Consider the following 57671-nt stretch of genomic DNA (forward strand, 5'->3'; position numbering starts at 1 on the left):
ACTGCTGTTTTCAAGCACTACAACTGACCACCCCTAACTGGAGGAACCCCAATGAACGCATTCTCGAAACTGACCCTGTCCATCGTGATGGCCGCCGCAAGCACGGTAGCCCTGGCCCAGGAAAGCACCCACGCCGGACACGGCTCGCATGGCGCCCACGCCGGCCATGCAGCATCCGCGCCGGCCGAGCTGATCGAGGGCGAAGTAAAAAAGATCGACCAGGATGCCGAGAAAATCACGCTCCGTCACGGTGAAATCAAGAACCTCAACATGCCCGCGATGACGATGGTCCTGCGAGTCAAGGATCCGGCAATGCTCACGCAGGTCAAGGTCGGTGACAAGGTCAGGTTCGCTGCCGACCGCGCCAACGGTGCCGTGACCATCGTCCAGCTGGAAAAAGCACAGTAATCAAGCGCTTGTCCGTCCATCACGTCCCCGCGCTGGCACAGGCGGGGCAACAAGGAGAAATCATATGAGCATCAAGAATCTGCTTGTCGCCGCAGGTGCGGCTATCGCCACCGTTGCTGCCCCTGCTGCGCTGGCCCATGCCAAGCTGTTGGGCTCGCAACCCGCGGCCGACAGCGTCGTCAGCCCGGCACCAGCGCAAGTGCGCCTGCGATTTAACGAGCCCCTCGAACTGCCCTTCAGCAAGGTCAAGCTGGTCGACGAGAAAGGCGCAGTGGTCGAGGCAGCGAAGGTGGCCGCGGATCCGGCCGACGCCAAAGCCCTGATCGCCACCACGCCAGGCTTGCACGCCGGAGTCTATCGTGTGCAGTGGACCACGGTTACGCGCGATGGCCATAAGGTCAAGGGCGAATTTTCGTTCCGGGTGAAATAAGTGGAGGCGGATCTCGTTCTGGCCCAGCGCGCCGTTACAGTGATCCTGAACCTGTCGCTCGTCGTACTCGTCGGCACCAGCGCAGCGATGTTCTGGCTGCGCACCAGGGCGTCGCCATGGGCGGCCTCCGCCCTTCCGCGGTTGTGCACCGCGCTGCTGACAGCCAGCGGCACGGCGATCCTGGCCTACCTGGCCATCCTGTGGGTCGAAGCGGCATCGATGGCCGAGGTTCCCTTGCCCGAGGCGCTGCCTGCGGTGCGATCCGTCCTCACCGGCACGCACTTCGGATTGGCCTGGCTGATCGGTGCGGTTGCGCTCCTCGCGACGGCAGTGGTCTCGGCTACGCCACTGCGCATCCAGTCGCGCTTGCCGGCATCCGTCGTCCGCATCGTAGCAATCGGCGTGCTCCTCTACAGCCGCAGCATGGCCAGCCACGCCGGCGCCGGCGGCGACTTCACCTGGTCCGTCGCCGTCGACTGGGTGCACCTGGTCTTGATCAGCATCTGGGTAGGCGAAGTGATCGTCGCGGGCCTGATCAGCTTGCGGCAGCTGCCCGCGAATACCGCCGAGAGCCGCTCCGATTGCGCGGCTTACATCGAGGCGCTTTCAGGCAGCGCAACCGTCGCTCTGGTCGGCATTTTCGTGACAGGGGCGATCAGCACGTGGCGCGTGCTGGAGGTTCCTGAAAATCTGCTCGGCAACCCGTACGGGACGACCCTGATCATCAAGGTCGGTCTCGTTCTGGCCGCAGCAGCGCTTGGCGGCATCAACCGGTTCGTTGTCATGCCATCTCTGCTGCGGGCGCTGACTCAGACGAGCGATGCGGCACGCGAAGCAAGCGGCCGTTTTGCGCGCATCCTCCAGGTTGAGGCGATTCTCCTGATCGCTGTGCTCCTTGCCGCGGCCATCCTGACCTCGACGTCGCCACCGATGGCGTCCTGAACAAAAACCAATTAGAAGGAGAAAACATGTTCAAAAAATCCCTGGCACTTGCCGCCCTCGCTACCGCGCTGCTTGGCGTGCACGCAAGCGGCTCTGCCGCATCGCCGACAGACGCCGTTGCCGCTTTCCACCACGCACTCACCACCGGCGACAAGGACAAGGCCCTTTCGCTCCTGTCGCCGGAGATCGCCATCTACGAAGCAGGATACGTCGAGCGCTCGCGCGACGAATATGCCGGCCACCACCTGGGCGGCGATATGGAGTTCGCGAAGACCGCTACGCGCAAGGTTCTCAAGCAGTCGGAACGTGTCGACGGTAACACCGCCGTGGTCTGGGCCGAGACCGAAACGACGGGTACATCGCGTGGCAAGCCGTTGCATGTCTTCGGTACCGAAACGGCCGTCCTCGAAAAAAAGGCTGGCGACTGGGCGATCGTTCACATTCACTGGTCCTCTCGCAAAGCCAAGTAAGTCCTTCACGCAGCAATAGATTTGAAGTTTTTTGCTGCCGTTGGCGGCCGGCAGGGCCGCCAATTTTCTGCCGTTCTGGCACTCATGAGGTACTTGTTGGTGCTGAGCTATATGCCCACTTTGCGCATCACTGCGATGGGCCGGATTTTGGTTGGGAGTCAGCGCCGCTTATCCGTTTCTCAGTCACTTTCCAAGCTACAATAATTGCGCACTTCTTCCAACTCTTGAGGACACAGATGGACCTATTGACGATGCCCGCCACGCAACAGCAGCGATCGCTGATCGAGCAGTGGAAGGCAGATCCCGAAGGGACCTACCGCTCGTGGTTTCTATGGGATCAAAGGTTGAAGAACTTCCGCTCGATTCGGCGGGGGTTGCAGGAAGTGGTCCGCGAGATTCGTGATGGTGTATTTGGCGTCGCATACCGGGGTTCTTCGCTTGAAACAGTAGTGCACTCCATCGCGGAGCAGCGTCAGATATTCAAAGGCGCAGATCATGCCTTCCTCTGGAAACCGAAATTGCGTATTCCGGATATTTACGAAGACCGGAACAACCAGCTCGCCTTTGGACGCTTCCTGGACACGTGCCTTTGCTGCCAGAGTGAAGCCGAGCTCGTCGAGGCGGTGCGTGTGCTGGACGCACGCCAGATCAAAGGCCTCGGGCCCGCTTGTGCCAATCTGCTCTACTTCCTCCACCCGACATTTGTGCCACCCAACAATACTGCGATCGTTAAGGGTTTCAATGAATTTTTCGGCGCGAAGGTTAAACTCGGCCGTTGGACCGAGTACCTCGCCATGCGCGAGCGCCTTATCGAATTCAATGCGACGCATCGCAACGTGCTGTCCAATGATCTGGGCGCTGTGGCCGGATTTATGTTCGATATCGGCACTGGTCGCTATAGCCCTGGAAGCGGGACCGGGGTTTCGCTCGACTGGAAGGTCGATCTCGAGAAGGCGCACGAAGGAAACGCTGCGGCATCCAACGCCCGCAAGCTTGCCGCAGAAACAGACCGGACCCATACGGAGGTCCAAGGCTGGTTACGCGATCTGGGCTTGGCTCTCGGATACCAGGTCTGGATCGCAAGTAATGACAAAGGACGCGCCTACGGTGATGGCAAGCTGGCCGACGGCTGCCTGAGCGAATTGCCGAAAGCGATCCGTACAAGCTCCGCATCCGACACTGTCAGTCTCATTGATGTGCTATGGATCGATCGGAGCACTGACAGGATCACGCTGGCATTCGAGGTCGAGCACAGCACTAGTATCTATTCGGGAATCGTGCGGATGCTCGACCTTGCCCTTGGGGTTCCCGACCACGACGGCTCGACATTTTTCTTGGTCGCCCCCGACGCGAGGGAGAGCGACGTACGCGCACAGTTCGCTCGTCCGGCATTTTCGCGCGTCAGCGAACTCGACGTGCGCTATATCGGCTATGGCGAACTGAGCAAACATCGGGAGGCCATCGCTCGTTTCGGCGACGGCCAAAAAGGCATCCTTGCTATTTCGAAGCCCCTGACCGCTGCGCCAGGATAGGTGTCGACACGCCTCAGTGCTGCTCGCCTTCCTTGTGCATATGACCGGGTCCGGTGGCAGCCGACGGCTTCGGGTTAGCGTCTTCGTGCTCCCCGTGCATGCTTTCTTCCATGCTGTGCGGCGTGTTTCCAGGGCTCGGGGCAGCGGCCCCTGCATGCGAGTGGCCGGCACTGCTTTGGACCAGTTCGCGATAAGCGGCTGCCTCCATTCCTGGAAGCTTCTTCAGGAAGGCAACAAGATTCCAGATATCCGGGTCGCCCATGCTTGTGCCCCAGGCAGGCATGCCGGACGCCTTGATGCCGTGCTTGATCGTCCAGAATGCCACCGCAGGATCGACATTGCTTTTCGCGAGCGCAGGCGGTGATGGGTACAGTCCACGGCTGAGCTCGGTTGGCCCCATTCCGGGAGCCAGATGGCACTGCGCACACATGGCTTGATAGTTGCCGGCACCTTTGACGATGGCTGCCCGGTCCTCCAGCGGCGGCACGCCGATTTTCGCGGCGCGAACCAGCACAGAACGCTCACGTGCGGTCTCGATCAGCGAAAATACGGGCCGTGAGTGCTTCACGTCGGCAGCGAAGTTATAAAATCCGAACCAAATGAAGATTGCCCCAAGCAGCAATAGCAGTACCCAGAGACCCGCATGAATAGCAAGGTTTCGGTTCCGTAACTGAGTCATTATCATACCTTTCCGTTTTATTTTTCTATCGTCGTCCTGGCCAGCTCCCGGCGGCGTGCAACGCAGCAGCAGGTCGAAGGGCCTGGCGTGGCACTGTCGGCCAGGCTCCCTGCGCGCCACATCGGCTTTATCGCGAAATAGCTGGAGAAGCTGAGTCGCCTCCCAGACCGACGCGCAGGCGTTCGTCAGGAAGCCCGACGAACGCCTGGGAATTCCGCCACTATGTCTGAGCAGCGGTTGAGCACGACACCGACGATCAGTGTGCGCCGGCCATGCGCCTGCACTCATCGGCGCACCGGCGGCAGGCGGCGGCACAATCCTGGCAGTGCTGCATCTGATGCTTTGCGCACTCGTCGGCGCACATGTCGCAGATCGCCGCGCACGCGGCGCAAACCGCTTTTGCAGCTTCGCTACCCCTTGCCATCATCGCTGCGGCCGCCCTGCACAGCTGCGCGCAATCGATATCGAGCGCAATGCAGCGAGCCATCATCTTGACGTCGTCTTCCTGCAGGCAGGCAGACGCGCACATGTCGCACGCGTCGGCGCAGTCGTTACAAGCTTTGATACAGGTTTCGTGTTGCTGGTGCATGATGTTCTCCTTGAGAGTTGGGTTATGTCTCGGTTTCAGGACATCTAGACGGTGTGGGGGACGGTTTATGGCCCATCCTCCCTAGAACCACAGGCGCACGCCGGCGACCGCCTGGACAATCCGCGGATTCCCGCCACGCTGCCGCGCGAAGTCAGCCGTCTCGCCAAATTGCCTGCTCCATGTCACGCCGATGTAAGGCGCGAACTTGCGGGTGATCTCATAGCGCAGACGCAGTCCCGCACTGACATCGGACAGGCCCGAGCCCGTTCCACGCTCCTCATCGACGCGGCTGTACAGGTTCGCCGACAGTTCCGGCTCGAGGATCAGGCGTGGCGTGAACAGCACTTCATACTTCGCGCTCAGCCGCGCCGCGATGCCGCTCCCGGAACGCCAGTAGGCCGTGGCCTCGGTCTCGAACCAATAAGGTGCCAGCCCTTGCACGCCAAAGGCCACCCAGTCACGGCTTCTTCCTTCCCCGGTGTCGTGGCGGACACCAAGTTGCGTGCTCCAGAACGTGGCGAAAGCACGATCCCATAGCAGCTCCGTGCGGGCCTCCTCAAGCGCGCCGCCGCGCCGCTCGCCTTCGGCTTTGATCCACAACTTGTTGTAGTCGTTGCCGTACCAGGCTTCGAGTTCGATGTTCTGGCCTCGCTCTCCGTCTCCTTTCGCAAACTCCGCCTTGTCAAGCAATACCCTCCCGAACGGGGCGTTGTCGTTCATTTCGTGATTGCCGAAATTGGCATGCCGTGTACCCTCGTTGTAGGCGTTCGGGTCACGCGCATCGGGTGGGGGGGACCCGCCTTGCATCGGGCCCATCTGCATCCCCTGACCACCGGTCATGGCGCCCCCCATGGCGGCGTGATCCATCGAACCGACAGGAACGGTGGCTTTCGAAGGTTGCGACGGCGCGTTCGCGTGCCCCATCGCCGAGTGGTCCATCTGTCCCATGCCCTGGCTCTGCGCTCCCGGGTTCGCTTGCGATGTTCCCTTCGACTGCTGCGGCTGGGACATCACGTGTCCAGCGTGGCTCTGGTCCGCTGACGACGACTGTGCGGCTGACGGGGCCTGGGGCTGGGTCGGTTGTGCTACCGGCTTGGCCTGCCCGGCCGCTGCCCCGTGCCCCATCGCAGCGTGATCCATGGCGGGCACGGCCGACTCCGGAGCAGGCTGGGGCACCGCTGCAGCGCTTCCACGTCCAGCATCGTCGGCGCGCTTTGGCGGAGCTTGCTTTTTCCGCACTGTTTGCTTGGGGGGCGGTGCTGGGGTTGCATGACCCATGGCTGCGTGATCCATTTCCGACATATCCTTGCCAGACGTGGGCTGCGCGCCTTCAGTAGACTGTGTCGATTGCGCCGACGGCCGGCTGCTGGATTGGGCCAGGGCGTGTGCCGATAAGGCGGCCGATAACGCGAGCGCCAGCTGAAGCGAAACTAACGGTGTTTTTTTCATGATACGACCACCTCCCTGAACATTCCTGCCTCCATGTGATAAAGCAAGTGGCAGTGATATGCCCAATGCCCTGGTGCATCGGCAGTAACCCGATACGTGATCCGCTGCGCCGGCTGGACGTTGATCGTGTGCTTGCGGACAAGGAACTCCCCGCTCTCCGATTCCAACTCGCTCCACATGCCGTGCAGGTGAATCGGGTGATTCATCATCGTGTCGTTGACCAGTACGATACGCAGCCGCTCGCCAAGCCGGAAATGGATCGGTAGCGCCTCCGAGAATTTCTGTCCGTCGAACGACCACATGAACCGCTCCATATTGCCCGTCAGATGCAGTTCGATCTCGCGCGTCGGTTCACGCGGGTCGACGGGTCCGCCGACAGTGCGCAGGTCGGCATAGGTCAGCACCCGCCGCCCGTTATTTCGCAGATTGACTCCAGGGTCATCCAGGTTCGTGCGAGGCATGTCGACGTGCATGTCGACGCCGGGACCATACTCTGTTCGTGCGTGAGTCACCTTCGGCATAGCAGTATTCTTCGCAGCGGTGCCCGAGCCCGGCTGTGCGTGACCGGCATGGTTTGCCGGAGGCATTGCATGCTGCATCTGGCCGTGGTCCATAGCGGCCGGTGGACCGGACCCATTCATCGCGTGGCCGCCGGCGGAAGATTCGGATCCATGCATGCCCGACATGGCCATGGCTCCCATCATGTCCGTCATCGTCAGCCACTGCGCCTCGTCCACTAGCGGCACGGCTGCCTGCATCCCCAGCCGCGGCGCAAGCGTGGCCCGCACAAAGCCGGATCGTCCGATCGACTGAGCGAAAATCGTATAGGCCTTGTCTTCGGCAGGCTCGACGATGACATCGTAGGTCTCGGCCACTGAAACCCTGATCTCGTCGACCGTAACGGGCTCCACATCCTGCCCGTCGGCGGAGACCACCGTCATCTTCAGGCCAGGAATACGCAGATCGAAGATCGTAGTCGCAGCGCCATTTATTATGCGTAGCCGCACCTTCTCTCCAGGGCGGAAAAGTCCGGTCCAATTCCCGTCCGCAGTGGCGCCGTTGATCAAGAACCGAAGTGCGCCGCTGATATTCCGGCTGGCCGTCACATCACTGAAGTCTGTGGGCATCATGCGCATCTGATTCCACATCTTGCGCTTTTCGACAGCAGCGGCGAAACCCATGCTTTTAATGTCGCTGACAAATTCGCCGAAGGTGGGCTGCTTGTTATTGAAGAAGTCACTCATCTTCTTCAGGTTCGCCATCACACGTTCCGGCTTCTCATCCGTCCAGTCGGACAGCATGACGACATGCTCGCGGTCTGCCGCCACGCGCTCGCCCGACTTCGGAACGATGACAATTGGTCCGTAGAGCCCAGACTGCTCCTGGAACGCTGAGTGGCTGTGGTACCAGTAGGTGCCGCTTTGCTTGACCTCGAAGCGATAAGTGAAGGTTTCTCCAGGTTTGATACCTGAGAAGCTCAGCCCGGGCACTCCATCCATGTCTGCCGGCAGCAAAATGCCGTGCCAGTGAATGGAGCTCACTGTGGGCAAACGGTTTGTGACCCGGATGGTGACGACGTCACCCTCCGTCCAGTAAAGGGTCGGCGCCGGCACTTGACCGTTAACTGCGGTTGCGATGCGCGGCGCTCCTGTGAAGTTGACCGGCGTCGGCCCGATCTCCAGGTCGAATGTGGTGCCGCGCAGTTCAGTGCGGTTGCTCTGCGCTGCAAAAAGCGACGCTGGGCTCAAGCCCGCCAACGCTGCAGTTGCGCCGAGTCCTTTCAACACACGACGACGCCATCGACTGACTTGTCGGTCCTTGATATCTAAAAATTCCATGCGACTTCTCCGAGAGTAAAGTTGCGCTGCACGGGCCCTTACGCGGCGCTCGACAGAACGAGCGCAAGAGCCAGGGGCAAAGCGCTCCCTGCCAAATGGCATGGCAGCCAAATAGCGTGGTCCCTGGCGGGGCGGTGACTTGTTAGGGAATGAGACCTCTCGGCCGCGACGACACTCATGCGCGCGAACGGTTCTGGCCCTTAGCTGATGCAGGACCACGTGACTACGAACCGAACAAGGTCTCGATCAGGCGGTCTTTGGAGGACGCTCGATACGGGCAGGTATATGCCCTTTAAAGGAGGACAGTGAAAACTGTCGAATGTCCTGCACTACTTCTTCGGCTGCAGTGAGGGCAATGCCCGGAGGCGGAGCATATGCTCCGATAGAACATCCTGCACAGAAAGCACACCCGACACGCTTGTGCTCACCAGCGCTGCCGCAATCTTCGTCCGAGTCGACACTCTGCATCGCGGTGCTGCCGGTTGCAACCATCGGTGCATGTGCAGCGTCATTTCCCATGTTCTGCAGTTGCGCTTGGTTCTCTCCGATATCGCTACCCATCCCTGAGTGATGGCTCATGCCACACTCAAACTTCGCGATCGCCGCGATGCTTTGCATCGGCAGGGATACGACGAGCAGACACCAGAAGAATAATTGCAACCGTTTTCGCATACTGACAATTTAGCACGATGTACAAGCACGCCGCACACGCTTCGCGTTGGTAGTTCACAGTAAAAAAATAGCCCGCCACAAGGCGCCTTACTCATCGCGTCGGCCCGCGATCAACAACGCGCGGGTGCGGGTGACGCTGTCCAAACCGGCGCACGCACAGCCGCACTTGAGCTCAAGCCGGCAACGTCAGTTCAAATTCGGTCACCCCGTCGCTGGACCGGGCCGAGGCGGCGCCGCCATGTGCGCGCAAGATGGATCGGGTGATCGCCAGTCCAAGCCCCGCCCCTTCCGCATCGCGGCGCCGCGCGGCATCAGCGCGGTAAAAGCGATCGAACAGGTGCGGCAGGTGCTGGGCATCGATCGTCTCGCCCGTGTTGCGCACCGTGATCGTCGTACCGCCGCCCGGCACGCTGGACAGGACCACCGAGATCGCTCCGGCGACCGGGGTGTGCCTGCATGCATTCGACAACAGGTTACCGATCGCCCTGCGCAGCATTAACCTGTCACCTGCGACGCTGGCCTGGCCGCTGACCGACACCACGATCGATTTTTCCTCGGCGAGGTTGCCGTAGAACTCCAGCATTGTCTCGACCTCCTCACGCAGATCGACCGGTTCCCGCTGCGGCACCATCAGATCGTTCTCGGCCTTCGCCAGGAACAGCATGTCCGAGATCGTGCGCGACAGCCGTTCGTACTCCTCCGCGTTGGAGGCCAGTGTGTCGCGGTATTGCGCCGCGCTCCTGGGTTGGGACAGCGTGACCTGGGTCTGGGTCAACAGGTTGCTGAGCGGGGTTCGCAGCTCATGTGCCAGGTCCGAGGAAAAATCGGACAGTCGCCTGAACGAACGCTCCAGCCTGGCAAGCATCTGGTTGAGGGCCACTGCGACCTCCGCCAGTTCCTGCGGCACCGAGTCCACCGGCACGCGCCAGTCCAGCCGCTCCGCGGTCAGGCGGGCGGCATCGCTCGTGATGGCGCGCAGCGGCGCCAGCCCACGCCGCGCCACCGCCCAGCCCATGAGTCCGGTGACGAAGGCGGCTAGCCCGACGGTCGCCCAAAGCGCGGCGCGGAACGATGACATGAAGTGCTGGTGGTGAACCAGGTCGGTGGCCAGCTCGACGAGCACCGGCGGGACCTGCATTCCGAGTGGCGCAGATCCCGCCAGTACCCGCAGTTCCCGCCCGTCAGCGGCGTGTACCAGTCCGGCTACGCCCCCTGGGTCGGTAGACACTCGCGGAAAGTCGGCATCGGGGCTGGCGTACAGTATCGTGCCGTCGGTGGCCCGGATTCGCAGCGACAGTTCGTGATCGCCAACGAATGCCGCTTCCACGCGCGGCGTGAGCGCCTGGAGGTCGGCCGCCGTATGCACCTGTCCCAAAACGTGTCTGGCGAGCTCGAGTTTTCCGCTCAGCATCTCCGTGTCGAGTTCGGCGAAATGGCGCTCGACGAGGTGGCCAACGACCATGCCGAGCACCATCAGCACGACGCCAGACGCCGAGGCAAACAGCAGCGTCAGGCGCAGTGTTACCGAGCGCGCACCCGGCAGCCTCACGGCGCCTCCAGCACGTAGCCCATCCCACGTACCGTCCGGATGAGCTTTTCCTCGAAAGCGTCGTCGACCTTCGCCCGGAGACGCCGGACCGCCACCTCGATCACGTTGGTATCGCTGTCGAAATTCATGTCCCACACCTGGGACGCGATCAGCGATCGTGGCAACACTTCTCCTTGGCGCCGCAGCAGCAATTCCAGCAAGGCGAATTCCTTCGCGGTCAGATCGATCTTGTGGCCGGCCCGGGTGACCCGACGGCGCAGCAGGTCGAGCTCCAGGTCGGCGGCGCGCAGCGACTCGGCTTCCTTGACCTTCGTGCCACGGCGTAGCAAGGTGCGCACGCGCGCCAGCAGTTCGGAGAACGCGAACGGCTTGACCAGGTAGTCGTCCGCGCCGAGCTCCAGCCCCTTGACGCGGTGGTCGACGTCGTCCTTTGCAGTCAGGAACATGACGGGCATGTCCTTCCCTGCCTGCCGGATCCCGCGCAGGATGTCCCATCCATTCATGCTGGGGAGCATGACATCCAGAATGGCCAGGTCGTAAGCCTGGGTCAGCGCAAGGTGTTGTCCATCGGCGCCGTCGCGCGCCAGATCGACCATAAAACCTGCCTCCATCAGCCCCTGACGCAGGTATTCACCGGTCTTGGGCTCGTCTTCGACTACAAGAATCTTCATGTATAGAACAGTTAACAAGAAAGTCCGACGATTTTGCCCTTCAAGAGCAGTTCTGTCGCAGACCTGACAGAAATGTAATCTCTGAGTAAGCATTCTGTCAGCCCCGCAGACGCTGCCAAGCTTTGCATTACCTGGATCATCGCAGCTACCCATCGCGCGGCGCATCTGATCCCGGCACGGTTACCGCTTGACCTTCCAATGGTTGGAAGCTTTATCCTGAAGACCTTGCTCATGGAGAGACCAATGAATACTGCTCTTAAACCAAATCCGGATCCGATTGACCTGACCTTCCAGATCGGCGGCATGACTTGCGCCTCGTGTGTCGCACGCGTCGAGCGCGCCTTGAAAGCCGTTCCCGGGGTGCGGGAGGCTTCACTCAACCTGGCCACGGAACGGGCGACGGTACGTGCCGATGCCGAAACGCGTGTCGAAACACTGTATGAAGCCGTGGAAAAAGCCGGCTACGAGGTGCCGGCTGCGGCCTTCAGCCTCTCGATCTCCGGCATGACCTGCGCCTCGTGCGTCACGCGAGTGGAGAAGGCGCTTCGAAAAGTGCCTGGGGTAGCCGAGGCATCGGTGAACCTTGCAACGGAAAAAGCCCAGGTAAGGGCGCGGGGCGGCGTCTCTCCCGATATGTTGATCGATGCTGTCACGAAAGCCGGGTATGAGGCCAGGATACCTGACGAGAGCCGGCCTGCTTCGGACGCCACTCCCGCCCTGCCCAGCTGGTGGCGCGTGGCCGCGTCCGCACTCCTGAGCCTGCCCTTGGTCGTACCGATGCTGGCCATGCCGTTCGGTCAGGACTGGGCCCTGCCCGGCTGGCTGCAACTGCTGCTGGCGACCCCGGTTCAATTCTGGCTCGGCGCGCGCTTCTACAAGGCTGGCTGGAAGGCACTGCGTGCAGGTGCCGGCAACATGGATCTGCTCGTGGCATTCGGTACCTCGGCTGCGTACGGGCTTTCGGTCTACCTGCTGTGGGCGCAGCACAGTCACGACGGTATGCAACACCTGTATTTCGAGTCGTCGGCTGTCATCATCACTTTGGTCCTCCTTGGCAAATGGCTGGAAGAGCGCGCCAAACACCAGACCGTGGGCGCGCTGCGCGCGCTCGAGTCCCTGCGTGCGATCAACGCGATCGTGCGACGCGATGGCGTCGACAAAGAAGTCCCGATCGCCGACGTCCGTCGCGGCGACTTTTTCATTGTCCGCCCCGGCGACCGCGTGCCTGTCGACGGGGTGATCGTCGAAGGGAGCAGTCACCTGGACGAATCGCTGCTGACCGGCGAAAGCCTTCCGGTCTCGAAATCCGTCGGCGACGCCGTTACCGGCGGTGCGGTGAATGCTGACGGCATGTTGATTGCAAGGGCAATCGCCGTTGGTGGCGAAACCATGCTCTCACGGATTATCAAGATGGTGGAAGACGCGCAAGCCGTCAAAGCGCCGATTCAACGACTCGTCGACAGGGTCAGCGCCGTCTTCGTTCCGGTAGTACTCGTCATCGCGGCGGTGACGTTTGTCGGATGGGGGCTCGCCAGCGGCGACTGGCAACAGGCGCTACTGAACGCGGTTGCGGTGATGGTGATCGCCTGCCCTTGCGCCCTTGGTCTGGCGACACCGACGTCGATCATGGTCGGCACCGGTGTCGCGGCCCGATACGGCATCCTCATCAAGGATGCCGAGGCACTGGAAACCGCCCATGCGGTCACCGTAGCCGCCTTCGACAAGACCGGAACGCTCACCGAAGGGAAACCTGCCGTGGTCGCCGTAAAAGGTGCGAGCCTGCCGGAGCGCGACCTCCTCGAACTGGCGCGCGCACTCCAGCAATATAGTGATCACCCGCTGGCGAAGGCGGTAGAGGCGGAAGCGTCCAATCGCGGTGTCGCGCTGCGCCCCGTATCCAATGCAAAAGCGCTGCCCGGGCGTGGTGTACAGGCCGATGTCGATGGCGCCACGGCTTACCTCGGCAACTCACGGCTGATGCAGGAACTTGGCGTTTCTCTGGGCGTGTTGGAAGGCGTCGCCGCTCATCACGAGAACGCCGGCCGCACCGTTTCCTGGCTGGTCGTAACGACAGCGGGCGGCCTGGAATTGTGCGGATTCCTCGCATTCGGCGACACAATCAAGCAAACCGCGAAGGATGCGCTCGCTCGGCTGCGTCATCTGCGGATACGCGCCGTCATGCTGACGGGCGATAATGCAGGCGCGGCAAGGGCCGTCGCGGAAGCAGTCGGCATCGACGATTTCAGGGCCGGCTTGCTCCCGGCCGACAAGGCGCGCGTCGTCAGCGAGCTCAAACAGAATGGCGAGACCGTCTGTTTCGTCGGCGATGGTATCAACGATGCTGTCGCCCTGGCCGCGGCAGACCTGGGAGTGGCGATGTCGACGGGCAGCGAAGTGGCGATCCATACCGCAGGCGTGACGTTGATGCGCGGCGACCCCTCGCTCGTCGCGGAATCGATTGATGTATCGAAGAAGACCTATCGAAAGATCAGGCAGAACCTGGGCTGGGCATTCGTGTACAACATCGTCGGGATACCGCTGGCGGCTTTCGGTTACCTGAGTCCCGTCATTGCCGGCGCTGCCATGGCATTGAGCAGCGTGAGTGTGGTGTCGAATTCACTGCTTCTGCGGCGCTGGAAACCGGAGTCGCTTGACGCAGGGCCAGCGGTAGACTGACTGCGCGATTACGGCCGCCCATTCGGCAGCGTCTGGAATTCCGAATGCCGCCGTCCGCAAACGGGGGCTTGTCCGGCAGGGCGCTATTTCAACCAGGCGTCGAATTTCTGGATGTCTTTCTGCTGCGGGTCGACGATCTTCCTAACCTGCGAAAGCGCGGTCTGCTGCAAGCCCTGACGCGACGTCGACCAGATCTGCCCGGGTGAGCGCGGATGTAGATCATCTGCCCTCTGCCACGCCGGCGCGGCCGCTCCTGACCGGACGATTACGAAAACGTAAGCTTCGAGTCACCTTCCTGTCGGCGTCGCATGCGTAATATGGCCTCCAACGCGGGACTTTTCCCGTTTCGCTAACAAGCAAGGCACGTCCCAACAGGAGAACCAGATGACCGCATACATCGCCAGGATCGCTTTCGCGACGCTATTCACCGGAACCGCAATGGCCGCCGGGCTGGCGCACGCCGAGCCGACGCCAGCGTCCGATCCGCAACTCACCGCTGCGCCGCAAGCGGCGCCGCCGGGCCGGCAGGCGCCGTTCGGATACGCAGTCGCTGGCGGCGCCAGCCGCACCATCACGATCGACCAGGAGACGCGGTACCTGAACGTGACCCGCCTCGAGGCCGTCGTGATCAATGCCGGCGGCAAGAGCGTGACCTGGAGTTTCGACACGCTCGACACGAGGTCCTTCCCACTCTCGCACATTCTGCCCGGCGCAGACAATCTCACGGTGTATGTGAGCGAGTCGCCACAGTATTTCAACTAGTTCTCGCTAATTGATGTCAGGAGTACGGCCGCGCGACCAGCATTGAAGAGGGTAAGGTCATGGTGACCGAGGACGGCCAGCGAATCACGATGCGCGGCAACGAAGTGCTCCGACTGAACGCTGTATGAAAGGAACACCTGGAGTAAGTTTCACACCCGCCGCGGCAAACGTCCTTGTACCTCTGTCGTAATCGGAAATTTTTCAATTTTTCTGGAGCCTTACATGATTCGTTTTTCCTCGCTTTTTTCCTCGCTTGTTGTATCGGCTGGTCTCGCCCTCGCAGCAAGCAGTGCATCCGCTCAAATGCAGATGAATGATCATGCCGGTCATAACGCAGGACCTTCCGAAACGCAGGGAGATTCCAACACACTGTCGACCGGTGAAGTGAAGAAGGTCGACAGGGACGCCGGCAAGCTGACGATCCAGCATGGCCCGCTGAATAACCTGAACATGCCAGCCATGACGATGGTGTTCAAGGTGCAGGATCCGGCCATGCCCGATCAGGTAAAGGCCGGCGATAACATCCGCTTCCGGGTTGAGCGCGTCAATGGCAGTTTGATCGTCACCAAACTTGAAGCGGCCAAGTAAAAGCCATGCCTTCCTTATCCGCAGGCTGACGGATCAGGAAGGCGACCATCTCCGCACTTGATTAAACTAACGAAAAGGAAAAGCATGTCCCTCAAACGCATTCTGGCCGTCACCACATTCGCCCTCGCATGCGCCGTCACCTCCTCGGCCTTCGCACACGCAAAACTGCAATCGTCCAATCCCGAAGCGGGCAGCACGTACGACACGGCACCAAAGCAGGTCCGCCTGAAGTTCAACGAAGCGCTCGAGCCCGCGTTCAGCAAGATCAAGGTGACCGGCCCACAGAACAACGACATCCCGGTCGCCGCCACAATCGTCGACAAGGCGGATCCCACCGTCATGACTGCTCCGCTGCCGGCGCTATCCACCGGCGAGTACCATATCCAGTGGTCGACGATGACGCACGACGGCCATAAGGCAAAGGGCGACGTTACGTTCAAGGTCAAGTGATGGGGCCGGGCCTGGAAACCGCCCAGCATCTTGTCACTGCCCTGCTGAACCTGGCCGTTGCCGTGCTCACGGGAGCGACCGCGTCCCGTTTGTGGCTTGCCGGCGATACATCGAAGTGGGCTGAAGTACGCGGCCAACCGATTCGCAAGGCTGCCGTCGCCAGCGCCTTCGTCGCACTGGTCGTTAGCGTCGTGTGGCTGTGGCTCGAATCGGCGGCGATGGCCGAAGTGCCGGTCGCCGAAGCGGGAGGCGCCACCTGGTCGATGCTGACCTCCACTCACCTCGGATACGCGTCCTCGATCGGCATCGCCGGATTGACAGTGGCCACCGCCGGGGCACTCCTCCGTGGTGTCCGAAGCACGCGCCCGGCGCTGCTGACCCTCCTGGGACTGGCCGCGTTCTGGTACACCCGCGGGATGATGAGCCACGCGGCAAGCGACGGCGACATCAGCGTGCGTCTGTTGATGGACTGGGTCCACCTTGGCCTGATCAGCCTGTGGGTCGGGGAAGTGGTCCTGTCCGGTGGCGTCATGTTGAGGACATCCAACAATATGACCGCAGCCGACAGGCGTGCGCGGGCCGCTTATGTAGCGTCCCTGTCCAGCTCGGCGACGGTTGCCCTGACTGGCATCTTCGTGACCGGTATCTACGCCGCCTGGCGCAGCCTGGGCGGGTTCAGCAACCTGGTCGGCAACCCCTACGGCAGTACGCTCATGGCCAAGCTGCTGCTCGTGGGGGCAGCGGCGATGCTGGGCGGTTTCAACCGCTTTTTTGTGATGCCGCCCTGGCTCGCGCGCGAGTCCACAGGTAACGCCACACCGGAGCACTTCCCGGCAAGGTTCAGGCGCATCCTGTGGATCGAAGCGCTGGTGCTACTGGCGGTCGTCGTGCTGGCGGCCTGGCTTGCATCGACCTCGCCCCCGGGCGAACAGATGTAATGCAAGCGGATAGTCGTTTCTGTTCTGACGCATGGCGGCCGACCGAAACAGGGCGGCCGCCGCCTTCCACACCGCGCTTGCCGCCGGCGACCAGGCAAAGGCAATTGCCCCCTAGCACCAGAAGCGCTGATCTACGAGGGTGGCCACGTCGAACGTACGCGCGGCGAGTATGCGAGCAGCCACCTAGCGGATGGCACTGATTTCGCCAGGTCGTCCACGCGCAAGGTGCTCAAGGAAACCGAGCGCATCGACTGGAACACCGCGGTTGTCTGGGAAGGCTTGCACCATCGTCCATGACCACTGGCCCTCGCGCAAGCTGAGGTAAGGATGGCGGCTCCCGTGCGGTCTCAGACCTTGAAGTCGTCGAAGGCGACCATGCCGTCCTCGACGCCGAGTTCCTGCAGCATCCGGCGGGTCGCGGCGAGCATGGCCGGCGGGCCGCACACGTAGAACTCGAGCAACGCCAGATTCGGATGGTCGCGTAGCAAGCCATCGCGCACTGCCTCGTGCACGAAGCCTGTCGGCCCAGCACCGCCCTCTTCCGACAGCACGAGCCGCCAGTCGAAATTCGGATAGCGTGCCGCAAACGCCGCCATCTCCTCGACATACGGCGCGTCGCGCCGGCTGCGGGCGCCGTACCAGAAATGGACAGGCTCGCTTGCCCCTTGCGCGAAAAGCGCATGGATCATGGCGCGCAGCGGAGCCATGCCCGCGCCGCCACCGATGAACACCTTCTCACGCGCCCCGGGCTTGAGGGCGAACTCGCCGTATGGACCGCTGAAAGAGACGGCGTCGCCCGGCTTGAGCGTATACATATAGCTCGATCCCCTGCCCGGCCGTTCGCCCGGCATGAAGCGCACCAGGAAAACGAGGTGGCCGTCGGCCCGCTCCACCGGAACCGCGACCGAATAGGAGCGGCGCAGCGGCGCGTCGTTGACCAGTTGGCCGCCTGTTCCGGCCTTGTGCCAATCGTCGCGATGGTCATCCGGGACATCGATATGGCTGGCATCCCGCGCGTAGGGCGGCACGTGCATCTGTACATAGGCGCCCGGGCGGCACGCAAGCGGACGTGCTGGCCGTAACGAGATCTCGCGCAGGAAGGGGGTCAGCGCCTTCACACTGGATACAACCGCGGTGTGCTCCCTGGCCAGCAGCGCAGGGTCGCCGACATCGATGTCGACGCCGTGCCCCACAGGCAATCCACAGGCCAGCCGGTATCCGGCGTCGAGCTTGTGCGGCGGCAGCAGAGCACGGTCGGCAGCCGTCGGTGCCGGAACCTTGCCGACACACCTGACCTCGCACAGCCCGCAACTTTGCCCGCCACCGCAGTTGGAAGGCAACTGCAATCCCGAGCGTGCAAGGGCCTGGAAGACCGTGTCGCCGGCGGCGGCATCGACCGACCGCGACTCAGCATCCGCCGATCCTACGAGATGGATGCGGCTGCGCCGCCGCAGGCGAGCGGGAACGAACTCCGCCAGGCGCACGCTTGCGAACAGCAGCCAGACGCCGCTCAAGGCCATCCACAGGCCGCCGATTGCGCTGGACACGAGGAGCGGATTGTTGAAGTTGGTCCGCTCGCTATAGTCCATGATGTGGAGCATCCAGAAGAAGTCGAACAGGCGCCAGGTGCTGTTGCGATGTTCGAGCACCTTGCCCGAACGGGCGGAGACGTACACCGAGGTCTCGTCGGCGTCATCGAAGTCGACGCGCCACACCGGCTCCTTGTGTGCCCGCGCTTCGAGCGAGTAGTCGAGCAGCCGCGCGATTCCAGCCTGGCCTTTCCCCGAGTACGACGCGCGAGCGATCGCGCCGGCGAGCGCCGCATCGATGGCGAACGGACGGCCATCGACCGCGCCGACCAGCCAGCTGCGCTTGTCGCCCTGCAGTTGGTACACCGGTCGTTCGAGCACCCAGCCGGAGGTAACCGAAGAGACACCTTCCGTGCTTTTCGCCAGTAGTGCAGACGGGTCGAGCGCGTCGCGCGGCCAGGTTGGCGGCGCAGGCGGCTTGATCCGGAATTCCCGTCCCTGCACCTTGCCTGCGTCGAGCAGGCTCATCACCACCCCGCTGCCCATCCATAACAGGAACTGGATCGCGATCAGGAGGCCGATCCACTTGTGCAGCTTGCGCATCCAATGGCTCATGCCTGCCTCCTGCGCTGGAAACTGTAGAACAGCAGCCAGGCGCCCGACAGCGCGAAGGCCAGGCCCGTGATCGAGGCGACCCGCAGCAGGCTGTTGTTCACGTTCTCGCGCTCCTCGTAATCCATGATGTGGAACATCCACAGGAAGTCGAACCAGCGCCAGAGTTCGTGGCGCCGTGCGACGAGGTCGCCCGAGAATGGCGAGAAGTACAGGGTGTCCTTGCCGGCGTCGTCGTAGTGCACCGCCCACAGCGGGACCGGCCGCGCGCCGACTTCCGAGGGCGCCTTGGTTACCCATTCGATGCCGCGCACATTGCCTTCGCCTGCGTAGGCGGCGTCTGCCAGGGCAAGTACGGTCTCGCGGTCGATCGGGCTGATGGTCTTGCCGGTGACCGCGTCGACCAGGCTGACTTTCTTGTCCTGCCTGATTTCGTACACTTCCTTCTCCAGCAACACCTTCAGACGAACCGAGGTGATGCCGGGATAGGTGTCGTGCAGTTTCGCCTGCGGCATCCTCGCGCTGGAGGTCGCGAGATGCTCGCTTGGGACATGGGCGAGGTGGTCGCCATGGATGACCTCAAGCGGCACCACGACCATGTAGAGCCCGCTGATCATCCACAGCAGTGCCTGGACTCCGATCACCAGTCCTATCCATTTGTGGGCGCGGCGCACCCAGAAAGCTGATTGCATAATTATGTCGACATTGAGTTGTAGCGCCGGGCCTGCAGGCAGGCCCGGCGGCACGAAAAGCCCTGGCGGGCCCGATCAGAACTTGTAGCCCAGGCGCACGTGCCAGCGGCGGCCGAGCAGGTCGTAGGTCATCGTGTCGGTATTACCGTCCGTCCAGCTCTGGATGTACGGCGGCTTCTTGTCGAACAGGTTATCGATACCGAACGAAATCGCCACGGCCTTGTTGAAGGCATACTTCACGCTCGCGTTGTGATAAACGACGCTCGGTGCCTGCGCGCCGATGTCGCCAGGCGCCGCATTGATATCGTCCGCCTTGCCGATGTACTGGACGGTGTACGAGCCGGACCACGGTCCGATCCCGGTCGTCAGCGACGCGGTCGAACGCCACTTGGCGTAGCTGCCGCGGCCACCCGTGATCTTGCCGGCGTATTCGATCACCTCCCCGCCCGGGAACGGAGCGACGTCGAACCGGTTCAGGCGCGACACATCGGCCGACAGCGACGAATTCCAGCCGTACAGCTTGAAGTCATACAAGGCGCCAAAGTCGATGCCGGAGACGCGTTGCTGGGCCGCGTTGGCAGGCTGCGAGGACAGGAAGTTGATTTCGCCGGTGCGCGGATCGCGCGTGAAGCTCGACGGGCTGCAGAAGATGTGCGACAGCCCCGGGGAGTTGTAGCACACGGCCAGCTTGGTCGAACCGGGTACCGTCTCGATCGCGTTGTCGATCTCGATATTGAAATAGTCGAGCGTCAGGGTCAGCGACTTCGACGGGGTCCAGACCGCGCCCACGGTAAAGGTGTCCGCCTCTTCGGGTTTCAGATTCGGATTGCCGCCGCCGGTCGTCAGGATGGACGGACCGAACTGGCGGAAGCCCGCCGGCAGGCCCGAGGCCTGGCAGTTCCTGTAGACCGCTGAATTCGGGTCCATCGTATTCCAGCTGTTGCAGGGATCGGTGGTCGTCAGGTTGCCCTCGGACACTCCACCGAAGAGTTCCGGGACGTTCGGTACCCGGAAAGCGGTCGAGCGATTGGCGCGCAGCTTCAGCGACGGAATGACCTGCCAGTCCAGGCCGAGCTTGTAGGTGGCCTGCGAGCCGAACAGGCTGTAGTCGGAATAGCGCGCCGCCGCGTTCAGGTTCAGCGCGTCCACGAACGGGAGTTTCGCCAGCACCGGAACCGACAGCTCGGCGAACACCTCGCGCGCGCTGTACTGGCCGGCGATCGGGTCCTGGGCATTGGTATTGGCTGCGCCCGACACGATCAGACTGTCCGGATCGCGCCAGCCCTGCTCGCGGCGGTACTCGAAGCCGGAAGCGAATCCGACCGGGCCCGCCGGCAGGGAAAACAGCTCCCCGCTGACGCTCGCATTAAAACTCTTCTGGTCGTTGCCGCCATGGTCGCGCGTCGTGAAGTGGATGTAGTCGAGCACAGCTGGGCTGAGATTGCCGTAGCCGAGGTAGTTTCCGCAAGGGGCAGCGCCCGGACCGGTCCCGCACGTCGCCGCGTTCAGCGTCGCATCCACACGGTCCAGGTTGATGATGTTGGTCATGCCGTCGACACCGGTATTGCGGCCCCAGTTCAGGGATGCCGACCAGTCCCAGCTGCCTGCGATCGTTCCCTTCAGGCCTGCGAGCACGCGGAAGGTGTTGGTCTCCTGGAAGAAGTAGCGCGGCCCGACTTCGGCGACGCGGCGCCGCTCTAGAGTCAGGTCCTGGCCGGTCGGATTAGTCGGATGGCTCGCGGCAATCTGAATCGGGCGGTAGACACCAATTGCGCCCGGTGTGGCAAGCTGCTCGGACTGTCGATTGGTGAACATCAGCTCGGTGAAGAGCTCGACCTTCTCGCTCAGGTGCACATTACCGAAAGCGCTGACGCCGATGCGCTTGATGGGATTGACCGCATTCAGGAACGGGTTGCTATTGTAGGCATGCTTGGCCGCGCTATAGGTTTCGAAGCCGCGCGGGTTACCGTTCGGGTCCTGGTTGAAATTGACGCGCCTCCCGTCTGCGAGCCGCGCCCGGCCCCCGATGGTCGAGGAACTGCCCGAGCAAACCAGTTCGCCGTCGTCTTCCACCAGTGCGCAAGGCGCGCGCGAGGCCAGGTTGACCGCCTCGCTTTCCGAGTAATTCAGCGAGGCGATCAGGGAGCCACGCTCGCTGCGCGTACCCCAGACCACGTCGGCCGACTTCTCGGCGCCGTCCCCTTCCGCGGTCCTGCCGTAGCGGACCGAGGCTTCGACGCCGTCGAAGGCCTTCTTGGTGATGATGTTGACCACGCCGGCGACGGCGTCGGCGCCATAGATCGCCGAGGCACCGTCCTTGAGCACCTCGACGCGCTCGATCATCGCGACCGGGATCATGTTCAGGTCGACGGAGCTGTTGGCGCCGGTGCCGCCCGAGACCACGCGCCTGCCGTTGAGCAGGACCAGCGTACGATCGATACCCAGGCCGCGCAGGTTCACCTGGGTCGTGCCATAACCGTTGCTGGTCCAGTAGGCGCTGGACTGGTTGCCCGCGGTGCCGGCCGACGACGGCAGGCGCTGCAGCAGCGTCTCGACCGAGATCGCGCCGGAGCGCTGGATGGTGTCGGCGTCGATCACCGTGACCGGCCCCACGCCGGAAATCTGCTCCTGCCTCAGGTTGATCCGGCTGCCCGTGATCTGGACGCGTTGCATTCCTCCGCCGTCGGCGGGTTCGCCGGTAGTCGCGGGCTGCTGGGCGTGAACGCCTTGGTGCGACATCGCCAGCACAAGCGCGGCGGTGGCCGCCGGAATGGTCTTGTATTTCATTTTTCTCTCCAGGTGCATTGTTTTAGAAACCGAGATACGGGCAGGCGACGGGTTGCCGCCGATGCCAGGGGCAGTGTTTGCCTGCAGGAGCGGGCATGGAGGGACCAATGGTCCAATAGCCAGTACGGAAGCCACGGCTACCCGGCCGGTGCACGCGAGCACAGGTACCGGAAGACACGCCGGGAGTTCAGCAGGGCCTACAGGAAAGCGTCAGTCCGGACGCGAAGGGTCACGCGAGCCGTGGTGGCCGCTCAATGCGGGCGCGTATGTGCCCGGTAAAGGAAGAGAGGTGGAATAGTTGCACGCTGCTGACGGCTTCTTCGACCGCGGTAAGGACAACGATAGGAGGCGGAGCACATGCGCCGATACAGCATTGCGCGCAGGTGCCGCAGCCGGTAGCTTCATGAACGTCGCTCGCTGTCTCGCAGTCGTCGCAGGGCTGTTCGTCTTGCGGGGCTGCTTGCCTATGGTCGGGCATGTCCTCGTGCCCTGCTTCATGCGCTTCCATATCTTGCATCTCGTGCACAAGCATGGCGGTGTGGCCCGCGCTGCCATCAACGGCAGCTTGATGGTCCATGCCGCATTCTGCTGTTGCTACCCCGGCCATGCTCCGCATCGGCAGGGACACGACAAGCAGGAACAGGAAGAATATTCGGAACGGCTTACGCATGTGATTAATGTAGCACGGCAATTATCAGTTTTGCACACATTCTGTTACATTTTTCCCACATTGTATACGTACCGTCGTCAGTGGTCCTGAACCACTCGGGTGTCGAGTATCTATAGCGGTAAATAGTGTCCGTAGGCGCCGCCATGTTGCACCGGCACCATGCGCGACGGACGATACCGCGCTCAACTCATCCGTCGCGCCGGCAACATGCTTACTTCACGGCCGTAATGACGTACTTGCCGCCTTGCTGCTCGATCTCCACGTCTACTTTCTTGCCGACCGAAAGTTTGTCGAACATGGCCTTGTTTTTGACGGCAAAGCCCATCGTCATGGACGGCCAGTTCAGGCTTTTGATCGGCCCATGCGCGAGCGTCACGGTTCCTGCGGCCGGGTCGACGGATTTCACCGTACCGATAGCCTCATGGCGAGTGGCCTGCGCACCTTTGTTTGCTTGCTGTACGCTCATGCCCTTCATCATTTCCTCACACGACTTGGCGTCCATGTTTTGCATGTTCATGCCTTCCATGTTCATGCCTTTCATCATGTCCTGGCACGACTTAGTGTTCATGCCGGTTTGACTCGGCTGTGCCTGCGCGGCGCCCAATCCAGACACGGCAAGGGCTAACATCGTGGCAATCATGGTGTGACGTTTCATCATATTTCCTTTCGTATTTCAGTTGAGGTGGGTGTATTTGCAGGCCCAGCGGCGCAGATACCGCATGCCTGCCGTGCTATTTCGCATGAATCGTTCGCTCCTCGGCCGCAGGTACCTGGCGCAGCCCGTGCATGCGCCGCGCCTGGCGGCGGCGCAGCAGCAGGTAGGCCGCAGGCACCACGAACATCGACAGCAGCGGCGCTGTCACCATGCCGCCGACCATCGGTGCGGCGATCCGCTGCATGACTTCGGAACCCGTCCCAGCGCCGATCATGATCGGCACGAGACCCGCGATGATGACTGCGACCGTCATCGCCTTTGGCCGCACGCGCAGGACGGCGCCTTCGCGGATCGCGTCGACCAGGTCGGCTTCGCTGTCGCGTCCGGCCTCGACGCGGGCTTCCCAGGCATGCTTCAGGTACAGCAGCATGATCACGCCGAATTCAGCTGCCACACCAGCAAGCGCAATGAAGCCGACGCCGCTCGGTACCGACAAGTGGTGCCCGAGCAGCCACAGCAGCCACACGCCGCCGGCCAGCGCGAACGGCAAGGTGGCCATGATGAGAACGGCTTCGTCGAGGCGCTTGAAGGTGAAATAGAGCAGGACGAAGATGATCACCAGCGTGACCGGAACCACGATCTTCAGCTTCGCCGTCGCGCGTTCCAGGTACTCGAACTGGCCGGACCACGATACCGAATAGCCGGGCGGCAGCTTGACCTCGCTGGCCACGGCCTGCTGCATGTCGCGTACTGCCGAGCTGAGGTCGCGGCCGCGAATGTCGACGTAGACCCAGCCCGACAGGCGCGCGTTCTCGCTCTTGAGCATGGGCGGTCCATCCTCAATGCGGATTGCCGCGACATCGCCGAGCCGGATCTGGGCGCCACGCTCGGTCAGGACCGGTAGCTCGCGCAGTTTTTCGACCGAATCGCGCACCTCGCGCGGGTAACGCACGCTGATCGGAAAGCGCTGCAATCCCTCGACCGTTTCACCGATGTTGTCTCCGCCAATCGCGGACGACACAACGCTTTGCACGTCGGCGATGTTCAGCCCGTAGCGCGCAGCGGTATCCCGGTCAATCTTCACGTCGATGTAACGGCCCCCATTCAGGCGCTCGGCCAGCGCGGATGACACGCCCGGCACTTTTTTTACGGCATGCTCGATCTCGCCGGTGATGCGGTCGATGACCTTCAAATCGGTGCCCGCGATCTTGACGCCGACGGGGCTCTTGATGCCGGTGGCCAGCATGTCGATGCGGTTGCGGATGGGCGGAACCCAGACGTTCGACAGGCCGGCAACCTTGACAATGCGGTCCAGCTCCTCGACCAGTTTGTCAGGCGTCATGCCGGCACGCCACTGGTCGCGTGGCTTGAGCTGGATCGTGGTCTCGAACATCTCCAGCGGCGCCGGGTCGGTGGCCGACTCCGCGCGGCCAGCCTTGCCGAACACACTTTGCACTTCCGGGACAGTCTTGATCAGGCGATCGGTCTGCTGCAAGAGTTCAGCCGCCTTGCCGACGCCAAGTCCAGGCAGGGCCGACGGCATGTATAGCAGGTCGCCTTCGTCGAGCGGCGGCATGAACTCGCCGCCCAGGCGTGACAATGGCCAAACTGTCGCGGCAGCGATCAGGCCCGCAGCGATGATCGCTGTCTTCGGATACCGCAACACGCGTTCGAGCAGCGGGCGGTACAGCCAGATCAGACCGCGGTTGAGCGGATTGCTTTGTTCGTCCGGAATGCGGCCACGGATCAGGTAGCCCATCAACACCGGGATCAGCGTCACGGACAGGCCTGCGGCGGCGGCCATGGCATAGGTCTTCGTGAAGGCCAGCGGCGCAAACAGCTTGCCTTCCTGCGCTTCGAGCGTGAACACCGGCACGAATGACAGCACGATGATCAGCAGCGAGAAGAACAAGGCCGGGCCGACCTCGGCAGCCGCATCGCCGATCACACGCCAGTGTTCGTCGCCAGCGAGCTTCTTGCCGGGATGGGCGTGGTTCCATGCCTCGATATGCTTGTGGGCGTTTTCGATCATGACCACGGCTGCGTCGACCATCGCGCCGACCGCGATTGCAATCCCGCCGAGCGACATGATGTTCGCATTCACACCCTGGTAGTACATGACCAGGTAAGCCGCGAGGATGCCGATTGGCAGTGACACGATCGCCACCAGCGCCGAACGCATGTGGAACAGGAAGATCGCACAGACCAGTGCGACCACAATGAATTCCTCGATCAGCTTGTGTTCGAGGTTGGTGACTGCACGCGTGATGAGGCCCGAGCGGTCGTAGGTCGGTACGATCTCGACACCGGGCGGCAGGCTCGACTTGAGCTCCGCAAGCTTTGCCTTGACCGCGTCGATCGTCTCGAGTGCGTTCTTCCCAGAGCGCATGACGATCACGCCACCGGCCACTTCGCCTTCGCCATTCAGCTCCGCGATGCCGCGCCGCATCTCCGGGCCGATCTGGATACGAGCGACATCACCAAGTCGTACCGGCACACCGGCCTCGCTGGTTGTCAGCGGAATCTTGCGAAAATCGTCGAGCGATTGCAGATAGCCGGACGCGCGCACCATGTATTCGGCTTCGCCCAGCTCCAGTACCGAGCCTCCGGTCTCCTGGTTGGCCTTTTGCACGGCGTCGACGATCCTGGCGTGCGAAATACCGAAAGCACGCATCTTGTCAGGGTCCAGCTGGATCTGGTACTGCTTGACCATGCCGCCAATGCTGGCGACTTCCGACACGTTCGCGACCGCCTTCAGTTCGTATTTGAGGAACCAGTCCTGTAGGGCGCGCAACTGTGACAGGTCGTGCTTGCCGCTCTTGTCGACGAGCGCGTATTCGTACACCCACCCCACTCCGGTGGCGTCCGGCCCGAGCGATGGTTTCGCTTGCGGCGGCAGGCGCGACTGCACTTGGTTGAGGTATTCGAGCACCCGCGAACGTGCCCAGTAGGGATCGGTGCCGTCATCGAACAGGATGTAGACGAACGAGTCGCCGAAAAAGGAATAGCCGCGTACCGTCTTCGCTCCCGGCACGGACAGCATGGTCGTCGTCAATGGATACGTGACCTGGTTTTCGACGATTTGCGGTGCCTGTCCCGGGTAGGTGGTGCGGATGATCACCTGCGTATCCGACAAGTCCGGGATGGCGTCGAGCGGCGTTTTCGACAGAGCCCACACGCCCCAGGCCGTCAGGCCGGCAGTGGCCAGCAAGACCAGGAAACGGTTGACGATGGACCAGCGGATCAGCTTGGCGATCATTTGCCGTCTCCGCTACCGGTTTGCTTGTCGGCCGGCGTGATCGACGTGATCTGGTAGTCGCCCTCCGGAGTCTGCCGGATCTCGAACGTGACCTGGTTACCCACGGCGATATTGCGCGGCAAGCCGTCCGGCGGCAGTTTGAACGGCATCGTCATTGGTCCCCATTGCAGCGTCGGCATCGCCTCGTGCGATAGCGTGATACTGTCGGGATCGATCTTCTCGACGCGGCCACGACCATGGTGCGCCGGGGCGGCAGCCGCTTTGGCGCCGTTGGCGGCACCCGCATCGCCCATGCGTGCGATCACGCCCTTGAGACTGGCTTCCGAGTCGACCAGGAACTGCCCGGACGCGACGACCTTCTGGCCGGCCGACAGGCCGCTGTGGATCTCCGTTTGGCCATTGGCTTCGCTCCCCGTTTCCACCTCGACCGGAGCGAACTTCCCATCCTCGCTCGCAACGAATACGACGCTGCGGGTGCCGGTCTGGATCACGGCCTCGCTCGGCACCAGCAAGATGGCCTTGCGCGCGGCCGGTGTCAGGCTAACCGTTGCGAACATGCCCGGCACCAGCCGTCCCTCCGGGTTGGCGAGCTCGATGCGCGCCTTCAGGGTGCGTGTGGCGGGATCGATTTCAGGCAGGATCGCGCCGACCTTGCCGTGGAAGGTCATACCGGGCCAGGCGGCGGCGCGTGCCTGGACGGTGCTGCCCGGATGTACCTGGGCGGCTGCCGCTTCAGGAATCTCGGCATTCACCCAGACAGTGGACAGGCCATTGATGCGGTACAGCGACGCACCGGGCATGACGGTCATACCCTCGCGCACGGCAAGCTCGGCCACCACGCCAGACACTGGTGAGGTGATCGTCAAACGCGGATGAACCTTGCCACTTTTCTCTATTTGGCGGATCTGCTCGCCGGTCATGCCGGCCAGCCGCATGCGCTGGCGTGCCGCGTCAGCGAGATCCGCCGACATACGGCGTGCGGCCAGGTAGTCCTCCTGCGCCGCCACCCAGTCGGGGACGTAGATATCGGCCAGCGCCTGGCCTTTGCGGACACGGTCGAGCGGCGCACGTACGTGAAGGCGCTCGACATACCCGTTGGCACGGGCCTGCACGAGGAAAAGATCGCGCTCATTCCAGGCCACGCTACCCACCGATTCAAGCGTTGTGGCAAGGCTGCCTTCCTTCACCTCGGCCGTCCGGATGCCGAGGTTTTGCTGTACGCGCGGGCTGATTGCAACTTTGCCGTCATCGCCTGATTCGTCGGCATACACCGGCACGAGCTGCATGTCCATGAAGGGCGACTTGCCCGGCTTGTCGAATTTTTGGCCGGGTACCATCGGGTCGTGCCAGTAGAGCACTTTTCTGCCCGTCGCAGGATCGACCTTGTCGCCGCTCGTGGACGCGCCGCTGCCGGTTATTGTTGGCATGGCGGCATGCAGGCCATGCTGCATACCGGCCCAAAACAGACCACCGCCGACGGCGATCAGGATGGCGGCCGCGGACAACGCGAGGATGAGCTTCTTTTTCTTGGTCATTTCGTGTTCCTGGAGATGGCGGCGGCCGCCGGCATCGCGCCGTGCGAAGTGGGAAAGAGGAAGTTCAGTTCTGCCCACAGCCTGGCGGTGTCGGCTTCGAGCTGCAACCTGGAGAGATGAACGTCGAGTTCGCCACGCCGCGCGCCCAGCACCTCGGCAAGCGTCGCCTTGCCGCCACGGTAGGCAGCCAGGCTTGCCCCGCTGCGCTCTTGCGCCAGTGGGATGAGTTCCCGGGAATACCGTGCCAAGCGTTCGCGATTGGCCTGCCACTCGGCCACCATGACGCGCGTTTCCGCCGTATGCGCTCGCAGCATCTCGTCGCGTTCGGCACGAGCCTGTTCAGCCGTGACGAGCTTGGCAGCCAGTTCGCGGTCTTGCCTGTTTTTCTGGTCCCACTGCAGCGGGACCGAGACGCCGAACGAGATCATGTTGGAATATCCCGGACCGCGCTGCGCATAGCCCACTTCCACGGTCCAGTCGGACTTCTTGTTGGCCTCGGCCAGCTTCACCTCGGTCGCAGCGACATCGACCTGCTTGTTGAGAACGGCAATCTCGGGGTGATGGGCAAGCTGGGTATCGAGCGAGGCCGGGTCGAGCCGGATGGTGTCGAATGCCGGTTGACCGGACAGGGGCTGGTCGGCGATGTCGCCAACCCAGCGCGCGAGCGCAATCTTCGCGCTGCGTACCCGGCGCGCGGCATCGTCCATACGGTCGTCGAACTGTGCGACGGCAGCCCTGGCGGACAGTACATCAGCCTGGCTTCCGCGTCCGGCCCGGTAGGCGGCATCGGCGGCCTCGCGCTCACGTTGCGCCTCTTCGCGCTGGGACGCGATCACGGATGCCATTGCTTCGGCATAGTAGCGATCGAGCCAGGCAATGGCCGCCGCACGTTCGACATCGGCGATGGCCTTGTCTTTTTCGGCCAGCCCTTTGTCCGCTTCGCGCTGATACCGCTCAGCTTGAAAGCTGCGTTTGTCCGAGCGTGTGATTTCCTGCATCACGCCGATACGACGCATCGTCATGAAGTCCGCAGTGAAGCTTCCACGGTCGGGGCCGCTGACTGGCAGGTTGTCGACACCGATCTTGAGCACCGGATCGGGCAAGCGGCCAGCTGCCACTGCCATCTCACGTGAAGCCGTCACAGCAGCATCCTGCGCGGTAATCTGCCGCGAGCGTTCAATGGCGAGACGCTGCGCCTCGGCCAGGGACAAGGCATCGGCGGCAAGGGCAGGCGCCGCCAAGGCCAGGGACGTTGCCAATACGCCCAGGTATCCTGTCAGCGAAAACAGGGGAGCGCGCCCGTGACGGCGCGCGGAAAAGAAAAAGGACATGCGATCTCCACAAGCGTTGAAATACATCGCGTGCGCAAGCGCGCGCGGCGAATCAAGCAGGCGGAGTTGTCAAATACGGAAGCAGCAGTGGCGTATGGCCAAAGCCGGCTCCGTCGCACGGGATAACGAGGGTATGGCAGCAAAAACGTCTGGAGGTGCTTCGCCATCATTGAGCAAGACCACTGACAGCGCCGGCCCGATCAACAGGTACGGCAGCACTGTGGGCAAATCGGGTTTGTTGAGCGATTGCGGGCTGGAGTGGTTGTGCGCGTGACATATGCTCGGCTGGGCCTTGTCCATGCCGGTGCAGTGATCCATGTCGGACATCCCGTTGTCAACCGCCGCCATCGTCATGCGTTCCGGCGTGGTCTCGTCGGGACAGACGTACGAAGCCAGAGCCAATTGGGTGAACAGCAAGCTGATCACGGCAATCACGGCGGCAACGAAGCGGGTTGAACGGGATGGTTTCATCACTTTGGACATTTCAACAAGCATTGTGGGGGCGCGTAGCGGCCAGTGTCAAGCTCTTGGAGTAAGCGTGACGTCTCGTCCTTTAAAGCACATGGAGCCGTCAGCGACGGAGGAGCCAACGTGGCTTTCCGCCCTCGCCTCAACATCCGTGGCGTCAAGCATCATCGTGCTTTGCTGGGCTCAACCTGATCAGTTTCTTGATACTTGGATCGGTTGGCAACCGTTTGAGCATGCTGATCTTCGTGCCACCAGTATTAGCAGCCGGGACGATCCCGACCACCGACCCAAGGGCTCCCAGCAGGATGCGTATGACCTGCCCAGGCACTTCCGACGCCGAAGGCGTTTCAATTCCGTTCTGGGCATCCAGTATACGGCTTGACCTTCAAGTAGCTTGAAGGTGTTAAATGTCAAGCTCCTCTACATCTGGTCAGGTTTTTCATTATGAAGTACCCCATTTGGCGTTGGTTCATTTACGTCGCGGCTCTCTGCAGCTTCCTGGCTGGCACGGCACATGCAGAATCCAAATCGTCCGAACCGCAGGTCAGGCAGCTCTGGCAGTTGCTCGATTATGTCGCTGTGGACTACCCCGGCGCCGTCCAGAATGGAGCGGTCATCAGTGAACCTGAGTACGGAGAAATGCGGGAGTTCTCGGCGCGGGCGCAGAGTCAGGTGCAGTCCTTGCCTCCTCATCCATTGCACTCGGAACTGGCCGCAGCTACCGCAAATCTGAGGCACGCGGTCGAACGCAAAGACAGCCCCCAGCGTGTAGGCCAGCTTGCCCGGGAAGCAAACCGACTGCTCCTCCAGGCGTATCCCTTTCCTGTAGCGCCGCGCGCCATGCCCGATCTTTCCCGTGGCGCCGCGCTGTACCAGGCGCAATGCGCTTCATGCCACGGTGCGACTGGTGCCGGCGACGGCGCTCTTGCGGCAAAGCTCGACCCGAAACCGATCGCTTTCACAGATGAGGAAAGGGCCCGCTCCCGTTCTCTCATGGCCCTTTACCAGGTGCTCAGTCAGGGTGTCGAAGGCACATCGATGCCGTCGTTTGCCAACTTGTCCGAGCACGACCGCTGGTCCCTGGCGTTCTATGTTGGCTCCCTGTCTTTCAAGGATACCGAGATTGAAGCGGGGAAAACTGCATTTGCACGAAATGAAGTCCCCGCCGCGGCGCTTCCTGACATGACCGCCCTTGTCACGACGACCGAAGAAGAGCTGGCGAAGGCGATGCCGCCGGCAACCGCGCGAGCAGCGCAGGCATATGCACGCACGCACCCCGACATTGTCCGGGAACAGCAGGAACGCAAGGGGATCGCCCTTGCGCGCAAGCTGCTGCAAGAGAGCCTGGACGCCTTGAAGAATGGCCAGCGCGCGACCGCCACCGATCTTGCCTTGTCGGCCTATCTGGACGGCTTCGAGCCGCTCGAGGCGGCGCTCGACGCGACCGACCGCCAACTGCTGGTCGACGTGGAACGGACGATGCAACTGTACCGGGGGGCGGTCGCTCGAGGTGACGTCGCGGGCGCAACGGCATACGCCCAGCAGCTGGATCAGTACTTTTTACGTGTCGAGTCAGTCACCGGCTCGGACAAGACCGACGCAACGACGGTGTTCGTAGGCGCGCTGACCATCCTCCTGCGCGAAGGTGTCGAGGCCTTGCTGATCGTGATCGCGATGGTTGCGTTCCTGCGCAAAGCCGAACGCCCCCAGGCGCTGCGCTACGTACACGCCGGGTGGATCTCGGCACTGGCCGGAGGTGCGCTGACGTGGCTGGTAGCCACGTACGTGGTCAGTATCAGTGGCGCAAGCCGCGAAGTGACAGAAGGCCTGTCCTCGCTCTTCGCGGCGGCGGTGCTGCTGTCGGTCGGCCTGTGGATGCACCAGAAAAGCCAGGCTGGACAGTGGCAGGCTTACCTGAAGCAGCATCTCACGGCAGCGATGGAAAAGCGCTCGGCATGGGCCTTGTTCGTCCTGGCCTTCGTCGCGGTGTACCGGGAAGTCTTCGAAACGGTCCTGTTCTACTCGGCCCTTGCAGCCGACGGCAACGGCCCTGCACTGATGGGAGGCTTCGTAACGGGCCTCGTCCTGCTGACGATTCTTGCCGCCGTGTTCCTGCGCACGAGCGCACGCATGCCTATTGGTAAGTTCTTTTCATTCAGTTCGGCATTGGTCGCCGCTCTGGCAGTCGTGCTGGTCGGTAAAGGGATCGCAGGCCTGCAGGAAGCCGGATGGTTGATGGCGACCCCAATGCAGGGACCGCGCTTGCCGGTCCTTGGTATCTATCCGACTACGCAGACCTATGGGGCACAGGTGGCTCTGCTCCTGGCGGCCGGGCTTGGCTTCGGACTGAATCTGATCAAAGCGCGAAGGTAGCGAACAGGTATTCAACCATGTACCAGCGCCGGGCAGGAAATGATGACCTAGGACTCGGCCGCGCAGGTGTCGCGGCTGGTGACGGAAGGCGGGCTGATCTTTATAGGAACTGTCATGAAAAATAACGGAAAACGTATCGTTGCGCTCAGTTCACTACTTATTCTCGTTGGCTGCGCTGATCCACGGCTTGGACCGAACAGCAAAACGGGCTGGGTAAGCGAACTCTATACGCAAGAGAAATTGAAGACGAACCGTCCTGCCTGCCTCGCAGGTCTGGACACGGCTCAGATTTCTGGCCATCAATACGCCGAAATTACAGTACCCCATCTTCGCTCTTACAGATATGTCAGCGCCTTAGTGCCCGACTCGATCAAGCCCGAGCTTCACGACAAGGTCGAGATATCTCCTCCTTTTTGCAAGGATGGTGCGTTGCCTCAGGTTGTGCAGATATTGAAGCATGCAAAGCCAAAGAAGCCTGCTGCTGTGGCTACTGACAAGAGCGGACCCCCTTGAGCGCACCAGTTTTTCGGGCCACGTAAATTTTTTGCGTCTTCCGCACCGCAGTAATGATGCTGAGCCGACCTTAACTGGGCGCAGCTGACCCTATCGTTTATCGGAGACCGCATGACTACGAGCAACACCGCACATAGCGACGAGCTGGATCTGGATGCCTCAAACGAGGAGGATCGCAGCATTCTATGGAAAGTCCTACTGATCAACCTGGGACAATGTCTAGCCGGTGTTGCAATTGGAACGTGGGCATCTTCAACCGCCGTGATCGGCGCCGGTCTCGACAATCTAGGAGATGCAGCCGTGTACGCCGTGAGTTTATACGCTGTCGGCCGGTCTGCCGCAATCAAGACCCGTGCCGCCCAGCTTTCCGGCTGGCTCCTCATCGGCTTTGCCTGCCTGTTATTAGTCGAAGTCATTCGCAGGTTTCTCGGCGGCGAAGCCCCGTTGGGGCCGGCCATGATGGCGATGGCCGCTGCAAATGCGCTTCTGAATATTTATTGCATCCGGCTGTTAAAGCAGCATCGGGGGCAGGACATCAATTTCAAAGCCTCAGCCATTTTTACGAACAATGATTCGATCGTGAACGGCGCCATCGTCCTATCGGGCGCGCTGGTGATGTGGACGAACTCAAACCTTCCCGATCTGATTCTTGGAACGGTCGTGTCGTTTATCGCTGCGAAAGGAGGATATGAGATTCTTTCGGAGGCAAAAGAAGCGCAAGAATAGTATCCAGCCGGCTGGAAGCCTGTTTGCAACTAGTCGAGGTAGCGTTCCGTTCCGCCGCCTGTTACAGCGCTATATCACTGTCGTGTTTGCTTATGCACTGTAACCGATGTGCTCCCACTAAACACCGTGTGCAAGACAATAGTTGCCGCGCCCAGCGTAATACCGATGTCGGCAATGTTGAATGCCGGCCAGTGGTACGTGCCCACATACAAGTCAATCCAGTCGACAACGCCCATGCGTGCGGCGCGGTCGATCAGGTTTCCAATTGCCCCGCCAAGTATCATCGCCAACGCTGCCCTCTCCGTGGCCGTCGTCGCCGGCCTCCTGATCATTTGAATGATCAATACCGACGCCAGCACAGCCACAACGATGAACAGGTAACGTTGCCACCCGCCCGCTGTGGCGAGAAGGCCAAAAGCCGCCCCCTGGTTGATAACATGGACAATGTTCAATGCTGGCAGCAGCTCAACCTGCTGGCCGTAGGCCAGCCGATCCACGACCTGGGCCTTCGTGACCAGATCGGTGGCGGCGATCAGTCCGGCGCCCAGGACGGCAGAGAGCGGTGAAAGATGTTTGGCCATGGTTCCGTCAAATGCCTTCCGCTACGTTCTCTGCCGGGCGGGCAAAGCGCTGGTACAGCGTCGGCAGCACGAACAGCGTCAGGATCGTGGCCGAGATCAGCCCACCGATGACCACGGTCGCCAGCGGACGCTGCACCTCGGCCCCGGCGCCTGTCGCCAGTGCCATCGGGACGAAGCCCAGTGATGCGACCAGGGCCGTCATCAGCACCGGGCGCAGCCGCCGCAGCGCGCCTTCGCGAACGGCTTGCGCCCACGGCAATTGTTTTGCCAGGTCGTCGATCGATCCCACCATCACCAAACCGTTGAGGACGGCGACGCCGGACAGCGCAATGAATCCGACGGCGGCCGAAATCGAGAACGGCAGCCCACGCAGCCAGAGCGCTGCAATCCCGCCAATCAGGGCCAGGGGCACACCCGTGAAGACGACTGCGGCGGCGCGCCAGGAACCGACGGCCGAATACAGCAGTACGACGATGAGCGCGAAGCAGGCCGGTACCACGACGGCCAGGCGCATCCGCGCACGTTCCAGGTTCTCGAACTGCCCGCCCCAGGTGAGCCATACGCCGGCCGGTAGCCGTACGTGCGCATCGATACTCGCGCGCGCCTCGCTGACCACGCCGGCAATGTCACGGCCGCGCACATTGGCCTGGACAACCACGCGGCGCTTGCCGTTTTCCCGGCTGATCTGGTTCGGTCCCTTGGCCGTCTCGAGCAGGGCCACCGATCCCAGCGGAACGAAGCTGCCGCTCGGCGTCAGCACAGGCAGCAGGCGCAAGGCTTCCACGTCGTTGCGGGTCTTTTCGCCCAGTTTCACGACGACGTCGAATCGCCTGTCCCCCTCATAGATCGACCCGGCCTCGCGGCCGGCAATGGCTGCGGCCAAGGTGTCGTGCACGTCCTGGGCGGTCAGGCCGACCCGTGCCATGGCGTCGCGATCCAGCCGAACATCGAGCAGCGGAAGCCCCTGCACCTGCTCCACGCGGACGTCTTCCGCGCCCTCGACCGCGCGCAGTTTTGCCGCGACCTGTTCGGCGGTGCGGAGCATGGCGTCGAAATCGTCGCCATAGACCTTGACGGCGATGTCGCCACGCACGCCGGCCAGCAACTCGTTGAAGCGCATCTGGATCGGTTGGGTAAGCTCGTAGTTCTGGCCCGGGATGCCAGCGACCGCTTTCTCGATCTTTTCCACCAGCTCGGCCTTGCTCATCCGTGGTTCCGGCCACTCCGAGCGGTCTTTCACGATGACAAAGGTATCGGTCATGTTCGGCGGCATCGGGTCGGCCGCCAGTTCGGCAGTACCCGTTCTTGAAAACACGAGCTTCACCTCCGGTAGCTTGCCGACCGCCTTCTCCACCGCAAACTGCATGGCCTGGCTCTGCTCAAGGGAAGTGCCCGGAATGCGTGCCACCTGGAGCAGTACGTCCTGCTCGTCGAGCGTCGGAAGAAATTCCTGGCCGAGTGTCGTAAACAGGCCGAGTGCGCCCGCGAAACCGATCGCCGCCAATACGCCGGTCAGCGTCGGCCGCGCGAGAGCACGCTCCAGCAACGGTGCGTACGACGAGGACACGGCCTTGACCAGTTTGTTTTCCTTTTCATCGACATGGCGCGAAAGCCAGAGCGCGATCGCGGCCGGCACGAACGTAAGCGAGAGGACGAACGCGAAGACCAGTGCGAGAATAACCGTCACCGCCATCGGTGCGAACATGCGGCCTTCCACCCCCTGGAACGTCAACAGGGGCGCGTAGACGAGAATGATGATCGCCTGGCCGTAGACGCTTGGCCGGATCATTTCGCGTGCGGCGGCGGCGACGGTCTCGAGCCGCTCCGCCTTCGTCAATATCCTGCCGGTCGCATGCTGGCGTTCCGCGATCCGGCGCAGCGCGTTTTCCACGATGATGACCGCGCCATCGACAATCAGGCCAAAGTCCAGCGCGCCCAGGCTCATCAGGTTCGCAGACAGCCCTGCTTCGAGCATGCCCGCAGAGGTCATCAGCATCGTGACCGGGATGACCGCCGCGGCGATCAATGCCGCGCGCAGGTTCCCGAGGAGCGCGAATAGCACGGCGATCACCAGCAGCGCACCCTCGGTAAGGTTGGTCGCCACGGTCTTGATGGTGGCGTCGACCAGGCGGGTGCGGTCAAGCACCGGCCGGATCAGCAAGTCCGGCGGCAAGGAGCGCGCGATCTCTTTCAGGCGGACATCCACCGCGGCGGCAACCGTCCGGCTGTTCTCCCCGATCCGCATCACGGCGGTACCGACGACGACCTCCTGCCCGCCTTCGGATGCGGATCCGAATCGCACTTCCTGTCCCATGCCGACGGTGGCGACGTGCGAAACCAGTACCGGCGTGCCGCTTCGGGTCGTGATGACGGTCTTCGCCAGTTCCTCGGCTGACGTGATGCGCGCGTCGGCCTTGACAGTTAGGGCTTCCCCGTTCTGAACGACCACACCGGCGCCGGCGCTCGTGTTATTGCGCTCGAGCGCTTCGCCCAGCATGGTCAGGCTGATCCCCAGGGCTGCCAGCCGCTGCGGATCCGGTGTGACCACGTACTGTTTGACGTAGCCCCCGATGACGTCCACGCCTGCCAGCCCTTCGGTATTCTTGAGCTGGGGTGCGACGATCCAGTCCTGCACCGTGCGCAGGTAAGTGGCTTTTTCGGCAGCACTGCGCAGCACTTCGCCTTCTGGAGTGACGTAGCTGCCATCGGCCTGCAGCCCAGCCGCCGGCCCCGCTTTCGGGGTAGGCTTCGAGGCGTATTCGACCGTCCACATGTAGACGTCGCCGAGCCCGGTCGCGATCGGGCCCAGGCTTGCGGTAGCGCCTGGCGGCAGCGAGCGCTCGACGGCGCGCAGCCGTTCAGCCATCTGCTGGCGCGCGAAATAGATGTCCGTACCGTCCTTGAAGACGGTAGTCACCTGCGCAAACCCGTGCCTGGTCAGCGACCGGGTGGATTCCAGGCCAGGTATCCCGGCAAACGCCGTTTCGATCGGATAGGTGATCTGCCGCTCCACGTCGGCCGGCGCGAGCGCAGGTGCAACGACGTTGATCTGCACCTGGGTGTTGGTGATGTCCGGTACTGCGTCGATGGGCAGGCGCGTCAGCGCAAGTGCCCCGAGGATCGACAGGAGGATCGTTGCGATGAGCACGTGCCACCGCCGCGCAACGGAAAAGTTGACGATACGAGCGATCATGGTTGGGTGTCCTTCAGGAGCCGTCGAGTGAAGAGATCAGTCATCGTCTCCCGCCTCTCCTTTTCCATGCTCCGCCTTCAGCAGATACGTATTGCTGACCGCAATCTGTTCGTTGCCTTCCAAGCCGCCCATCACCTTGACGTAGCCGGCCGCGTTGCCGCCGAGGACAACGTGCTTGATCGCGAATCCGTCTCTCGCCCGAACGAATACGCTGGGCCTGTCCTCGACGGTTTGCACAGCCGTCCGTGGAATGGCCAGTTGCGTGCCACCGGCGCTCCCTTCGAGCGCAATCGATGCCCGGACCGTTTCGCCGATACGCCACGCGCCGCGGCCGTTCGACAAGCGTGCAATGGCTCGTACCTGGCGGGTCGCGGGATCGAGGACACGCGAGACATGCGTAATGCGGCCCGTGCCGGTGCGACCGTCGGTCGACACGTCCACGGTCGTGCCCACGGCGATGCGGGCAGCGTCGTCCGGCGAGAGCGAAAGTTCGGCCGTCAGCTCGTTGAGGTCGGCGACCTCGAAAAGATGGGCGTCCGGTGCGACGATGTCGCCCAAGGCGATCTGTCGTGCCGTGACGTTGCCCTTGATGGGTGAGCGCAGCATCAGCCGATTGAGCTGTCCCCCGCTGCTTGCGCCTGCGGCCGCGAGCTGCTGCTCGGCCAAGCGAAGACGGGTGCGTGCTTCTTGCGCGGCATTGCGCGCAATCTCGAATTCTTGCCGCGAAGTGACTTTTTCGCCGTACAGACGTTCTTCGCGTGCAAAATTGGCCTGCGACAGTTCGTACTGCCGCTTGGCGATCTCGACGTCGGCCCTGAGCTGGGCTACGTCACGGCTTTCGATTACGGCAAGCACGTCGCCACGAGCGACCGGGTCGCCAAGGTTGCGCCGGATCTCGACCACCCGGCCACCCACGGCGCTCGAGACCACCGCCGCATGCTTCGGATCCGCCGCGATGACCGCCGGGGCCTCGACGGCCCCGGCGAACGACTGCCGGACTGGCATAACCTCGATTCCTGCCGCTTTGATCTGCTGGTCCGACAGCGCGACAAAGTCTTCCTTGGCTTCGGCCTCGCCGCCTTCTTTCTCCGCAGCTTCGCCCCGCTCTACGGCCTCGCCTTTCTCGGCCTTTTCGGCCTGTTCGCCTTTGGCATTCGCGCTTTGTTCGCCATGTTCGGCAGCGTCTTGACGGCTGGTCGTTTCCGGCTTGGGCGAGCATGCGCTCAAGAGGATCATCGCGGCACACAGGCCCGATCGGAATACCGCTTGCATGGGTCAGTCCTTATAAATTGGAGAGTTGGAACCTTGTAGCCGAGCCAAACGCGCCCGTGCCGTATGAAGTGCTGCGAGCGCATCGACCGAGCTTTCGCGGGTTTCGGCCAGCGAGCGTTCGGCTTCGATCAATTCGAGTTGCGGGAATTTCCCTTCGGCATAACCGATCCTCGCGATACGTGCCGCTTCTTCTGCCGCTGCCAGTGCGGGACCGTTGGCGGCGCGTGCAGCCGCCAGTGCGTCGGCCACCTCAGCTTCTGCCTGTGCAGTAGACTGTTCGACTTCCAGTACGACGGCGCGGCGCACGGCGGACGCGCGATCGAATTCCGCCCGGGACCGTGCAAGCGCGGCGCTGCCCTGGTTGAACAATGGCAGGGGGACGGACAGGCCCAGCACAGCTGCCTTTTCGGAAGTTTCACCATACCGGCGCATGCCGGCGGTCAGCGTGACGTCCGGTACCCGCTCACGCCTGGCCGCATCGACGCGAGCCTCTGCAGCGGCCAGTTCCGCCTCCGCCGTCGCAATCGCCAGCTGCTGCCGCGCCGGCGGTGCCTTCTCGCTCCCTTCGATCTGCTCAAACCAGGCAGACGCTATCGAGAACGGCATTGGCGCGCCTGTCAGCCGTGCGATCGTTTTCTGCGCCAGCTCGGCGGCACGCATTGCTTTTCCCAGGCGAACCTCGGAATTAATTCGTAGCACGTCGGCCCGTTGCTCTTCTATGGGAGATGCTTTTCCGGCCCGTACCCGCTCGCGTGCCGCGTGATGCGCGCGTTCGGCCAGCTCATGACCGGCTTTTGTGATCGCAAGGTAGCGCTCACTGGCGGCAAGCGTAACAAACGCCGCGGTGATCTGGAACGTCAATTCGGCTTCAGCGGAGCGCGCACCAACGTCGGCAGCAGCGCGCTCGGCCTGGGCCACACGTAGCCTGGCGCCCCGCTTGCCGCCCAGCTCGAGGGGCATCGAAAGTGAAACCGTCTTTTCTCCCCCGCCAAAACCGGAATAGCGCCCTGAGCCCAACACATTTTCCGCTTCCACGGAAAGTGTCGGATTCGGCCGCAGGCCGGACAGGCGCACATTGGCGTCTGCAGCCCGCAGTGCTGCATCGGCGCTCTGCAGTTGCGGCGCCTGGATGCGGGCTCTGGCAACGGCTTCGGCAAGCGTCAGTGCAGTGCTTTCGGCAAAGGCAGATCCCGCAACTGCGCACATGGCCAGCAACGCTGCGGTGACACAGAGATTCATCTTGGTGCGCATAGGTGAATTCGCTTGACGGATTAATAAATGAACTTTATAAACCTTGAAGTCACTTTAAGGTCAAGCATATGTCACGCACTTTTACGATAGGTCAGCTGTCCGCCGCGGCGCAGACCCCTGCGCCGACGATTCGCTATTACGAAAAAATCGGGTTGCTCGATTCTCCATCGCGGACCGGCAGTAACTATCGGCTGTACGGCAGCGAGGATGTGGCCCGCCTGAGCTTCGTTCGCCGTGCCCGGGAAATCGGCTTCACGATCGATCAGGTACGCAGTCTGTTGGCCTTTTCCGATAGCCGCGATGGCGACTGCTGTGCAGTGACTGCGCTGACCGAGCAGCATCTTGCAGAAGTCGAGCAGAAGATCAGAGACCTCAACTCACTGAAAGAACACCTGTCCCGTCTGCTCATTTCATGCCAGGGCGGCCGAGTTTCCGATTGCGGCATCATCGGCGCCCTGTCACCTCAGCAATAGATTATTCCTCCGGCTGGACGGTTCTGACGTGGCGAACACGCTTGACCTTGAAGCGGGTTGAAGCTTTATCCTTCGAACAATTCCGATCCTAGGCTCATCGTCATGACACAAGACCAAACCGCTACGGCAGCCCGCCTCGAAACCGAACTATTTGTCTCGAAGATGGACTGCCCGTCCGAAGAGAATTTGATTCGGATGGCCTTAGGCAAAGTTTCGGGCATCGACAACATTGCCTTCGACCTCAACACCCGCACGGTGACTGTGCTCCACGACGGCAAAGCGGACGCCCTCGTGCAGGTGCTGCAGCCCTTGCGGCTGGGTGTCGAATTGCGCGGATCCCGTCCAGCCAGGCCGAAAGTCGACAGCAAACGTACGCTGAGTACGCTCGGGATTCCCAAGATGGACTGCCCTTCCGAGGAGAACATGATCCGCATGGCACTGGCGGATGTCGGCGGCATTCATTCCTTGAACTTTGACCTTTCCCAGCGGCAGCTCCATGTTGCGCATATGGGGGAAGTCGATCCGATCTTGCAGAAACTTGGCCCGCTGAAGCTTGGTGCCCATCTGATCGGGTCGCAACTGGATTCGTCCCATGAAGAAGCCAGTCAAGACAAGGCCGGCGACCCATCGGAGGCGAAGACGCTCTGGTTGCTGCTAGCTATCAACGGCATCATGTTCGTGGTCGAGCTGATCTGGGGGCTGGTCGCAGAATCGACCGGTTTGGTCGCTGATTCATTGGACATGTTTGCGGACGCCGCTGTGTACGGCCTGGCCCTGTACGCAGTGGGCAGGGCTGCGGCGATGAAGACGCACGCAGCACACCTGGCCGGCTGGCTGCAGCTCGTGCTCGCGCTGGGCGCCCTCAGTGAAGTGGTACGCCGGGCCTTCTTCGGAAGCGAACCGGAATCGGGCCTGATGATGGGCGTTGGCGCGGTAGCCCTGGTTGCGAATGTGGCTTGCCTGGTGTTGATCGCAAAGAAACGCGACCGCGGGGCGCACATGAAGGCAAGTTATATTTTCTCGGCGAATGACGTTATTGCAAACATCGGCGTGATTGCTGCCGGCGCACTCGTCACCTGGACCGGATCGCCTTATCCCGATTTGATTGTCGGCACGGTGATTGGCGTGATCGTACTTTCGGGCGCACGTCGCATCCTGAAGCTGAAGTAAGGATATGAGCGCATAAGACAAACGATCCCACGTGCTATACTTTTCTTCATGACCGCCCGACGCTTCATCTACCTAGTCCTGACGATCCTCGCTCTTCAGCTCAGTTGGAGTGTGGTTGCTGCTTATTGTCAGCACGAGTCGGGCCGTGCCGCCCAGCATTTCGGTCATCATTCGTCGGAGGCCGACTCGCACAAGCTCGCCTCCGCTGAGAAGGACAAGCCGACGGGTTCCAACAAGAAAGTCGCAATGCACTCGCACTGCGCTTCCTGTGCTCACGCGACGCTTTCGTTTGAAGGACTTCCTGTTGCGCAAGTGATTATTGAGCCGGTCCGTCTGGCGCCGCCGGCGCTCCAGCTTCAATACTCCTCCTTATACTCCGCTCGTCCCGAGCGGCCTCAATGGATCTCCGCCGTCTGATTCGGCGGCAGATCGTATACATCCACTCATCATTGTGCGGGCGGGCCTGAGAAGGCCATCCCGATACGTCTCGCTGCTGAATAGCCTTCGTTTTCAATAACCGGAGTTATTCATGCATCCCAAGTATTTCGTCCTCGGGGCGTCCGTGCTATTTGCACAGGCGTTGCCGAGTGCTGCGCAGGTGACAGCGCAGCCGTTGTCTCCTGTGGCAACACAGCAGCAAGCACCCGTCGCAGGCCCGCCGCTGACGCTCGATGAAGCCATCGCAAAGGCACTGGCGGCCAACCCAAGCCTGCGCGCGGCCGCGCTCGATGTTGCGATCGCCGACGGCATGCGCCGCCAGGCGGGCCTGTTCCCGAATCCCGAAGTGTCCTTTGTCCGTGAAGGAACGCAACGCGGTACCCGCACCCAGACCGTGCAGCTCAGCCAAGTGCTCGAACTCGGAGGAAAGCGCTCGGCGCGTATCAACCTGGCCGAACGCGAACGCAGTCTTGCGGCAGGCAACCTCAGCGTGGCCCGTACCGATCTGCGCGCCGACGTCACAACGGCCTATTTCGATGCCCTGGGTGCACAGGAGCGCGTGCGCATCGCCCAGACCTCGCTCGACGTCGCAGCGAAAGCAACAGTGGCGGCCGAAAAGCGCGTCACGGCCGGACGGGTTTCGCCTGTCGAGCAGGATCGCGCCGGCGTGGCACAGGCATCGGCGCGGCTCGAGCTGGCCCAGGCGCAGAGCGACCTGGCGATTGCCATGCACACCTTGTCCGCCTATTGGGGCGAAACTGGTCAGGCAAACCTTACCCTGATCGTCCCCGAGCTCGACCTGGCACCAACGCCTGCGCTGGCCGAACTGGAACAGCGGCTGGCCACCTCGCCGCAGCTACGGCGCGCGAACTTGCAGGTCCAGCGCGAGGAAGCTCAGGTCGGCGTCGATCGTGCCCAGCGTATGCCCGACCTCACGCTTATCGTCGGCAACAAAAAGGACGACGAGATCGGGCGTTCGCAGACCGTGGTCGGCCTGTCGGTCCCGCTGCCCTTGTTCAACCGCAACCAGGGCAGCCTGCAGGCCTCGCTCGGTCGCGCCGAGAAGGCACGCGCCGAACTGGAGGCCGAACGCCTGCGCCTGCACCAGGGGCTTACCAACGCGTACCAGCGCGCCCAGTTGTCGCGCGAGCAGGTGCGCAGCATGCGCGAGAACATTCTGCCGGCGGCGCAGCGCGTGTTCGACTCCGCGGTAATCGGTTTCGAAGCTGGCAAGTTCGGATTCCTCGACGTCCTAGATGCCCAGCGCACGCTGCTGCAGATCCGCACCCAATACATCCAGGCACTGTACGACCGCTACCGCGCCGTCGCCGACCTTGGCCGCTACGTCGCTCCAGACGCGGGCGCCGACCTCAACAACAGGATTGCCCCATGAAGTCCACTATCAACAAGAAATCCCTATTTTCCATCGCCGCCGTGATCGGCCTGGGTCTCGTGCTGGCACTCGCCATTCTCTTCTGGAAGAAGGACGCTCCAGCTGCACAGGGAGAAAGCGAACGCGCAGAGGAAACCGCCCAAAAATCGGGAGGCAAGGAAGAGCATGCCGACGAACCGCCCGGCTTGATCGAGATGACGCCGCAGCAAGCGCAAGGGGCGGGCATTGCCGTCGCACAGGCCGCTCCGGCGCGCATCGATACCGCAGTCACGCTGCCTGGCGAAGTGCGCTTCAACGAAGACCGCACTGCGCACATCGTGCCCCGGGTGGCCGGTGTAGTCGAATCGGTATCCGCCTCGCTCGGTCAGGAAGTCAAGAAAGGCCAGCCGCTGGCAGTCATCGCCAGCCCCGACCTGGCCGAAATGCGCAGCACCGCCCTCGCCGCGGACAAGCGCCTGGGACTCGCGCGCACCACCTACGAACGCGAGAAGAAGCTGTGGGAAGACAGGATCTCGGCGCAGCAGGACTACCTGCAAGCCGAGCAGGCCTACCGCGAGGCGCAGATCGAGGCGCAGTCCGCCAGGTCGAAACTGACGGCCCTTGGCGCGGAGATTAACGCGGGCGCCGTGAACCGCTATGTCCTGCGTTCGCCCTTCAACGGTGTCGTGGTCGAAAAACACCTGTCGCAGGGCGAAGCGGTGAAGGAAGACGCGAATGCCTTCCTGGTGTCCGACCTGTCGACCGTCTGGGTGGAAATTGTGGTGACGGCAAAGGACCTGGAATCGGTCCGTGTCGGCCAGCCGGTCACGATCAAATCCGCTGCCGGCAGCGCATCGGTCACCGGCAAGGTCAGCTATGTGGGTAGCCTGCTGGGCGAACAGACCAGGACCGCGAGCGCACGTGTCGTCATCGATAACCCGGGTCTTGCCTGGCGCCCAGGACTGTTCGTGAACGTCGCCCTTGTGCGCGGCACGAAGGAGGCCGCCGTTGCGGTCGCGGCCGATGCCGTCCAGACCATTGAAGGCAAAACCGTCGTCTTCACGAAAGTGCAGAAGGGCTTCCAGGCCCAGCCAGTCACGCTGGGCGCGAGCGACGGCAAGAACGTCGAGATCGTCGCCGGGCTGAGCGCAGGAGCGCAATACGTTGCAACGGGCAGCTTCGTTGTGAAAGCCGAGCAAGGCAAAAGCAGTGCCGAGCACGAACACTGATCGAGGAACCTGCCATGTTTGAACGAATTATCCGCTTCGCCATCGAGCATCGATGGCTTGTCATGCTGGGCGTCGTCGCGATGGCCGCCATCGGCATCTACAACTACCAGAAACTGCCTATCGACGCGGTGCCCGACATCACCAACGTCCAGGTCCAGATCAACACGTCGGCCGCCGGCTATTCGCCGCTGGAAGCCGAGCAGCGCGTGACATTCCCGATCGAAACGGTCATGGCGGGCCTCCCCGGCCTGGAAGAAACCCGGTCGCTGTCCCGCTATGGCCTGTCGCAGGTGACCGTCATCTTCAAGGATGGCACCGACATCCACTTTGCACGCCAGCTGGTCAACCAGCGGATCCAGGAAGCACGGGAAAACCTGCCGAGCGGTGTGGTGCCGATGATGGGCCCGATCTCTACCGGCTTGGGCGAGATCTACCTCTGGACGGTCGAAAGCGAGCCGGGCGCGAAAAAGCCCGATGGCACACCGTACACCCCGACCGACTTGCGCGAAGTCCAGGACTGGATCATCAAGCCGCAGTTGCGCCAGGTACCCGGCGTCACCGAAATCAATTCGATCGGCGGCTTCGAGAAGGAATACCTGATCGCACCCGATCCGGCCAAGCTCAGCTCCTACGGCCTGTCGCTGTCCGACGTCGTCGGCGCGATCGACCGCAACAATAACAACGTCGGCGCCGGCTATATCGAGCGCCGTGGCGAGCAGTTCCTGATCCGCGCACCGGGCCAGGTGCGTACCCTCGACGATATCCGCAACACGGTCCTCAGCAACGTCAAGGGTGTTGCAATCCGCGTGCGCGACGTGGCGACCGTCGACATCGGGCGCGAACTGCGTACCGGCGCCGCGACCGAAAACGGCAAAGAGGTCGTGCTCGGCACGGTATTCATGCTGATCGGCGAGAACAGCCGCGCCGTGTCGCAGGCCGTTGCCGCCAAGATGGTCGAGGTGAATCGTTCGCTGCCCAAAGGCGTCAAGGCGGTGCCGGTGTACGACCGGACGGTACTGGTCGACAAGGCCATCAATACCGTCAAGAAGAACCTGCTCGAGGGTGCGGTACTGGTGATCGTCATCCTGTTCCTCTTCCTCGGCAACATCCGCGCGGCGATCATCACGGCGATGGTCATCCCCCTGGCGATGCTGTTCACCTTCACGGGCATGGTGTCGTACAAGGTCAGCGCGAACCTGATGAGCCTGGGCGCCCTCGACTTCGGCATCATCATCGATGGCGCGGTGGTGATCGTCGAGAACTGCGTGCGGCGCCTCGCACATGCGCAGGAGCACCACAAGCGTGACCTGACCCTCGCCGAGCGCTTCCATGAAGTGTTCGCCGCTGCCCGGGAAGCACGGCGACCGCTGCTCTTCGGCCAGCTCATCATCATGGTTGTGTACCTGCCGATCTTCGCGCTGTCGGGTGTCGAAGGAAAAATGTTCCACCCGATGGCCTTCGCCGTGGTTGCGGCCCTGGTCGGCGCCATGATCCTGTCGATCACCTTCATCCCCGCCGCGGTGGCCCTGTTTATCGGCAAGCGCGTCACCGAGAAGGAAAACAGGCTCATGGGCATGGCCAAGCAAGCTTATGCGCCGATGCTCGAAAAAGTCATGCGCAACGCGGCACTGGTTATCACGAGCGCGGTCGTCCTCGTCGTCCTGTCGGGGTTACTGGTCACGCGGCTGGGCAGCGAGTTCATCCCGAGCCTGAACGAAGGCGACCTGGCGTTGCAGTCGTTGCGCATTCCTGGCACCAGCCTGAGTCAGTCCGTGGAAATGCAGAAAAAGGTGGAAGCCGGCCTGAAAGCGAAGTTCCCGGAGATCGACAGAGTGTTTGCCCGCACCGGCACTGCCGAGATCGCATCGGACCCGATGCCGCCGAACATCTCGGACGGCTACATCATGCTCAAGCCTGAAGCGCAATGGCCAGCACCGAAGAAGAGCCGCGACGAACTGATCGCGGCGATCCAGGAAGAGGCCGAGAAATACGCGGGTAATTCCTACGAGTTCTCGCAACCGATCCAGTTGCGGTTCAATGAACTGATCTCCGGCGTGCGCAGTGACGTTGCCGTCAAGGTCTTTGGCGACGACATGGACGTGCTTGCATCGACGGGCAAGGAAATAGCCGAGGTACTGCAGCGCATCCCTGGCGCGGCCGAAGTAAAGGTCGAGCAAACGGGCGGCCTGCCTATGTTGACCGTTAACATCGACCGCGAGAAGACTGCGCGCTATGGTCTGAACATCGGCGACGTTCAGGAAGCCCTCGCCATCGCAACCGGCGGTCGCGAAGCCGGCACCATGTTCGAGGGCGACCGCCGCTTCGACATCGTCGTTCGTTTGCCCGAAACGCTACGGACCGATCTCGACGCGCTCAGGCAGCTGCCGATCTCCCTGCCCGCCAAGGACGGCGGCGCGACGACCTATATCCCCCTGGGCGAGGTTGCTTCGCTCGAATTCGCGCCTGGCCCGAACCAGATCAGCCGGGAGAACGGCAAGCGACGCGTTGTCGTGAGCGCAAACGTGCGCGGACGCGATATCGGCTCGTTCGTACCTGAGGCAGCCGCGGCAATCGCCAGGGATGTCAAGGTGCCGGCGGGCTACTGGACGAGCTGGGGCGGTACTTACCAGCAACTGCAGTCGGCCACGACCCGGCTCCAGCTGGTGGTACCGCTCGCCCTGTTCATCGTGTTCACGCTGCTGTTCATGATGTTCAACAACGTGAAGGACGGGCTGCTGGTCTTTACGGGTATCCCCTTCGCCCTGACGGGCGGCGTCATTGCCCTCGCCCTGCGTGGTATTCCAATGTCCATCTCGGCGGCGGTCGGCTTCATCGCCCTGTCGGGTGTCGCGGTGCTGAATGGCCTGGTGATGATTTCCTATATCCGCACCTTGCGCGAAGAAGGCATCGGACTGGACCGGGCCATCACGCACGGAGCCTTGACGCGGCTGCGGCCAGTGCTGATGACGGCCCTGGTGGCGTCCCTTGGCTTCGTGCCGATGGCGATCGCCACCGGCACCGGGGCCGAAGTGCAGCGGCCATTGGCCACCGTTGTGATTGGGGGCATTCTTTCCTCGACGGCGCTGACGCTGCTCGTCCTTCCCCTCCTTTACCGGCTTGCTCATCGCAAAGACAGCGATGAAGTACCAGCGGAGCCGGTGAAGGTCCTCGTGCATTGAGACTGCCGGGCCGCGAGAAATCCTTGCGGCCCGGCTGAGGAGGATGAAATGCGTGAAGACACCCCAGGTCGGAGGTCACCAGGCACACGCCGGCTTTTCGGGCTGGACCTTGCTGCGCACGGAACGGCGCTCCTGAGCTGCATGACTGGAGGAGTCGTTCTGGAAAGCGTCGTCCTCATGGGAGCTGCCTCGCATCACGCAGCAAGCCTCGGTTTCCGCCTGCTATTTGACAACAAGGATGCAGGGCAATCCCGAATCAGGTCGGGCGACGCACTGTGTTCACTTGTCCAGCTCTTCGTTTGGGCATGTTGCCTGCCACTGGCTATATGCGTTACCGCCATGGGCGCACACGGCATGTTTCACGCAGAGCCGCTCAATGCCCTGGCAATAGCAGGCTTCGCGATACCGGGAGCGCTGGCCGCTACGACTACCGCTGCGCTGGCTTTGCGGCCTGGCGGTCCTGGACGTAGAGGGCGCGCGGTCGATGCAATGCTGTCCGGAGCGCCGGCCGTGCTGGCGTTTTGTGTCGCGTTCAGCCCACTGGGCGTTGAGGCAGGAAAGCTGGACGCACTTGCCGGGCTGAGCATCGTACTGATGCTGTGCGCACGTACCGTGCTCCATCTTGGCCGGATTCTGGACTGATTCGCTGCTAGAGAGACAAAGCGTTGAACGCAATCGCAAGGAGACGAACAATGAAACTACAACAACAGCTGCCCGATCCGATACGTGGTCAGCTCATCGAAGTAGTTGGAATCAGCAGCCTGATTTTCTTTGGCCTGATGATGGTGTTTTTCGGTTGGCTCAAATACAAGGACCGCAACAATCCGGCAAACAAGAAGAAAAGGAAGGGCTCAGCACGCAGCGCGAAGAAAAAATAGCAATCCTCCGGCGTCCTTGGCGCCCGTCCGTATCGCGGGCGAGCGGCAGGAAGCGTGCCGAACTCTCCGCGAGGGTCTCGCTTCTCTAATTTGTCAGCACAACCGTAATTACTATATAAGGGGAAAACAATGGGTTCAGGACATTCACATGCAGCACAGCCGGGCCAGAACGAACGACCACTCTGGATTGCCCTCGGCCTTACGACCGCCTTCCTCATCGCTGAAATTATCGGCGGCATCCTTACCAACAGCCTGGCGCTAATCTCGGATGCAGCGCACATGTTTACCGACAGCGCGGCGCTGGCAATTTCACTGGCCGCAATCCGCATCGGCAAACGCCCGGCAGACAGCAACCGGACATTCGGGTACTACCGCTTCGAGATCCTGGCGGCCGCTTTCAACGCCATGCTGCTGTTCGCGGTGGCGATCTACATCCTTTACGAGGCTTACCAGCGACTGCACAATCCACCGGAAATTCAGTCGGGAACGATGCTGATGGTTGCCGCTTTCGGCCTGGTCGTGAACCTCGTTAGCATGCGCCTGCTCTCGAGCGGCAAGGACAGCAGCCTGAACGTCAAGGGCGCCTATCTGGAAGTCTGGAGCGACATGCTCGGTTCGATTGGCGTGATCATTGGTGCGCTCGTTATTCGCTACACCGGCTGGACCTGGGTCGATTCGGTGATTGCCGTTGCGATCGGGCTGTGGGTGCTGCCACGTACTTGGACGCTGCTCAAGGCAAGCATGAACGTGCTGCTCGAGGGGGTGCCAGAGGGACTGGGCATTGCCGACGTCAAGGATGCAATTGCGCGAGTGCCGGGCGTGGCCAGCGTTCACGACCTGCATGTATGGTCGATCACCAGCGGAAAAGCCAGCCTGACCGTGCACGTCGTTCAGGGTACTGCTGTCGCAGACCCGCAAGCTCTGCTGATGGCGATCCGCGAACTCGTGGCGCGCGAGTACGATATCCATCACAGCACCATCCAGATCGAAACGACGCCCTGTGAACAGGCGGCTGAAGAGCACAGCTTCGGGCCTACGCTGGCACACGAGCACGCCGACCACGACGAGCACGAAGGAGAAAAGCGATGATCGACCATATCAGGGCCAACCTCGTCGAGGCACGCGACGCGCTCGACCGCCTCATCAGCGATGATACCCAACTCGGCAATATTCAGGCCGGCGCCTCCCTGTTGATCGACGCATTGCGCAGCGGACGCCGCGTCATCTCGTGCGGAAACGGTGGCTCGATGTGCGATGCGATGCATTTGGCCGAAGAGCTGTCGGGGCGATTCCGCGAGGATCGCCCAGCGATGGCAGCCGTGGCCATCAGCGACCCGAGCTATATCAGCTGTGTGGCCAACGACTACGGCTACGACCAGGTGTTTGCCCGCTTCGTCCAGGGTAACGGCGGCGATGGCGACGTCCTGTTCGCAATCAGCACGAGCGGCAGCAGCCCATCAGTCGTGTTGGCTGCCCAGGCTGCCCGTGCGCGCGGAATGAAGGTGATCGGCCTGACTGGGCGGTCAGGGTCGCAGCTCGAACAGAATGCCGACGTATGCATCTGTACAAGTGCGGGCCGATACGCGGACCGGGTGCAGGAGCTGCATATCAAGGTCATCCATATCCTGATCGAGTTGGTCGAGCGCGCTTTGCAGCCGGCGAACTACCCAGTCAACAAGTAAGCCGCCGACAAGGTCCCAGAATAGGCGTCTGGAAGCGGACGCGCCTGCTTACGTCCCGCCGCGTGCTCCACTGAACTTGAGCAGCCGCAGTCCATTGAAGACCACCAGCAGGCTCGCGCCCATGTCCGCAAACACTGCCATCCACAGGGTGGCCGATCCCGCAATCGCCAGTCCCAGGAACACCGCCTTGATTGAAAGGGCGGTAACGATGTTTTGCTTCAAGATGGCACTGGCCTGCCTGCTCAATCGGATGAACTGAGGGATCTTGCGCAGGTCGTCATCCATGAGCGCGACGTCGGCTGTTTCAATCGCCGTATCCGTGCCGGCCGCCCCCATGGCGAAGCCGATATTCGCCTTGGCCAACGCCGGCGCGTCGTTGATCCCGTCGCCTACCATCCCGCTCGTAAGCAACCTTAAGTACATTGCTCGGTCGCAGTCAGAGCTCAAAGTTGGAACAGTTAGCGGTACTTACGGACAACATCTAGTCCTGAGTGCCTTGTTCGGTCCGGTATCGAACAGCATGGTCAAGGAAGCAAATATCCCTCGCCCATGCTCGAAGCGCTGACTCGGCTTGGAGGCAAGGACTGGACGACCCGTGCACGTGCTCGATGTGGCCCTTCGACCCTGCCGGTTCAGACGCCGCTCGCGAAGCCCTGGTCTGCGCACGAAATCCCGGCATACAATCCAGGCTGTCGCTTGGCTTCGGGTAGGATCAGGGTCGTCTGCGTTGAGCGCAATTCCGACAGTGGCCACAAGCGGCTGTATTAACTAACATTCGTCATGCCCCCTTCAAATTCCGTCATCCCGTCGCCAGCCGTGGTCGCTCCTCTCGAGATCATCACCATTCCCGGGCAGCTCGACGGCTCCCAGGGGACCAACCGCGCACGCGCCGGCACATCCCAGATACGAGCAAATAATGACATCGACGCGATCAAGGCCTGGCTGGCCCGTTTTCTGGAAAAGCGGACCACCTTCGACAACTATCGCAAGGAGGCCGAGCGCCTGCTGCTTTGGTGCACGCTCCAACTGGGCAAACCACTTTCTTCACTGACCCACGAGGATTGGCTCGAGTACCAGCTGTTTCTGCGGAACCCGACGCCCGCGACTCGCTGGATCGCCGCAGAAGGTCGAAAATTCCCGCGGACAGATCCGGGGTGGCGGCCGTTTGCCGGGCCGCTGTCGGCGTCGAGCCAGCGTCAGGCGGCGGTTATCCTGAATACCCTCTTTTCGTGGCTCGTCAACGCAGGCTATCTAGCCGGTAATCCTCTTGCTCTGTCGCGTGAGCGCCGACGGCGATCTGCGCCAAGAATTTCTCGCTATCTCGACGACGAGCTGTGGAATGAAGTAAAAATGACCGTAGACACGCTGCCGCGGGAGACGCCGCGTGAGCGCGAACACTATTTGCGGCTACGCTGGCTGGTCTCGCTCTGTTACGTCTGTGGGTTGCGTATCTCTGAAATCACCAGCAACAGCATGGGAGGCTTTTTCCGGCGCCGCGACCGCGACGGCGAAGAGCGCTGGTGGCTGGAAGTGCTCGGCAAAGGCGACAAATTGCGCATCGTGCCGGCGACCGACGAGCTAATGGTCGAGTTGGCCCGTTACCGACGTGAGTTGGGCCTTCAGCCGTACCCCGTTCCTGGAGAAGCGACGCCACTACTCCTACCGATAGGCGGAAACCCTCGACCGATGTCGCGCGGTGGCGTACATGAGATCTTCAAGGCGCTGTTCGCCAAAACCGCGGATCGACTCCGTCAGCGAGGTCCTGAACACGCACCTGCCGCCGCCCGCGTAACCCAGGCGTCAGCGCACTGGCTGCGCCATACCGCGGGGTCGCATATGGCGAACAACGATGTCGACCTCCGCCACGTTCGCGATAACCTGGGCCACGAGTCGATTAGCACAACGAACACTTACCTGCATTCGTCCGACGACGCCCGCCATGCTGAAACGGAAGAAAAACACCGGATCGGCTGGTAGCCGTATATTGTCGTGATACCGTTGCCGGGTGCGCGGGACCTCGTAACGATCATGGGCTACCGGCTAAGTCCTGCTCCGCCATGTCCTGGGTGAGCTGGATCAGTCGCGCCGGCGTCACCTGCAAGGCGGCAGCGAGCTTGAATAGCACACGCACCGTCGGCTGTCGCTCGCCGCGCTCCATCAGGCTGACGAATGTTCGGTCAACCTCTGCAGCGTGACCCAGCTGTTCTTGGGTCAGGCCCGCTTTCTTCCGCACTACACGCAAAACTTTTCCAAACGCCAGCCCTGGATCCAATGATTTCTCCCGTTACGTAGGAGAAATCATGTCCTTGCTGTATCATTTCGTCTTCGGACTATAGTCATCATTTTGCGTGTTGCGCGGGCCTGCAATTCGAGTAGCTTCGCTACTGCCTGATGGCCGGCGCACACCTTCCTTGCTCCATTCTTTAACGATGTCAACCAGCATTCCTTTCCTCTGTTTCCTCACCGATGATCCTCTTCATCAAACCTTGTGCCTCAGGTACTGGGCTGTTACTGAGGGCGCATGGACTGAGAAATTCGACGCGATCCTGCATGAATCGGGAATCAGCCAACCCAAAATGCTTGAGATTCTGAAGTCGAGTTGCCGCGCCTACTTACGTCATTTCCCCTGTGCCGGATGCGGTGTTCCGCTGGAGGTACGGAATAGAAGCCAGTATTCGCCATCTAGTCGCAGGCCTATCGGCTCCGCTTACTACCGGGGCGTGAACCGGTGCGGATCCTGTGCGGCGGCTGCGCTCGCTACGGACAGGAGGGCCAATGAAATCGTCTTGGCGCAGCACACTGCTCGGATAACGCAGGCTCTGTCGCGTGTCCAGACAGACGCCTCCCCTATTGAGTACTCAGAACTGAGTTATGTGCAGTCGTTTTTCCTGTACAGTGCGCTGGTCGCTGCCAATGCCGGATGGGAGGGTAACCGGCTAGCCTCAATGGACTCGCAGCCAGGAGAACTGGGGCCGACACCGGACCTGTCGCAGCGTGTCTATAAGACGCTATACGAAGACAGGATCATTTCTCCCGACCCTGCCTCCGACCCTCGGGTATTCACGATCCGCGATGAGGACGGAGCCATCAACTTTTCTTTCGAAAGTGTCGGTTGGGTACTGGCTCCCGATGCATCCGGGCGCTCCATGAAGGAGGTCTTTTCCCTACTGCTTACGCGCCTCGACGACCCCGAGCCGGACGCCGTTGAACAGCTCTGGTTCATGGTCGCCGAGAGCGAGTGCCGCCGGTACTTCCTCAAACAGTGTGAACGGTACCGTTTCTTCCAGCCCGATATCTATTCTCCAAAAGTCGCGGCCGTCGTTCACGACTTCCTGACGCACTACTCCATCGGGCAAGTGTGGAACGTGATTTTTTATGTGTTGAAGGATATGGCAGCTCTTGCGCAAGAAAAGACTTACGCGCGCCAGCATGTCTACAATATGATTCCTGGAAACCTGCGGCGCTACTTTGATTACCGTTTAGGCAACAACAAGGCAATACGGCCATGGCAGCGGCCTGCGCCGCTTACGGAATCGTGGATGAGCAGCATCCTCTTCGATAAGGTGCTTGGGGATGGAAACACGTCGTTCGAGATGCTGACTGGCCAGTCGGTGGGGCCTCATGTGGAGTTTGCCCATCGGTTGAATGATAGATGAGCTGCCGACCGTGGGTCAGGTTTGGCTTTCGAAAAACACCTTGCCGCGGAGCTGTCGGTCTCAGTAAGTCCCAGGGAATTGGACCCGGCGGACACATCATCCGGACGACGCACCAAGGATGATCGCGGCTGCCTCCTATCTCGAATAGCAGACGCGGTTGCGTGTACCGTACAGCGGAAAACGTAGTTCCTTGTGACTGCCTATCGCACAATAGTCGCCAGCTGAGCCAAGTGGGTTTTTCGATGTTGCCGCCCTCCTGGCAAACCATAGGCCGCAGCCGGGTGCGGCATTGGGCAGCGAAGGTAAACGACGGTCGGGTCTCCCTGCACATCCGAGCCGGTCACGGCCCAGTATGTGTCGTAGCGCACCGGACGGAATGCGCCTTTCCAGTGAATGGTGCCTTTGGCATCGTTTTCCATTGCATCGGCAAGCCGCTCACGGAAGCTTTCCACGCAGGCGTTTGCGAAAATGTGATCGATCACCCAATGCTGCGTCGGACGAGACCAATGACTCGGGCATGGTGAGGGTCGAGACGAAACCCATCCAAGCACCCCGTAAAACGCACGCCGGGGCGCCCCGAACAGGTAACGCGGTGTCCCGCATCCCTCCCACGACATCCGCCATCTGATGTACGCCTCGGCGACCGGGCAAAAGCTCGCAGTGGTCTCCTCGTCCGTCCGCCACCACAGGTGGCGCGCCGCAGCGATCACGCAACGCCTGTGTCGCCGAATGACATGCTTCCACAGATGGCGGCGGACCGCCTGGTACACCGTGGTAACCGACCGCATCTCAGCTTCTCCGCGCGGCTCCCCGACGGTCTCGCTGTTACTCATGTGTTCGATCTGATTCCCCCAGGACGGGTATTGTAGCGCCGGATCTTCATCGTCCGGGTGCGCCGCCGCCGGCATTCCTCGCTCCGCTCGTTCCAACGCTTCCATCGCTAGTGTGGCCTGAGCCTTCACTTTGGCAAAGCGCAGATGATCGATTACTTGCGATACAAACCCGATATAGCGCGACATCCGGCCGTCCGCGCTGGGCCTCGAGAAGATCAGTTCGCCCTGTCCGTATTGCTGCACCCGGCGTTCCATCTCCATCTTGGCAAGCACGGTTTCCTCTTCAAGCCGAAGAAATGCCACGGTCTCCCCAAGCGCGATGCGCTCACGCGGGCGTGGCACCAGGACGCTCGCGCGTGCGTCGCGCAGGCCGGGTGCCATATCCGCCTTGCAATGGGGGCAACAGAACGGCATGGCCAGAAGATCCTGGCGCAGCCGATACGGTATGGACTGCCCGCACCAGCGACAGAATGTCCGCAAAGCCATCTGATGAATAGGACAAGCGGAAACAAGGGTCATCTGGAAGATGGGCGTATGAAATCCGCGGGCCATGCATGCTTCGCACCAGCGCAAGTGTTCGCTCGATTTGGTGCCGCTTTTAGGCAGCAGCTCAAAAAGGAATGTGGCACGCACTTCTCTCGGCGGAATTCGAAAGGCCTCCGCCATTATTTCGATATCAAAAAGTCTTGCGTCGCGCAGATCCACGTTCGGGTTCGCACAGGTTTCGCTCTTGATCCCACACTTCCTGCTAATGAACGCTTTGGCGATCTCTTTTCCGGAAACCGCGTTTAACATACCGAATTTGAGAACCAGTGCATACGCAGAGCACATGCCGCTATACCAGTCATTGCGCCAACACCAGCTGGTTTCTGGTGGCCGCACGGTGTCGAGAATGATTCGGACCGTCATTCGACCTCCACCAGATCCGCCGACGTGCTCCCATGATGCAACTCCTCTTGAGCCAAGACATAGCTTGCCTCAAGTACCGCCTCGTCCCAAATCTCGGAAGTAAATTCGAAGGTCGGCCCATCCAATCCCATTTTTTCGGAGAATGCTATTTCAACCGCGTACGCGAAGTACTGCATCGGCACCTCCATCTCGAAGTTGAATCCCGCAAGACGGTGCGCCCTGTTAAAGGCAGCCCAAAGCTGCCCCGCCTGGTCTACAAGCCGTAGGCCGGCCGACCATGCCTCCGGAAAGAAAAAGCGTGTATATGTCCAGCCACTACCCAGCGGATATTCTGCCTCGTCGTACGCCTGGAGGCACGTGGCAAAATCGTCTGGTGAGCGCAACCCGTCAAAGCGCATTTCCGTGATCATGAATCGCAGGACGATCTGCGTGTGGCCGCTCTGGCGGAGTGCGCTTTTGACGTTGAGCAGTTGCGGTTGGCCGACTGACAGGGTCAGCATCCTGATTCCTTTGCGCTCGAGGCTATCGTGCACATCACGTAACCATTCATATTCGATGACATCGAGCCGCTGCGCCTCGTCGGCAAAGAAGACGACCCAGTTATAACCAGAGCCGTCTACCATCTCGCAAATTTTCTCTATCAAGCGCACGCGTTTTCTGGGATTCGTTCCGCCCAGGTGCTTATGCCCTGCGCCAATGAGCAAGTTAGTGAAAAACGCGTCCTCAGAGGGTGTCTTTTTCTTCTCGCAGCCAAAACTGATAAAGACAGACTTGGGAAAATCCACCCGCAACGTGCTGATCACGTACCGGATACTGTAGGTCTTACCAAAACGAGGAAATCCGTAAATGATCGCACCGGGAGTGCGGAGGCGGATCAGTTTTTTCACCCGTTCGACGAGCGCGTCGATCGTTGGGGTAGGCACAATGTACGTCTTCAGCGTCATCGGGTGTTCGTCGACGCTTACGGGGCGGATGTCGTTTTTCACCCAACGCTCCTAAAAGGTAACAATGCGGCGAATTTTTAGCACGCGGGGTTGCGCCGTGGGCACCTCGTCCGGGGGCGCTGGCTCTGGTACTGGAACGAGGGGCGCCTCTGTCGCCGGTGTAGCGGTGGGCGAATCCTCAGTCGCTGCGGGAGCGAGAGGTGCAGTCGAGCCTTCCCCTTCGGGGCTGTCCGGACCTTCAGGGTGCTCGGCTGGATTCGGCTCTGCAGCCGGCATCACCTGTCTGCCGTTGACGTGTGCCTGCGCTAGTGCATTTGCAGCTCGCTTGCTCGTGCGCGCTTCGCTCCACCTCTTTCTCTCCCAAGCTTCGATGGGGTCCATGCCATCCTTTACTACGAGCTTGCCTTCCTCGATCTCGCGGAAAATTTGCTGCCGGAGGCGTAAGGAATGCGGCGTCGCATTCCAGGGCCGGGCAGCGGTCAGAATGCCCAGCTCGGTTCCATCTTCGAAAAACGCCTTGACGGTACGAATGTCGCGCACATCATAATAAATCCGGATTTTTTTATTGATGAGCCCAGCATTTCCGGCTAACTCCTTGCTGGTATATCGGACATTGGAGAAATTAATGTGCGGGCGTACCCCCGTCTTTAAGGAACCCTTCACCGGCACCACCCGCGCTTCCTGAAGCAGGCAAAGGCTGGACCGGAGAAAGCGCGGCAGGCTGCGGAGATAACACGGCTTGCGGCGCAACCAGTGGCGCATTGCTGCTAACGGTGTCACACCCAGGAGTCCGCCGTGACCACTGCCGTTATAGTTAG

51 protein-coding genes and 1 pseudogene (2 of these 52 cut by a window edge) are annotated in these 57671 nt (G+C 61.7%); 26 read left to right on the top strand and 26 right to left on the bottom strand.

From position 1 onward, the window contains the following. The 6 genes from ACWYRN_RS21435 to ACWYRN_RS21460 all read left to right on the top strand — a co-directional run. Nucleotides 1-27: the 3' portion of a DUF411 domain-containing protein gene (locus ACWYRN_RS21435; protein ID WP_488689752.1), read on the top strand. The gene continues 417 nt to the left of window position 1, outside the view; only the last 27 of its 444 coding nucleotides appear in the window; its start codon lies off the left edge, out of view; its stop codon occupies nt 25-27. Between the two features lie 24 nt (nt 28-51). Further along, the gene (locus ACWYRN_RS21440; protein ID WP_488689753.1) at nt 52-408 is read left to right on the top strand and encodes a copper-binding protein; all 357 of its coding nucleotides are present in this window, start codon (nt 52-54) and stop codon (nt 406-408) included. A gap of 64 nt (nt 409-472) precedes the next feature. Beyond that, the gene (copC, locus tag ACWYRN_RS21445; RefSeq protein ID WP_290423386.1) at nt 473-838 is read left to right on the top strand and encodes a copper homeostasis periplasmic binding protein CopC; all 366 of its coding nucleotides are present in this window, start codon (nt 473-475) and stop codon (nt 836-838) included. Continuing rightward, entirely contained in the window at nt 839-1780 is a 942-nt protein-coding gene (locus ACWYRN_RS21450) for a copper resistance D family protein (protein WP_313176843.1), read from the top strand. Between the two features lie 26 nt (nt 1781-1806). Continuing rightward, nucleotides 1807-2250 (top strand): YybH family protein, encoded by a 444-nt coding sequence (locus ACWYRN_RS21455; RefSeq protein ID WP_488689755.1) that lies wholly within the window; start codon nt 1807-1809, stop codon nt 2248-2250. A gap of 236 nt (nt 2251-2486) precedes the next feature. After that, nucleotides 2487-3782 (top strand): type II restriction endonuclease, encoded by a 1296-nt coding sequence (locus ACWYRN_RS21460; protein ID WP_290423389.1) that lies wholly within the window; start codon nt 2487-2489, stop codon nt 3780-3782. A 13-nt stretch (nt 3783-3795) separates the two neighbouring features. On the opposite strand, the gene ACWYRN_RS21465 is transcribed toward ACWYRN_RS21460, so the two are convergent. From ACWYRN_RS21465 to ACWYRN_RS21495, 7 genes are all read right to left on the bottom strand, one after another. Next, nucleotides 3796-4461, bottom strand: a complete 666-nt coding sequence (locus ACWYRN_RS21465; RefSeq protein ID WP_313178605.1) for a c-type cytochrome — start codon at nt 4459-4461, stop codon at nt 3796-3798. A gap of 256 nt (nt 4462-4717) precedes the next feature. Then, nucleotides 4718-5050 carry a four-helix bundle copper-binding protein gene (locus ACWYRN_RS21470; RefSeq protein WP_290423391.1) on the bottom strand — a complete coding sequence of 111 codons (333 nt, stop codon included), beginning with the start codon at nt 5048-5050 and terminating at the stop codon, nt 4718-4720. Between the two features lie 81 nt (nt 5051-5131). Further along, nucleotides 5132-6061: a copper resistance protein B gene (locus tag ACWYRN_RS21475; protein WP_290423392.1), complete on the bottom strand. Its 930-nt coding sequence runs from the start codon at nt 6059-6061 to the stop codon at nt 5132-5134. 434 nt (nt 6062-6495) lie between these two features. Beyond that, nucleotides 6496-8337: a copper resistance system multicopper oxidase gene (locus ACWYRN_RS21480; RefSeq protein ID WP_290423393.1), complete on the bottom strand. Its 1842-nt coding sequence runs from the start codon at nt 8335-8337 to the stop codon at nt 6496-6498. A 246-nt stretch (nt 8338-8583) separates the two neighbouring features. After that, nucleotides 8584-8997 (bottom strand): hypothetical protein, encoded by a 414-nt coding sequence (locus ACWYRN_RS21485; RefSeq protein WP_313178294.1) that lies wholly within the window; start codon nt 8995-8997, stop codon nt 8584-8586. A 184-nt stretch (nt 8998-9181) separates the two neighbouring features. Then, a complete protein-coding gene (locus tag ACWYRN_RS21490) occupies nt 9182-10558 on the bottom strand; it encodes a heavy metal sensor histidine kinase (RefSeq protein WP_290423395.1) in 1377 nt (458 codons plus the stop codon). Next, nucleotides 10555-11229: a heavy metal response regulator transcription factor gene (locus tag ACWYRN_RS21495; protein WP_290423396.1), complete on the bottom strand. Its 675-nt coding sequence runs from the start codon at nt 11227-11229 to the stop codon at nt 10555-10557. Before ACWYRN_RS21495 ends, ACWYRN_RS21490 begins: the two co-directional genes overlap by 4 nt. A 243-nt stretch (nt 11230-11472) precedes the next feature. On the opposite strand from ACWYRN_RS21495, the gene ACWYRN_RS21500 reads away from it, so the two are divergent. The 6 genes from ACWYRN_RS21500 (at nt 11473) to ACWYRN_RS21525 (ending at nt 16643) form a co-directional block, all read left to right on the top strand. Further along, on the top strand, nt 11473-13905 hold the full coding sequence (locus tag ACWYRN_RS21500; protein ID WP_488689759.1) for a heavy metal translocating P-type ATPase: 2433 nt from the start codon (nt 11473-11475) through the stop codon (nt 13903-13905). Nucleotides 13906-14289: 384 nt separating this feature from the next. Next, on the top strand, nt 14290-14667 hold the full coding sequence (locus tag ACWYRN_RS21505; RefSeq protein ID WP_290423398.1) for a CzcE family metal-binding protein: 378 nt from the start codon (nt 14290-14292) through the stop codon (nt 14665-14667). A 59-nt stretch (nt 14668-14726) separates the two neighbouring features. Further along, complete coding sequence (locus tag ACWYRN_RS21510) at nt 14727-14795, top strand: CopK family periplasmic copper-binding protein (protein ID WP_488692862.1); 69 nt, start codon at nt 14727-14729, stop codon at nt 14793-14795. Between the two features lie 94 nt (nt 14796-14889). Then, a complete protein-coding gene (locus ACWYRN_RS21515) occupies nt 14890-15255 on the top strand; it encodes a copper-binding protein (protein ID WP_488689762.1) in 366 nt (121 codons plus the stop codon). A gap of 84 nt (nt 15256-15339) precedes the next feature. After that, nucleotides 15340-15705, top strand: coding sequence for a copper homeostasis periplasmic binding protein CopC (copC, locus tag ACWYRN_RS21520; RefSeq protein ID WP_488689764.1), 366 nt, complete (start codon nt 15340-15342; stop codon nt 15703-15705). Continuing rightward, a complete protein-coding gene (locus tag ACWYRN_RS21525) occupies nt 15705-16643 on the top strand; it encodes a copper resistance D family protein (protein ID WP_290423401.1) in 939 nt (312 codons plus the stop codon). Before copC (ACWYRN_RS21520) ends, ACWYRN_RS21525 begins: the two co-directional genes overlap by 1 nt. A 347-nt stretch (nt 16644-16990) precedes the next feature. Here ACWYRN_RS21525 and ACWYRN_RS21530 read toward each other — a convergent pair whose 3' ends face one another. The 10 genes from ACWYRN_RS21530 to ACWYRN_RS21575 all read right to left on the bottom strand — a co-directional run bounded on the left by ACWYRN_RS21530 (nt 16991) and on the right by ACWYRN_RS21575 (nt 30509). Further along, nucleotides 16991-18775 (bottom strand): 2Fe-2S iron-sulfur cluster-binding protein, encoded by a 1785-nt coding sequence (locus ACWYRN_RS21530; protein WP_488689766.1) that lies wholly within the window; start codon nt 18773-18775, stop codon nt 16991-16993. A gap of 8 nt (nt 18776-18783) precedes the next feature. Next, nucleotides 18784-19476: a PepSY domain-containing protein gene (locus ACWYRN_RS21535; protein ID WP_290423403.1), complete on the bottom strand. Its 693-nt coding sequence runs from the start codon at nt 19474-19476 to the stop codon at nt 18784-18786. Nucleotides 19477-19551: 75 nt separating this feature from the next. Continuing rightward, a complete protein-coding gene (locus tag ACWYRN_RS21540; RefSeq protein ID WP_290423404.1) occupies nt 19552-22263 on the bottom strand; it encodes a TonB-dependent receptor in 2712 nt (903 codons plus the stop codon). 229 nt (nt 22264-22492) lie between these two features. Then, nucleotides 22493-22933: a hypothetical protein gene (locus ACWYRN_RS21545; protein WP_290423405.1), complete on the bottom strand. Its 441-nt coding sequence runs from the start codon at nt 22931-22933 to the stop codon at nt 22493-22495. A 211-nt stretch (nt 22934-23144) separates the two neighbouring features. After that, the gene (locus ACWYRN_RS21550; protein WP_290423406.1) at nt 23145-23588 is read right to left on the bottom strand and encodes a copper-binding protein; all 444 of its coding nucleotides are present in this window, start codon (nt 23586-23588) and stop codon (nt 23145-23147) included. Nucleotides 23589-23664: 76 nt separating this feature from the next. Beyond that, nucleotides 23665-26847: an efflux RND transporter permease subunit gene (locus ACWYRN_RS21555; protein WP_488689767.1), complete on the bottom strand. Its 3183-nt coding sequence runs from the start codon at nt 26845-26847 to the stop codon at nt 23665-23667. Beyond that, nucleotides 26844-28382 carry an efflux RND transporter periplasmic adaptor subunit gene (locus ACWYRN_RS21560; RefSeq protein ID WP_488689768.1) on the bottom strand — a complete coding sequence of 513 codons (1539 nt, stop codon included), beginning with the start codon at nt 28380-28382 and terminating at the stop codon, nt 26844-26846. Before ACWYRN_RS21560 ends, ACWYRN_RS21555 begins: the two co-directional genes overlap by 4 nt. Next, nucleotides 28379-29713 (bottom strand): TolC family protein, encoded by a 1335-nt coding sequence (locus ACWYRN_RS21565; RefSeq protein ID WP_290423409.1) that lies wholly within the window; start codon nt 29711-29713, stop codon nt 28379-28381. The genes ACWYRN_RS21560 and ACWYRN_RS21565 overlap by 4 nt, the downstream gene beginning before the upstream one ends. Nucleotides 29714-29782: 69 nt before the next feature. Further along, the gene (locus tag ACWYRN_RS21570) at nt 29783-30196 is read right to left on the bottom strand and encodes a hypothetical protein (RefSeq protein WP_290423410.1); all 414 of its coding nucleotides are present in this window, start codon (nt 30194-30196) and stop codon (nt 29783-29785) included. Between the two features lie 142 nt (nt 30197-30338). Beyond that, a complete protein-coding gene (locus ACWYRN_RS21575) occupies nt 30339-30509 on the bottom strand; it encodes a DUF3703 domain-containing protein (protein WP_488689769.1) in 171 nt (56 codons plus the stop codon). Nucleotides 30510-30625: 116 nt separating this feature from the next. On the opposite strand from ACWYRN_RS21575, the gene ACWYRN_RS21580 reads away from it, so the two are divergent. From ACWYRN_RS21580 to ACWYRN_RS21590, 3 genes are all read left to right on the top strand, one after another. After that, nucleotides 30626-32554 carry a cytochrome c/FTR1 family iron permease gene (locus ACWYRN_RS21580; protein ID WP_290423411.1) on the top strand — a complete coding sequence of 643 codons (1929 nt, stop codon included), beginning with the start codon at nt 30626-30628 and terminating at the stop codon, nt 32552-32554. 114 nt (nt 32555-32668) lie between these two features. Beyond that, on the top strand, nt 32669-33067 hold the full coding sequence (locus ACWYRN_RS21585) for a hypothetical protein (protein ID WP_290423412.1): 399 nt from the start codon (nt 32669-32671) through the stop codon (nt 33065-33067). A 111-nt stretch (nt 33068-33178) separates the two neighbouring features. Continuing rightward, complete coding sequence (locus tag ACWYRN_RS21590; protein WP_290423413.1) at nt 33179-33793, top strand: cation efflux transmembrane domain-containing protein; 615 nt, start codon at nt 33179-33181, stop codon at nt 33791-33793. A gap of 74 nt (nt 33794-33867) precedes the next feature. On the opposite strand, the gene lspA is transcribed toward ACWYRN_RS21590, so the two are convergent. Genes lspA through ACWYRN_RS21610 form a run of 4 tightly spaced genes read right to left on the bottom strand, consistent with a single transcriptional unit; the run spans nt 33868 to nt 40090 of the window. Further along, the gene (gene lspA / locus ACWYRN_RS21595; protein ID WP_290423414.1) at nt 33868-34374 is read right to left on the bottom strand and encodes a signal peptidase II; all 507 of its coding nucleotides are present in this window, start codon (nt 34372-34374) and stop codon (nt 33868-33870) included. Nucleotides 34375-34381: 7 nt separating this feature from the next. Next, nucleotides 34382-37567, bottom strand: coding sequence for an efflux RND transporter permease subunit (locus ACWYRN_RS21600; RefSeq protein ID WP_290423415.1), 3186 nt, complete (start codon nt 37565-37567; stop codon nt 34382-34384). Nucleotides 37568-37603: 36 nt separating this feature from the next. Further along, nucleotides 37604-38839: an efflux RND transporter periplasmic adaptor subunit gene (locus ACWYRN_RS21605; RefSeq protein WP_290423416.1), complete on the bottom strand. Its 1236-nt coding sequence runs from the start codon at nt 38837-38839 to the stop codon at nt 37604-37606. 3 nt (nt 38840-38842) lie between these two features. Then, a complete protein-coding gene (locus ACWYRN_RS21610) occupies nt 38843-40090 on the bottom strand; it encodes a TolC family protein (protein WP_488689770.1) in 1248 nt (415 codons plus the stop codon). 68 nt (nt 40091-40158) lie between these two features. On the opposite strand from ACWYRN_RS21610, the gene ACWYRN_RS21615 reads away from it, so the two are divergent. The 9 genes from ACWYRN_RS21615 to ACWYRN_RS21655 all read left to right on the top strand — a co-directional run bounded on the left by ACWYRN_RS21615 (nt 40159) and on the right by ACWYRN_RS21655 (nt 50511). After that, nucleotides 40159-40563: a MerR family transcriptional regulator gene (locus ACWYRN_RS21615; RefSeq protein ID WP_290423418.1), complete on the top strand. Its 405-nt coding sequence runs from the start codon at nt 40159-40161 to the stop codon at nt 40561-40563. Between the two features lie 102 nt (nt 40564-40665). Beyond that, on the top strand, nt 40666-41733 hold the full coding sequence (locus ACWYRN_RS21620; protein WP_488689772.1) for a cation efflux transmembrane domain-containing protein: 1068 nt from the start codon (nt 40666-40668) through the stop codon (nt 41731-41733). Nucleotides 41734-42262: 529 nt separating this feature from the next. Beyond that, entirely contained in the window at nt 42263-43564 is a 1302-nt protein-coding gene (locus ACWYRN_RS21625) for a TolC family protein (RefSeq protein WP_488689773.1), read from the top strand. Then, a complete protein-coding gene (locus ACWYRN_RS21630; protein ID WP_488689775.1) occupies nt 43561-44772 on the top strand; it encodes an efflux RND transporter periplasmic adaptor subunit in 1212 nt (403 codons plus the stop codon). The genes ACWYRN_RS21625 and ACWYRN_RS21630 overlap by 4 nt, the downstream gene beginning before the upstream one ends. Nucleotides 44773-44786: 14 nt before the next feature. Continuing rightward, complete coding sequence (locus ACWYRN_RS21635; protein WP_290423423.1) at nt 44787-47951, top strand: CusA/CzcA family heavy metal efflux RND transporter; 3165 nt, start codon at nt 44787-44789, stop codon at nt 47949-47951. Between the two features lie 48 nt (nt 47952-47999). Next, entirely contained in the window at nt 48000-48593 is a 594-nt protein-coding gene (locus ACWYRN_RS21640; protein ID WP_290423424.1) for a hypothetical protein, read from the top strand. Between the two features lie 50 nt (nt 48594-48643). Beyond that, the gene (locus ACWYRN_RS21645; protein ID WP_290423425.1) at nt 48644-48829 is read left to right on the top strand and encodes a hypothetical protein; all 186 of its coding nucleotides are present in this window, start codon (nt 48644-48646) and stop codon (nt 48827-48829) included. 129 nt (nt 48830-48958) lie between these two features. Beyond that, a complete protein-coding gene (locus ACWYRN_RS21650; protein WP_290423426.1) occupies nt 48959-49918 on the top strand; it encodes a cation diffusion facilitator family transporter in 960 nt (319 codons plus the stop codon). After that, a complete protein-coding gene (locus tag ACWYRN_RS21655) occupies nt 49915-50511 on the top strand; it encodes an SIS domain-containing protein (RefSeq protein ID WP_290423427.1) in 597 nt (198 codons plus the stop codon). The genes ACWYRN_RS21650 and ACWYRN_RS21655 overlap by 4 nt, the downstream gene beginning before the upstream one ends. Nucleotides 50512-50559: 48 nt before the next feature. Here ACWYRN_RS21655 and ACWYRN_RS21660 read toward each other — a convergent pair. After that, nucleotides 50560-50910 (bottom strand): annotated as a pseudogene (locus ACWYRN_RS21660) (heavy metal translocating P-type ATPase); the annotation flags it as partial. A gap of 381 nt (nt 50911-51291) precedes the next feature. Between ACWYRN_RS21660 and ACWYRN_RS21665 the strand changes: the two are divergent. Then, a complete protein-coding gene (locus ACWYRN_RS21665) occupies nt 51292-52488 on the top strand; it encodes a tyrosine-type recombinase/integrase (protein ID WP_290423428.1) in 1197 nt (398 codons plus the stop codon). Between the two features lie 49 nt (nt 52489-52537). On the opposite strand, the gene ACWYRN_RS21670 is transcribed toward ACWYRN_RS21665, so the two are convergent. Beyond that, entirely contained in the window at nt 52538-52783 is a 246-nt protein-coding gene (locus ACWYRN_RS21670; RefSeq protein ID WP_290423429.1) for a helix-turn-helix domain-containing protein, read from the bottom strand. 514 nt (nt 52784-53297) lie between these two features. On the opposite strand from ACWYRN_RS21670, the gene ACWYRN_RS21675 reads away from it, so the two are divergent. Beyond that, a complete protein-coding gene (locus tag ACWYRN_RS21675; protein WP_290423430.1) occupies nt 53298-54167 on the top strand; it encodes a hypothetical protein in 870 nt (289 codons plus the stop codon). A gap of 200 nt (nt 54168-54367) precedes the next feature. On the opposite strand, the gene ACWYRN_RS21680 is transcribed toward ACWYRN_RS21675, so the two are convergent. The 3 genes in view from ACWYRN_RS21680 to ACWYRN_RS21690 are tightly spaced (at most 9 nt apart) and all read right to left on the bottom strand, a layout consistent with a single transcriptional unit that may run on beyond the window. Continuing rightward, nucleotides 54368-55909: a hypothetical protein gene (locus ACWYRN_RS21680; protein WP_290423431.1), complete on the bottom strand. Its 1542-nt coding sequence runs from the start codon at nt 55907-55909 to the stop codon at nt 54368-54370. Beyond that, nucleotides 55906-56895, bottom strand: a complete 990-nt coding sequence (locus ACWYRN_RS21685; protein ID WP_290423432.1) for an AAA family ATPase — start codon at nt 56893-56895, stop codon at nt 55906-55908. The genes ACWYRN_RS21680 and ACWYRN_RS21685 overlap by 4 nt, the downstream gene beginning before the upstream one ends. A 9-nt stretch (nt 56896-56904) precedes the next feature. Beyond that, nucleotides 56905-57671: the end of a Mu transposase C-terminal domain-containing protein gene (locus ACWYRN_RS21690; protein ID WP_290423433.1), read on the bottom strand. It continues 1312 nt past the right edge of the window; only the last 767 of its 2079 coding nucleotides appear in the window; the start codon falls outside the window, past its right edge — the gene reads right to left on this strand; it ends in the stop codon at nt 56905-56907.

The organism is Massilia sp. BAP21 (assembly GCF_057801335.1).

Bases quoted from the DNA above. Each gene is read 5' to 3' on its own strand.
- ACWYRN_RS21455 (WP_488689755.1), top strand. From the start codon at position 1,807: ATGTTCAAAAAATCCCTGGCACTTGCCGCCCTCGCTACCGCGCTGCTT.
- ACWYRN_RS21475 (WP_290423392.1), bottom strand. From the start codon at position 6,061: ATGTCCCAGCCGCAGCAGTCGAAGGGAACATCGCAAGCGAACCCGGGA.
- ACWYRN_RS21590 (WP_290423413.1), top strand. From the start codon at position 33,179: ATGACTACGAGCAACACCGCACATAGCGACGAGCTGGATCTGGATGCC.
- ACWYRN_RS21635 (WP_290423423.1), top strand. From the start codon at position 44,787: ATGTTTGAACGAATTATCCGCTTCGCCATCGAGCATCGATGGCTTGTC.
- ACWYRN_RS21655 (WP_290423427.1), top strand. From the start codon at position 49,915: ATGATCGACCATATCAGGGCCAACCTCGTCGAGGCACGCGACGCGCTC.
- ACWYRN_RS21560 (WP_488689768.1), bottom strand. From the start codon at position 28,382: ATGACCAAGAAAAAGAAGCTCATCCTCGCGTTGTCCGCGGCCGCCATC.
- ACWYRN_RS21525 (WP_290423401.1), top strand. From the start codon at position 15,705: ATGGGGCCGGGCCTGGAAACCGCCCAGCATCTTGTCACTGCCCTGCTG.
- ACWYRN_RS21480 (WP_290423393.1), bottom strand. From the start codon at position 8,337: ATGGAATTTTTAGATATCAAGGACCGACAAGTCAGTCGATGGCGTCGT.
- ACWYRN_RS21500 (WP_488689759.1), top strand. From the start codon at position 11,473: ATGAATACTGCTCTTAAACCAAATCCGGATCCGATTGACCTGACCTTC.
- ACWYRN_RS21585 (WP_290423412.1), top strand. From the start codon at position 32,669: ATGAAAAATAACGGAAAACGTATCGTTGCGCTCAGTTCACTACTTATT.
- ACWYRN_RS21570 (WP_290423410.1), bottom strand. From the start codon at position 30,196: ATGTCCAAAGTGATGAAACCATCCCGTTCAACCCGCTTCGTTGCCGCC.
- ACWYRN_RS21535 (WP_290423403.1), bottom strand. From the start codon at position 19,476: ATGCAATCAGCTTTCTGGGTGCGCCGCGCCCACAAATGGATAGGACTG.
- ACWYRN_RS21565 (WP_290423409.1), bottom strand. From the start codon at position 29,713: ATGTCCTTTTTCTTTTCCGCGCGCCGTCACGGGCGCGCTCCCCTGTTT.
- ACWYRN_RS21680 (WP_290423431.1), bottom strand. From the start codon at position 55,909: ATGACGGTCCGAATCATTCTCGACACCGTGCGGCCACCAGAAACCAGC.
- ACWYRN_RS21505 (WP_290423398.1), top strand. From the start codon at position 14,290: ATGACCGCATACATCGCCAGGATCGCTTTCGCGACGCTATTCACCGGA.
- ACWYRN_RS21640 (WP_290423424.1), top strand. From the start codon at position 48,000: ATGCGTGAAGACACCCCAGGTCGGAGGTCACCAGGCACACGCCGGCTT.
- lspA (WP_290423414.1), bottom strand. From the start codon at position 34,374: ATGGCCAAACATCTTTCACCGCTCTCTGCCGTCCTGGGCGCCGGACTG.
- ACWYRN_RS21630 (WP_488689775.1), top strand. From the start codon at position 43,561: ATGAAGTCCACTATCAACAAGAAATCCCTATTTTCCATCGCCGCCGTG.
- ACWYRN_RS21605 (WP_290423416.1), bottom strand. From the start codon at position 38,839: ATGCAAGCGGTATTCCGATCGGGCCTGTGTGCCGCGATGATCCTCTTG.
- ACWYRN_RS21540 (WP_290423404.1), bottom strand. From the start codon at position 22,263: ATGAAATACAAGACCATTCCGGCGGCCACCGCCGCGCTTGTGCTGGCG.
- ACWYRN_RS21545 (WP_290423405.1), bottom strand. From the start codon at position 22,933: ATGCGTAAGCCGTTCCGAATATTCTTCCTGTTCCTGCTTGTCGTGTCC.
- ACWYRN_RS21495 (WP_290423396.1), bottom strand. From the start codon at position 11,229: ATGAAGATTCTTGTAGTCGAAGACGAGCCCAAGACCGGTGAATACCTG.
- ACWYRN_RS21600 (WP_290423415.1), bottom strand. From the start codon at position 37,567: ATGATCGCTCGTATCGTCAACTTTTCCGTTGCGCGGCGGTGGCACGTG.
- ACWYRN_RS21665 (WP_290423428.1), top strand. From the start codon at position 51,292: ATGCCCCCTTCAAATTCCGTCATCCCGTCGCCAGCCGTGGTCGCTCCT.
- ACWYRN_RS21530 (WP_488689766.1), bottom strand. From the start codon at position 18,775: ATGCGCAAGCTGCACAAGTGGATCGGCCTCCTGATCGCGATCCAGTTC.
- ACWYRN_RS21460 (WP_290423389.1), top strand. From the start codon at position 2,487: ATGGACCTATTGACGATGCCCGCCACGCAACAGCAGCGATCGCTGATC.
- ACWYRN_RS21580 (WP_290423411.1), top strand. From the start codon at position 30,626: ATGAAGTACCCCATTTGGCGTTGGTTCATTTACGTCGCGGCTCTCTGC.
- ACWYRN_RS21550 (WP_290423406.1), bottom strand. From the start codon at position 23,588: ATGAAACGTCACACCATGATTGCCACGATGTTAGCCCTTGCCGTGTCT.
- ACWYRN_RS21470 (WP_290423391.1), bottom strand. From the start codon at position 5,050: ATGCACCAGCAACACGAAACCTGTATCAAAGCTTGTAACGACTGCGCC.
- ACWYRN_RS21515 (WP_488689762.1), top strand. From the start codon at position 14,890: ATGATTCGTTTTTCCTCGCTTTTTTCCTCGCTTGTTGTATCGGCTGGT.
- ACWYRN_RS21625 (WP_488689773.1), top strand. From the start codon at position 42,263: ATGCATCCCAAGTATTTCGTCCTCGGGGCGTCCGTGCTATTTGCACAG.
- ACWYRN_RS21620 (WP_488689772.1), top strand. From the start codon at position 40,666: ATGACACAAGACCAAACCGCTACGGCAGCCCGCCTCGAAACCGAACTA.
- ACWYRN_RS21440 (WP_488689753.1), top strand. From the start codon at position 52: ATGAACGCATTCTCGAAACTGACCCTGTCCATCGTGATGGCCGCCGCA.
- ACWYRN_RS21465 (WP_313178605.1), bottom strand. From the start codon at position 4,461: ATGACTCAGTTACGGAACCGAAACCTTGCTATTCATGCGGGTCTCTGG.
- copC (WP_488689764.1), top strand. From the start codon at position 15,340: ATGTCCCTCAAACGCATTCTGGCCGTCACCACATTCGCCCTCGCATGC.
- ACWYRN_RS21615 (WP_290423418.1), top strand. From the start codon at position 40,159: ATGTCACGCACTTTTACGATAGGTCAGCTGTCCGCCGCGGCGCAGACC.
- ACWYRN_RS21650 (WP_290423426.1), top strand. From the start codon at position 48,959: ATGGGTTCAGGACATTCACATGCAGCACAGCCGGGCCAGAACGAACGA.
- ACWYRN_RS21645 (WP_290423425.1), top strand. From the start codon at position 48,644: ATGAAACTACAACAACAGCTGCCCGATCCGATACGTGGTCAGCTCATC.
- ACWYRN_RS21610 (WP_488689770.1), bottom strand. From the start codon at position 40,090: ATGCGCACCAAGATGAATCTCTGTGTCACCGCAGCGTTGCTGGCCATG.
- ACWYRN_RS21555 (WP_488689767.1), bottom strand. From the start codon at position 26,847: ATGATCGCCAAGCTGATCCGCTGGTCCATCGTCAACCGTTTCCTGGTC.
- copC (WP_290423386.1), top strand. From the start codon at position 473: ATGAGCATCAAGAATCTGCTTGTCGCCGCAGGTGCGGCTATCGCCACC.